This is a genomic window from Rhodanobacter sp. TND4EL1 (assembly GCF_054061035.1).
The window spans coordinates 1075705-1131089 of the sequence record NZ_JBSSDT010000001.1; the positions used below are offsets into that span (position 1 = coordinate 1075705).

Below are 55385 nucleotides of genomic sequence, written 5' to 3' on the forward strand. Positions count from 1 at the left end.
GCGATCGTCTTTGTCGGAGCAGGCCTTGCCGCGGGATGAACTGTCACGGCTGGATGTGGCAATGGCGGAGCCGGCATCGATGGCGGCGGTGCAGGCTTCGGCACAATCGCGGTTGCTGGCGCCGCGTCCATTGGCGGCGCCATTTCCGGCATCGCTGCCGGCGACGGCGATGGCGCCGGCAACGCCGGAACGACGACCGGTGCAGTGGCCCGCGGCTGCGGCGGCGCCATGCTGCACGCGCCGAGCATCATCAGCGCCCCCATCAAACCCATGCGATACGTATACATGCGACCCCCTGAGGTCATTCGATTCTTCTGCGCCGCCCGACGGTTGTCGGACGGCGTCATGCACAAGCACGGCTTCACGTACAACGACATCCAGATGGATGGCTATTTGGTGATGATGGCCGTATGCATCGGCGCCAGCTTCGCCAGCAACTTGTTCTGCGCACGGAACGGCACGTTGTTCTTGTCCATCGCGGTCTGCAGATCCTCGACCAGCGCGTTGAATGCCGCACGATTGACGCCCATGGCGCGATGCACCTTCACCATGTCCTTGCCGGTGTAGACGCACGGTCCATCGAGAATCACGCAGAACTGATCGACCAGTTCGACCTTGATGTGCTCGCGGTCCGCATCGGCGAAATACGTGTGCGTGCGCGGATCCGCCATCAGGTTGTCCATGAAGTCGTTCATCAGCCTGACCAGCCCCGGCTTGCCGCCGAACTGCTCGAACACCGGTTTCAGTGCGGGATCACGCGGTGCGCTGGCGGCCATTGCCGCGGACTGTTGCGGCGTGGCTGTGGCGTCTTGCGCCAGTGCGCCCTGGCTGAGCGTCATGGCGACGGCAAGAGTGACGATTTGCAGGTGGTACTTGTACATGGGTGTGCTCCCGGTGGGGCAAAGGGTGGCAATCAGGGATGCGCGCAGTCGCTCAGAAGCCGACCTGCACCGAGGCATACAGGCCACGCTGCCGATCCTTGATGACGATGTTGCCGAGGTCGGCATAGGCGAGCGTCAGCGACACATGCTTGGTCGGCGCCCACGCGACGAAGGCGTCGTACCAGTCGTCCTCCCTGGCGATGCTGAGGTTGTTCGGCTTCTGCCGGTATTCCGCACCGATCGCCCAGTGACGGCTGAGCAGATAGGCCACCGATGCCTCGAACTCCGGTTTGTAGGAGTTGTTGAGGTCGCCACCAAACCCGAGGATGCCGATCTGGTTGGCCTTGGTGAAACGCACCGTACCGTCCACCAGCAGGCTCTGGCCGAGGAACAGCTTGGTTGCGGTGATGTAGTAATCGGTGCCCTGCGAGCGCTTCGCGCCGACAAACTTCACCACGCCGTCCTGGTTGTTCTTCTTGTACTGCGCGCCGACCGATACCTGCGGCAGCCAGCTGTCCTGGTCCAGCACGACATCGCCGAACAGACGCACTTTCACGCCGACGATGTTCTGGCGAAAGGTGAAACCCTCGCCCAGCCCCAGCGCCGCGCCGACCTTCTCGGTATCGAAGCGCTGTTGCGCGAACGACAGCTCGACCCGGTTGTACAGGCCGACCATCGCGCCGGCGCCGTCCACCTGGTAGTCCGGCAGGTTCACGTGCGTGTAAAACGCGTTCGCACCGATCTCGTCACGCGTCCCATAGCCACCGATCACGGCCCACGGCGTGAGCCCGCCGCCAGCCGAGCCCTCCAGTTGGGACACGCCGCCAGTCAGCAGCAGCTTGTTGCTCGTCGTCGGCCCGCCAGCATCACTGCCGGCGGCCGTGGCGACGGCCGAAAGCATGCAACCGCCCAGCGCCAGGCCGATCAGCCCACCGATCCGGGTCTTGCCATTCATATGCATTGGAACTCCCCTCGCAGACAGCGCGGTATGCGCATGTGATGAGAGGTACGAGCGAAGCGCCCGAAAGGATGCAAGGCCGCAGAGGCGGCCGTCAGCGCAGCACATGCCAGCTGCCGTTCACCCCATCACCATCGCTGTCGCCCGGCGTGCCGTCGCCGGCGAACAGGTAGAGCGGCTGGCCCCGGTATACCCATTGGCGACTGCCATCGGCCCGGCGGGTGAGGCTGTAGCCGGTGCCCGGATCCGGGCCCGCGGCCGGATCCGCCAGCAGAGGTGGCCACACGGCAGCGCAAGCGCCGCTGCAATGACTGATGCCTGAGCGGCCGTCAGGATCGTAGCGATACAAGGTGTGTCCGGCACGATCCGCCAGTAGACCTTGTGCGTTGCGCCGTGGCAGCGAAGAGGCGCTGGCCGTACCCGCCAGCAGCAACAAAGCGGCGGCACATCGAAAAGCGATCATGGCAAGCCCCCTGAAGAAAGTCAGGCGGCATGCCTGCCCCGATGAATACGTCCGGGCAAGGCTCACGGATGCACGGCGCGGCGTTGCGCTTGCCAGCGGCCGACACTTGCCCCCATGCTGAAGGGCACTTTCGCCGTGCGTGAACCGGCGTCGGCAATTCGTGACTACAGGATGGTTCGATCATGAGTGTCAGCAGCCCCGCCGAACGAGACGAGCTGAATCGGTTGTTGCAGCAATCCGGACGCAACGACCAGAGGGCCTTCGCCGAGTTGTACAAGCGCACCTCGTCCAAGCTGTTCGGCGTGTGCCTGCGCATGCTGCGCGATCGCGGCGAGGCCGAAGAGGTGCTGCAGGAAACCTATGCCACGGTGTGGCGGCGCGCATCCAGCTTCGATGCCTCCAAGGCCAGCGCCATCACCTGGCTGGTGACGCTGTCGCGCAACAAGGCGATCGACCGCCTGCGCCAGCATCGAGAGGAGTTGCTGGACGATCCGTCCCGACTCGAAGAGACCGTCGACGAACAGCCCACACCGGCCGCCGATGCCGAGACCAGCCAGGAGCACCAGCGCCTGCAGCACTGCCTCGATGAACTGGAGCCGCAACAACAGAGTTCGGTGCGTGAAGCCTTTTTCACCGGCGCTACGTATAACGAATTGGCGACACGTTGCAAGGTTCCCCTGGGAACCATGAAAAGCTGGATCCGCCGCAGCCTGATGCAATTGCGCACCTGCCTGGACTCATGAGGCGTTGAACGATGAATACACCGATTGACGATGGCAACCACAACCTGCGCTACGCCGAATACGTACTCGGTGTACTGGATGCCGATACCCGCGCGGAAGTGGCGCGGGAGGTGATGATCTCGGACGAGGCCGCCACCGCCGTGGCCATGTGGCAGCGTCGGCTGATTCCGCTGGCCGACAGCATCGCGGATGTCACCCCGGCACCCTACGTGTGGGTGCGCATCCGCGATGCGTTGCAACTGGATCCGCCCGCCCGGACCGAGGCGCCATCACGCGGGGGGCTGTGGAACAACCTGCCGCTGTGGCACTGGCTCGGCCTTGGCGCCAGCGCGCTCGCCGTGGCACTGCTGGTGGTGGTGTCGCTGCCGCGCAGCGTGCCAGCACCCACCGCAGTCAACGCCAGCTACATGGCGGCCACCATCCAGCAGGACAACGGCAGCACCGGCTGGACCGCGACGATGGATCTGCAACACGCCCGCATGGTGGTGGTGCCGGCCACACCGGTCGCCTTCGAGCAAGGCCGCGCACCCGAACTGTGGCTGATTCCAGCCGGCGGCAAACCGATCTCGGTGGGCATGATCGCGCGCGACAAGCCCACCACACTCGCACTTGATCCGGCACTATTGGCGCAACTCGGCCCCGCCGCCGCGCTCGCCGTTTCCGTTGAGCCGCTCGGCGGCTCGCCGACCGGTCAACCGACCGGCGCCGTGATCGGCAAGGGTGCCATCGGCAGTGCACCCGAGGCGACTCGCAAGGTCAGCCTGCGGGTGGATCCGCAGGCAAATCGCGACGCGGTGTGAAGGTCGCCTGGTGCCGGCATCCGCCCGGCGCCCGGCGAGCGTTGCAGGGGATAGCGCTATCAGCCCGCCAACATGCGTTCGCAGATGGCCAGGTAGATGGCCGGAAGCGCCTCCAGCTCCTGCACCAGAATGCATTCGTCGACCTGGTGAATGGTGGCGTTGACCGGGCCGATCTCCACCACTTCAACGCCCAGCGGGGCGATGAAACGACCGTCCGAGGTGCCACCGCCGGTGCTTTGCTCCGGCTCGACCCCACATAGTTCCCGACACACTGCCACCACGGCATCGCGCAGCTTGCCACCCGGCGGCGTAAGAAACGGCTCGCCCGACAGTTGCCAGTCGATGTGGAAATCCAGCCCGTGCCGATGCAGGATCGCCTCGCTGCGCGTGCGCAGGTCCCCGGCGCGACTGGCGGTGCTGTAGCGGAAATTGAACAGCGCCGTAAGCGTGCCGGGAATCACGTTGTTGGCGCCGGTGCCGGCCTGGATGTTGGACACCTGCATCGAGGTTGGCGGGAAGTCGGCGTTGCCTTCGTCCCAGCGCTCGACGGCCAGCTCGGCCAGCGCCGGGGCGAACGCGTGGATCGGGTTGAGCGCCTTTTCCGGATAGGCCACGTGACCCTGCACGCCACGCACGGTGAGCGTGGCGGACAGCGAGCCGCGCCGACCGACGCGAATCAGGTCGCCCAGCCGGGCCCTGGCCGATGGCTCGCCGACCACGCACCAGTCGAGCGACTCACCCTGTTCGCGAAAATGCGCGGCCACCTTGCGCACACCGTCGATCGCCACGCCCTCCTCGTCCGCGGTCAGCAGCAGGCCGACCCGACCGGGATGATCCGGATGGGTTGCGACAAACTGTTCCAGCGCCACCACCATCGCCGCCACCGCGCCTTTCATGTCGGCCGCGCCACGGCCGTATAGACGGCCATCGCGGATGGTCGGCTCGAACGGCGGGCTGGACCACGATGCTTCCGGGCCACTCGGTACCACGTCAGTGTGGCCGAGATACATCAGCGTCGGACCGGCGGCGCCATGCGTGATCCACAGATTCTCGACCTCGCCATGGCGCAGGGAAGTCACGGCAAAACCCGCGCGGGCCAGTCGGTCGGCGATCAACGGCAGGCAACCGGCGTCTTCCGGGGTCACCGAGCGACGGCGAATCAGGTCACAACTGAGGTCGAGAACGGCGGACATGGTGACTCGCAGGATGCATGAATGGTCAGGAACGGAGCATACCAAGCGTCGCCGTCCCGGCCCCACCTCAGCCTGTCAGCACCACGCCCAGCAAATGGCCGACGCCGTAGGTGATCGCGGCCGCGGCCGCGGTGATGCCGAATTGGCGCGCGATCGAGAACAGCATGCTGCGGCCGGTGAACAGCGAGGTGCCGATGCCGATCAGGGCAAGCCCGACTGCAGTGCATAGTGCGCTGGCAAACAGTGCCCGGCCGCCGCCCAGGAAAAAATACGGTGCCACCGGAAACAGCGCGCCACAGGCAAACAGGCAGAACGAGGAGATCGCCGCGCTCCACGCCGAGCCACCGAGTTCAGCGGGGTCAATGCCAAGATCCTCACGCACCAGCATGTCCAGCGCGGCGCGGGGCGTCTCGGCGATATGGCCGGCAAGATGGTCGGCGGCCTCGGACTCCAGTCCTTTCTCGCGGTAGATATCGGCAATGTGTTCCAGCCCATCCTCCGGCGCCACCGCCAGGCGTTCAGCGCGCTCGGTGATCTGCGCCTGGTAGAACTCGCGCGAGCTGTTCACCGACAGCCATTCACCCAGCGCCATCGAGCACGCGCCCGCCACCAGTCCGGCCAGTCCTGCCAGCAAGACCGCACGGTCGCCGGTCGCGGCGCCGGCCATGCCCATCACCAGACTGACGTTGGATACCAGTCCGTCGTTCGCGCCCAGCACCGCCGCGCGCAGGGTATTGCCACTCTCGGTACGGTGCCGGTGGTCACGCAGACCGACCTCATGCGGCGCGACGAAATGATCACGATGACCGCTGCGATCCACCGGCGTGGCGGCATGGTCGGCATGTTCCATGCGCACCACCGTCGGCATCACGAAGCCGGTACCGAAGTGCTGCGCAAACCAGCCCAGTGCCCGCACGCGCAGGCCGATGCGCGGTGGCGGAACGATCTCGCCCATTTCGCGCAGACGCGACTCCCAGAATTGGGCATTGGCCTGCTCGCCTTGGGCGATACGTCGGTAGACCTGGCTGATCCGGGCATCGGTCGCCAGTTCCGCCAGCCGGCCGTAAAGCGCCGCGTTGTCTCGTTCAATCCGCAGGTTGCCGCGGAAGCGGCGTGCTCGATGGCTGCCCATGTCAGCGCCCGAACAGTTTCTTGAAGCCGTTGTCACTGAAGCCGACGCTCACCGGGCCATCGGCAGGCACCACCACCGGTCGACGGATCAGGGCAGGATATTCCTTCAGCAACAACGTCCACTCCGGATCGCTGCCGGGGTTCTTGCGCTGCGGCAGCAGGGTGCGCCAGGTGGTGGAGGACTTGTTGACCAGCTTCTCCCAGCCGCCGAGTTGCGCCGCCCATTCCTTCAGCGTCGCCCCCGGCACCGGGTGGGCGCGGTAGTCGACAAAGTCATGCGCGATCTCGAACCGGGCCAGCCAGTTGCGCGCCTTGCGGCAAGTGTCGCAGTTCGGAAGTCCATACAGCACCGGATTCATTCGCCACTCCGCAACAGCTCGTTGATGCTGGTCTTGCTGCGCGTCTTCGCGTCGACCTGCTTGACGATGATCGCCGCGTACAGGCTGTGGCTACCGTCCTTGGCCGGGAGATTGCCGGCCACCACCACGCTGCCAGCCGGCACGCGGCCGTAGCTCACTTCGCCGGTGGCACGGTTGTAGATACGCGTGGACTGGCCCAGGAACACGCCCATGCCGATCACGCTGCCCTTCTCCACCACCACGCCCTCCACCACTTCGGAGCGGGCGCCGATGAAACAGTTGTCCTCGATGATGGTCGGGTTGGCCTGCAGCGGTTCGAGCACGCCACCGATGCCCACGCCACCGGACAAATGCACGCCGGCCCCGATCTGGGCGCACGAGCCGACCGTGGCCCAGGTATCCACCATGCTGCCGGCACCCACGAAGGCGCCGATGTTGACGTAGCTCGGCATCAGCACCGCGTCTTTCGCGATGTGCGCGCCGCGACGCACCAGCGCACCGGGCACCACGCGCGCGCCCAGCTGCCGCAGCTCCGCATCGTTGCCATGGGCGAAACGCAACGGCACCTTGTCGAACGCCTGTGCCGGACCGCCATCAACCACCCCGTTGTCGTTGATGCGGAAGTAAAGCAGCACGGCCTTCTTCAGCCACTGGTTCACCGTCCAGCCGCCATTGCCGTCCGGCTCCGCGACGCGGCGCTCGCCGGACTCCAGCAGGTCCAGTACCTGACCGATGGCCGGGCGCAGGTGGGTTTCGATTTCGGCCTGGGTCAACGCGTCGCGACGCTCAAAGGCCTGGTCGATCAGAGTTTCGATGGTTTCCATGGAAAGGATTCGCTGGTGACGGTCGGTCATTCGGGTCAAGGCCCGGGCAGACCGCAAAGAATACAGGCTGGGCGCGGCGATACCGCCTCAGGGTTCATCCGCATTTGACGGCGGCCCGCCCATTGTTTCACAGCCTTCACGAGGACTCGGAAATGAATCAGATCAAGATCGGTGTCATGGTCGGAAGCCTGCGCAAGGGGTCCTTCAACCGGCTGCTTGCCAAGGCAGTGGAGAAACTCGCCCCGGAGGAGTTCGCGTTCTCGCCCATCCGCATCGACGACCTCCCGCTTTATTCGCAGGATTTCGACCCCTCCTACCCGGCGGTGGCAACCCGGCTGAAGCAGGACATCGAATCCGTCGATGCACTGCTGTTCGTCACCCCGGAATACAACCGATCGATTCCCGGCGTGCTGAAGAACGCCATTGATATCGCTTCCCGCCCGTGGGGCACCAATTCGTTCGCGGGAAAGCCGGCTGCCGTGATCGGCACCTCAATCGGCGCCACCGGCACGGCGTTGGCGCAACAACACCTGCGCAATGTGCTCACTTACCTGGACATGCCGCTGCTGGCCCAGCCCGAAGTGTTCATCCAGTTCAAGGAGGGCCTCATCGCCGAAGACGGCAGCATCGAAAACGACGGCACGAGAAAATTCCTGCAAGGCTTCGTCGACAAATACGTCGTCTGGACCAGACGTTTTGCGGACCCGGCTGCCGTGCGCTCGACCTGAAGGCATGAATGGAACCGGCCCGTCCGAGCTGCCTCACCGGTCCCGCTTCACGTGACGATTCGCCATGCCGTCGATCCGGCTTGTCAGCGTCATGCAACCCGACCTTCAGGTCGCCAGTTTTCCTTCACCGCAGCCAGACGCGACACGTGTCCATGATGCACACGAACGCGCGACCCGAATCGGAAAAGAAGGCGCCAGGCCATGGTTCATCCGGTCGCGACCGCCCAGCGGAGGAATGACGCATGCGCGAACAGATCGCTGAAGGTTTCATGGTTTTCACGGCAGACGGCGCGGAGGGCATTGGCTCCGTCAGGGAACTCAGGCATGGCCTGCCCGAACTGGTGGTTTACGTCGAAAATTCGGGCGATTTCGTGGTGCCCTTGTCGGCGGTGAAAGCGGTCCACTCCGGCAAGGTGGTGCTCGATTTCGACCAGCTGGATCTGCGTTTGCGCAACGCCATCCGGCACGCACGTGATTCGGAAGACCGCCATTTCGCGGCACCGCCCTCCGACGATGACGACGAGGAATAGCACGCACGCGCCAGCCGAGCCGATGACCAGCCCTCCCGTTTCCCGGCACAATGGTCTGTCTGCGGATGGCGCTGACCGAAAAGCATGACTGACAGAGACGAAGAACGGCTCAACCGCCAACTGGACCGGATCGAGCGCGAATTGCCCACCCCGGTGAGCCGGGCCATTCGCTGGTTGCGCGAGCCGTCTTCGCGATGGATCCGCATTCCCGCCGGCATCCTGCTCATCGTCGGTGGCATCTTCAGCATCCTGCCCTTGCTGGGCCTGTGGATGCTTCCGCTGGGTCTTCTGCTGCTGGCGCAGGACCTGCCGTTTCTGCGGCGGCCCACCCGCCGCGCCCTGCTATGGGTGGAACGCCACTGGGTGCGCTGGAAGCGGCGACGCCGGCAGGCTGAACGCACCGAATGACCGCCGGCTGGCGAGTGCACCGGAACGCCGCAAGCCGCCCTGCGCAACGGTTTCGATGCGCTACCCGCCGCCAAAACAGAAGCGGCGCGAACCCTGAAGGCCGCGCCGCTGCTGAATTTCAATTGGTGGGCGGTACAAGGATCGAACTTGTGACCCCTACCATGTCAAGGTAGTGCTCTACCGCTGAGCTAACCGCCCGTCTCACGCCTTAACCGCTACGCGAGCCGCGCAGTATACGGGAGCCGGGCACGCTCGACAATATCCCGCCGCCAATCCGTTTGGAGACCTCAGCGCAGGGCCTGTTCGCGCAACTGATGGATCTGGTCACGCAGCCGCGCCGCGTCCTCGAACTCCAGGTTCTGCGCGTGCTTGTACATCTGCGACTCCAGCTTCTTGAGCAGGGCTGAAGCCTGCTGCGAGCTCATTCCGGCGTAATCGGCGCCCTGCTCGGCGACCGCGGCGCGGCCGCGGGCAGCTGATTTGCTGCCACGCCGGTTGCCGGCATCACTGCGTGCTCCCTCCATGATATCGGCGATGCGCCGCACCACGGTGGTGGGGGTGATGCCGTTGGCTTCGTTCCAGGCCAACTGCTTCTCGCGACGGCGCGCCGTTTCGTCCATGGCCGCCTGCATCGAGCGGGTGACATGGTCGGCATACAGGATCGCCTTGCCCCGCACGTTGCGGGCGGCACGGCCGATGGTCTGGATCAGCGAGCCGGTGGAGCGCAGGAAGCCTTCCTTGTCGGCGTCCAGGATCGCCACCAGCGACACCTCGGGCATGTCCAGGCCTTCGCGCAGCAGGTTGATGCCCACCAGCACGTCGAACTCGCCCAGGCGCAGGTCGCGGATGATCTCGCTGCGCTCGACCGTCTCGATGTCCGAATGCAGGTAGCGCACCTTGATGTCGTGTTCCGCCAGATATTCGGTGAGGTTTTCAGCCATCCGCTTGGTCAGGGTGGTGACCAGCACGCGATCACCCATCGCGATGCGCTTGTGAGCTTCGCTGAGCAGGTCGTCGACCTGGGTACGCACCGGGCGAACCTCCACCTCGGGATCCACCAGGCCGGTCGGACGCACCACCAGCTCGGTCACTGCATCACCGGACTTGTCCAGCTCGTACGCGCGCGGCGTGGCGGACACGTAGATCGCACGCGGCACGCGCTCTTCCCATTCCTCGAAGCGCAAGGGCCGGTTGTCCATCGCCGACGGCATGCGGAAACCGAATTCCACCAGGGTTTCCTTGCGCGAGCGGTCGCCTTTGTACATCGCGCCCAGCTGCGGCACGGTGACGTGCGACTCGTCCACCACCAGCAGACCGTCGGCGGGCAGGTAGTCAAACAGCGTCGGCGGCGGCTCGCCCGGCGCGCGCCGGGTCAAATGGCGCGAATAGTTCTCGATGCCCTGGCAATAGCCGACCTCGGCCATCATCTCCAGGTCGAAGCGCGTCCGCTGTTCCAGCCGCTGCGCCTCGACCAGCTTGTTCTCCTTGTAGAGGTATTCCAGCCGATCCTTCAGCTCGATCTTGATCGTCTCGATCGCGTTGAGCACGCTTTCGCGGGTGCTGGCGTAATGGGTACGCGGATAGACGGTATAGCGCTGCACCTTGCGAATGGCCTCGCCGGTAAGCGGATCGAACAGCGACATTTTCTCCACTTCGCCATCGAACAACTCGATCCGCAACGCCTCGGTTTCCGATTCGGCCGGGAACACGTCGATGATCTCGCCGCGCACGCGGTACGTACCGCGGCGCAGTTCCATCTCGTTGCGGGTGTACTGCAGTTCGGTCAACTGGTGGATCAGCTTGCGCTGGTCGATTCGCTCGCCCGTGGCCAGGATCAACCGCAGCGACAGGTAGTCCTCCGGATTGCCCAGGCCGTAGATCGCCGACACGGTGGCCACGATGATCGAGTCGCGGCGCGACAACAGCGCCTTGGTCGCCGACAGCCGCATCTGCTCGATGTGTTCGTTGATCGACGAATCCTTCTCGATGAAGGTGTCCGATGCCACGACGTAGGCTTCCGGCTGGTAGTAGTCGTAGTAACTGACGAAGTACTCCACCGCATTGTTCGGGAAGAATTCCCTGAACTCCCCGTACAACTGGGCCGCCAGCGTCTTGTTCGGCGCCATCACGATGGTCGGGCGCTGCACCTGCTCGATCACGTTGGCAATGGTGTAGGTCTTGCCCGAGCCGGTGACCCCAAGCAGGGTTTGCGCGGCCAACCCGGCCTCGAATCCCTTGCTCAGGCGCGTGATGGCCTGCGGCTGGTCGCCGGCGGGCTGATAGGGGGCGACAAGCTGGAATCGATCAGTCATGGGCTACAGATGTGGGCGCGATGCGCCATTTTAAATCGGGCCTGCTGACAAGGCGTGTCACCAGAGGCCCACAGGCGGGGAGTCAACAGGCCGCTGGAGCGGAGAGATCGGCTCCCTAGCATGAAGGTCTCGACCCCACGCAGGGAGCAGCGTCGTGAAGACAGCAAGGCACGGAAGCCCATGGCGCCAACAGGCCGGCGTCACCTTGATCGAGCAGATCATGGTGCTGGCCATCATCGCCATCATGGCGGGTATCGCCACGCCATCATTGCGGCGCCTGGCCAGCCACAACCAGCTGCGGGTTGCCCAGATGGACTTCATCGGCGCGTTGCAGCGGGCTCGTGCCGCCGCCGTCATGAGCGGCAAACGCTCGCTGTTCTGCCCTAGCCTGGATGGCAACAACTGCAGTGGCGGAACACGATGGGAGAGCGGCTGGCTGGTCGCCCATGACATCAATGGCGACAGTCAGCCCGACCACGGCCCGTTGCACGTGGGTGCGACCCAGCGCGGAAAACTGATCATCCAGAGCAGCAATGGCCGGCACAACGTGCGCTTTCGTCCGGACGGCTCGGCTGGCGGAAGCAATCTCACCCTGCTGTTCTGCCAGCCCTCCCAGCCCGCCGATGCGCTGCTGGTCGTGGTCTCCAATGCTGGCCGCATCCGCGGCGCCCACGCCGATGCCAGTCAGATCGCCAGTTGCGGACAATTGAACTGAGTGCACCCGTGCGTCATTGACGCAGGCACCGCCGTGCTTGATCTCGATCAATAGCCGGTGTTGCCGGTTCACCCATCCTTGGTCCGTTGCTGCGCGCGACAAGCGCGAGGCCTGCATCGAAGGGACGCGAATCCCGTCCCGAAAACGCCGAGGAGTTGAGCATGTTCCAGCATATTCTTGTTCCCACCGACGGCTCCGACCTGGCGTCGCGAGCACTGGACACCGCGATCGAGCTGGCCACCAAATTGGGCGCCCGCATTCACGCCTTTCACGTGATCGCACCGTTTCCGGCATCCACCTATTTCGCCGAGTTCGTGCTGGCCAACGAGCCCACCTATATCGAGGAAGCCACCACCCATGCCGAACGTTACCTGGCCGATGCGCGCCAGCGCGCGGCGGTGGCGGGCGTCCCGTGCGAAACCAGTTTCGAAACCGATGCGCGCCCGTACTCCGCCATTGTCGGTGCCACGCGCAAGCAGCAATGCGACCTGATCGTGATGGCCTCGCATGGCTGGCGTGGTTTCGACCGCCTGTTGCTGGGCAGCGAGACCCACAAAGTCATATTGAACGGCGACGTCCCGGTGCTCGTCTGCCGATAGACACCGCGTGCAAGCCACTCCGAATGCTGGTGAGGCAAACATGACCCGGCCGCCCCTGCCCGCTTCCACGTCGGGCGGCCTTCTGCAGAGGCGACCAGCAGGTTCGACCACCGCGGGCTTCAACATCCTGCCGGCGAAGGCCGCACGCTCGCCTGACACTTCGGGGATTTTTCGGCCTTCTATTCAACGCCACCCGCGAACTGTATGGCTTGCGGCAAGGTCAGTCGAACACGCGCGCCACCCAGCGACGAGCGATCAAACGTGAGCTGCCCATGATGCAGTTTGGCAATCGCCTGGGCGATCGACAGACCCAGCCCACTGCCCTCGCCCACGCTGCCATCGGGGCGATGGAAGCGCTCGATCAGGACGCCGGCATCGGCAACCGGGAAGCCGCTGCCGCTGTCGTTTACCTCCAGCACCACCTGCTCCGCGGTGCCACCCACGCGCACGTTCACCTGGCCACGCACGGGCGTGTGCCGCAGCGCGTTGTCGAGCAGGTTCTGCACCAGGATGCCGAGCAGGCCTTCGCTGCCCAGCACGAAGTCGTTGCCATCGTGATCAAGTGACAGCTCGACCAAACGCGCCGCAGCACGCTCGCTGATATCGCGCATGGCGGCCTCGGCCACGGTCACCAGGCGCATGGAGCCGGCGTCTTCCAGCTCGCTCAACTGCTCCACCCGCGCCAGCAGCAACAGTTGCGTCACCAACCGTTGCATGCGATCCAGCGCATCCTGCGAGCGTTGCAGGTGCAACTCCCGCACCGCAGCGTCATCGCTGCGACCGGTGAGATCCAGCTCCAGGCGCAAGGCCGCGAGCGGATGACGCAGCTCGTGCGCGGCGTCGGCGGTAAAACGGCGCTCGTGTTCCAGCCCCACCTTGAGCCGCTCGACCATGCGGTCAACGGCCTGCGTGAAAGGCACCAGCTCCACCGGCACCTGCGCATCGGTGAGCGCGGGGATCAACGGCACTGCACTGGCCGACAGGTTGCGGGTCAGTCGGCGCAACGGGCGCAGCCCGCCACGCAAGCCGACAAACACCGTCGGTGGCACCAGCACGAGCAACGCCAGCAAGGCCAACAGTGCGGGGGCCAGCAACTTGCGCAGCATCTCATCGCGCTCGTCCAACGGCGCCGCCACCTGGATCCAGTAGTGCCGCTCGCTGTCCCAGCCCTGGAATACCCGCCAGCGCCGCTTGCCGTGCGTCACGGTATGAAAGTGCGGATCGCCCGGATCAAAGGTCAGCGCCGGAAATTGTTCGTTCTGGATCAAGAGCCGCCCCTGCGCGTCACGCAGCACGATGGCTGGACGTTGGGCCGTGGCGTCCGAACCGATCACCTTTTTGCGGGACAGCCGCACGATGCCCGCCTGGGTCGGCGCATCCGGCATCACGGCAAAAACGCTGGCCGTGGTGCGCACCAGCATCTGGTCGAAGATCTCGTCCACCTCGTGCAGGCTGCGCCAGCCGATCCAGCCGACGGCCACGACCCAGACCAGCACGATGCCGGCCACCAGCCGTACCACCAGGCGCCGATTGAGGGAGGGGCGCATCAGGCTTCCTCCCGCACCGGAGCACTGATCGCATAGCCGATGCCGCGCAAGGTGCGGATCCAGCCCGGCCCCAGCTTGTTGCGCAGATGGTGGATGTGCACTTCCACCGCATTGCTGGCCACTTCCTGGTCCCAGCCGTACAAGGCCTCTTCGAGCTGGTCGCGTGAGTAGGCGCGACCGGGATGGCGCACCAGCGTTTCCAGCAGGGCGTACTCACGCGCCGTCAATTCCAGCGGCGTACCGTCCAGCGTAGCGCTGCGTGCGGCCGGCGTGACTTCCAGTGCACCCAGCCGGATGGCCGGTTCCAGCTGGCCGTCTGCACGACGCAGCAAGGCCCGCAGCCTTGCCGCCAATTCCTCCAGATGCACCGGCTTGACCACGTAATCGTCGGCACCGGCATCGAGTCCTGCCACCCGGTCGGACAAGCCGTCGCGAGCGGTGAGCAACAGCACTGGGGTGGTGTCCTTGCGCCGACGCATCTCGGCAATGATGGCGGGGCCGCTGCTGCGCGGCAGGTTCCAGTCGAGGATGGCCGCGGCGTAGTCGGTGTCGCTCAGTGCGGCAGCCGCCTGCGTACCGTCGGCAATCCAGTCCACGGCATAGCCGATCAGGCGCAGGCCGGCGGCCAGCGCCTGCCCCAGTGACTTGTCGTCCTCGGCGAGCAGGATGCGCATGACCTCATTCTTGTGGCGAGACTGGCCGGTCGACTTGACTTGGCGCAAGTCGCGATGCTTTTCCGGGGACTGCGGCATTCTGTCCAAGCGCGCGCTTGCGACCGTGAACCATCGAGGCGATCAGGTTCTCGCCGTAATGCACGCTCTCGCCAACGGCGGCCAGCACGTGCAACACGACCAGCCCCAGCACGCCATACGCCAGCGCTTCATGCAGCGCCTCCAGCCAGCCATCACCAAAGAACGCATCGGTGGTCTGCAGCCAGCCGGTGAGGGCGACCAGCAACACGCCGCCGAGCAGCGTGATAATCATCACCGCCGCAGCGGGGTTGTGCCCCAATTGCCTTCGCGAGCGCCCGGCAAGGCGTTCGCGAAGGTAGTGGCGGACGCGAGTCGGTCCCGCCACCCAATCACTGAAGCGGGCGTGACGCGTACCGATCAAGCCCCAGACAAAGCGCACGGCAATCAGTACCAGGATGGCGTAGCCAAAGCCGCGGTGAACCAGCTCGCCCTCCTCGGTGAAAAAGTTGGCGAGGAACAAGCCTGCCAGCGACCAGTGAAACAGGCGAACCAACGGGTCCCATACCTTGACGGTGGCGTTCATGGGCTTGTCCTCGCGCAGCCAGATGATCAGATGGAACCTCAGCCGCCCTTCTTCTTGACGATGCGGCCATCGGTCGGATCGAAATAGATCTCCACGTTCTTGCCGGCCTTGTCCTTGCCGTAGATTTCGTAGCAGTTGCCGGTGACCTGGAACACCTTGAAGGTGTAGCCCTGATCGAGGACCTTCTGCTTCATCGCCGCTTCGGTCAGCCACTGCGAGCGGGGCGCACTGGTGCATTGCGGTGAAGCGAACGCGGAGGCCGAGAGAGCCGCCGCGGCGAGAAAAAGCGGTGCGATGAGTGTGAGTTTCATGGTGCTTCTCCGGTATCGGCATGATTGCCTTGGAGGCGATTGAAGCGGCGATCGCTTATGCCAGTCTTAAGGCGGCAGGCCATCCGGATTGACTCCAGTCAGTACGGCGCCACGGACCTCATGCGAGAGTCCGCGCATATTTCTTGATTCGCCGATGGCCATCTCCGCCACCGAAGTCTTCCGACGCCATCCGGAATGCTTCGACGCCGGCTTTCTGGACGAACTGCAGCACGGCGATCCCTTCGCGATGCCGGACCTGCATTTCATCCGCGAGACGGCTGAATCGATGGCAATCAACAGCATCGACGGCGGCGCGATCATCCTGGCCGGCTCGGGCATGTGCAACGGCGGACGCGTTCGCCACCACCTCAAGCACAACCTGTGGCGTGAACGCGGCAGCGTGGTCTTTGTCGGCTACGCCGCTGAAGGCACGTTGGCGCGACGGATCGTCGACGGGGCCGCCAGCGTGCGCATCTTCAACGAAGAGATTCCGGTGCGTGCGCAGATATGGACGATCAATGGCTTCTCGGCGCACGCCGACCAGCCATCGCTGCTGGCTTGGCTCGGCGATGCCCCGCGACGCAAGGTGTTTCTGGTGCACGGCGAATACGAACGGGGCATGCACGCCTTGCAGGAAGTGCTGGAACAACGTGGCGTGGCGTGCGAGCTGCCCGGCTTGCACCAGCCGATCAAGATCGACTGATCGGGCCCATCCGGCGCCGCACGAGCCGCCCGGAAAAGCGCATCGCCCGGCTCGGTGTCGGGTTCGCGACAAACGCGGCGCCCAAGTCGGCAGGCTCCGCACAGGATTTCACCGGCGCATCAGTGCACCGGCGTGCTCTTGGCCACATTCGGGCATCTCCAAAAACGGTCGCGGCCCGCGCCATGTTATCTTCCGCGGCGTTCCCTACTCCTGCGTATGTAGTCTGACCGCACCAGCTTCCCTGAGGAAAAGATGGCCAACGATCCCGCCGTACTCGACCTGAACCAGCTGCGCCGCAGTTGTTCGTCCTGTGCCTTGAGTGAGTTGTGCCTGCCTGCGGGCGTAGGTGCCGAGGACCTGGAAAAACTGGACATCGCGATCCGCGACAAGCGCACGCTTGATCGCGGCAATGCGCTGTATCGTGATGGCGACGCGTTCCACGCGCTATACGTGGTGCGCTCCGGCTCGCTGAAGACTTTCGTTCAGGATGAAACCGGCGCGATGCAGATTCTCGGCTTTCATCTGCCCGGCGACATCATCGGCTTCGACGCCTTGGCGGCAGACAAACATGTCAGCCAGGCCGAGGCATTGGAGCGCAGCAGCATTTGCGAAGTGCCTTATGACCGCCTGCAGCAGGTCACCAGCGAAGTGCCGGCATTGCACCGCCAGCTGATGCGCGTGGTCAGTCGGGAGGTCATCGAGGAACACCGACACATGGTCGTGATGGGTCGGCAACAGGCGCTGGAGCAACTGGCGATCTTCCTGAAGAGCCTGTCCGATCGTTACCAGCGCCTGCATCGCGACGGTACCGAGCTGACCTTGTCCATGTCGCGCTATGACATAGCCAATTACCTGGGCTTGGTGGTCGAAACAGTGAGCCGGCTGTTTTCGCGCCTGGAGGAAATGGGCGTTCTCGAGGTCAACCGCAAATCAGTGATCATCCGTCGCACCGATCTGCTCGCCGAACTGTGCCGCAGCAATTCCGCCCCAACGTCCAGACAGCGCGGCGCCGGCTGACGCGGGTCGGAGCAGCTTCGATCCGGCCTGACCGATCGTCCGACCGTCCGCTTGTCGCACACGCAGGCCAAAACCACCGCGACAATTTGCGCACGCGCGGCAAACCATCCGCTTGACCTGAATCAACGCCGATCAGGCCGGTGTCGACCAGCATGCGCGCATCTTCCAGGGAGATGCACCATGAGTACCACCCGTAAACTCTGGCTTGGGCTGGCGGCGTTGCTCGTCACGTCGTTTGCCGTCTTGCTGTGGGTCGGCAAGGAAGTCCACCAACAGGCGCCACCGTTGCCTACTGCGGTGCTGACCACCGACGGCCAGACGCTGTATACCAAAGCCGACATGGAAGAAGGCCGCCAGGTGTGGCAAAGCATTGGCGGGCAGCAATTGGGCTCCATCTGGGGCCACGGTGCCCTGCTGGCACCGGACTGGAGCGCGGACTGGCTGCATCGCGAGAGCATGGCCATGCTCGACCTGCTTTCCCGCGATGCGGGGCTGGGTCCGTACGACACGCTGACGGCGCAGCAACAGGCGCCGTTCAAGGCCCGCGTGCAGGAAGAGTTGCGCACGAACACCTACGATGCGGCGACGAACACGATCACCGTGTCCTCGCTGCGTGCGCATGCAATGGAAGCCGTAGCGGCGCATTACATGAGCCTGTTCGGCAACGACCCGGCCACGCACAAGCTGCGCGAAGACTACGCCATGCGTGAGAACACGGTGGCCGAGATGGAGCATCGGCGCATGGTCACCGCGTTCTTCTGGTGGACCAGCTGGGCGGCCGCCACCGAGCGTCCCAACGAATCGATGAGCTATACGCAGAACTGGCCGTACGAGCCGCTCGCCGGCAACGCGCCAACCTCGACCAGTTTCCTGTGGTCGGTCTTCAGCATCCTGTTCATGATCTTCGGCATCGGTCTGCTTGGCTGGCATCATGCGCGCCAGGTCAATCACGAACCGCTGCCCACCATCCCGACGCGCGATCCGCTGACCGAGTTCAAGGCCACGCCCTCGATGAAGGCCACCGGCAAATATTTCTGGACCGTGCTGGGCCTGTTCCTGGCGCAAATCCTGCTCGGCGCCACCACGGCGCACTACCAGGTGGAAGGTCAGGAAGCCTACGGCTTCGCGCTGGCCAACTACCTGCCGTACAGCCTCACCCGTACCTGGCATACCGAGCTGGCGGTGCTGTGGATTGCCACGGCGTGGCTGGCCACCGGCTTGTACATCGCACCGCTGATCTCCGGGCATGAGCCGAAATTCCAGCGCCTCGGAGTGAACTTCCTGTGGGTCTGCCTGCTGGTCATCGTGGTCGGTTCGTTCGCCGGCCAGTGGTTCGCGGTGATGGACAAGATGGGCCTGCAGTACAACTTCTGGTTCGGTCACCAGGGCTGGGAATATACCGACCTCGGTCGTTTCTGGCAGATCTTCCTGTTCATCGGCCTGATGCTGTGGCTGTTCCTGGTGGGCCGTGCGCTGTGGCCGGCGATGAACCGCAACAAGGAAGGGGCGTCGATCGTCGGCTTGCTGTTCCTGTCCACGGTGGCGATCGGCCTGCTTTACGGCGCCGGCCTGATGTGGGGCGAGCACACCCATATCGCGATGGTCGAGTACTGGCGCTGGTGGGTGGTGCATCTGTGGGTGGAAGGCTTCTTCGAAGTGTTCGCCACGGCAGTGATCAGCTACCTGTTCGTTCGCCTTGGTCTGCTGCGCGTCACCACGGCCACCACCAACGTGTTGTTTGCCACCATCGTGTTCATGGCCGGCGGCGTGCTCGGCACCCTGCATCACCTGTACTTCAGCGGCACGACCACCGCGGTGATCGCCCTCGGCGCCAGCTTCTCGGCGCTGGAAGTGGTGCCGCTGGCGCTGATCGGCCTGGAAGCCTACGACACCTGGAAGAAACAGCACGAGGCACCGTGGATGGCGCGCTACCGCTGGCCGATCATGTTCTTCGTGGCGGTGAGCTTCTGGAACCTGGTGGGCGCGGGCCTGCTCGGCTTCCTGGTCAACACGCCGATCGCGCTGTACTACATGCAGGGCCTGAACCTCACCGCCACGCACGGCCACACCGCCCTGTTCGGCGTGTACGGCATGCTCGGCCTGGGTCTGATGCTGTTCTGCCTGCGTGGCATCAAGCCACACGCGGAATGGCGCGAAGGCCTGCTGCAGAGTGCGTTCTGGCTGCTCAACATCGGCCTGTCGATGATGGCGGCGCTGACCTTGCTGCCTCTGGGCATCCTCCAGTTGAAGGCGGTGCTGGAACATGGCTACTGGTTTGCCCGATCGGCCGAGTTCATGGATCGCCCGCTGATCCACATGCTGGTGTGGATGCGCGTACCGGGCGACACCTTGTTCGCGATCGGCGCGCTGCTGATCTCGGTGTTCGTCGCGGCGCTGTGGCTTGCGCCAAAACGTCGCAGCGCCACGCTTCCTCTGGGAAAAGGCCAGACCGAAGGCGCCTGACACGCCCCAAGCTGACCCACATCAGGGCGCGCCACATGGCGCGCCCTGATGCTTGCAGCCACGTACAAATCTTCTGGAACGCCGGTGTTCGAGTTCTATCCACAGATCAAATGGGTGCACGTCGCCTGCGTGCTGGCCAGCGGTTCGCTGTTCGCGCTGCGCGGACTGCTCGTCCAGTTGGGCCATGCCGGCGCGGCCCAGTGGATGCCGGTGCGCTGGCTGAGCTACGCGATCGACACCACCCTGCTCACCGCCGCGCTGATGCTGGTCAGCATCCTGCCTGGCGCCATGTTCGCCAACGGCTGGCTCACCACCAAACTGGTGTTGCTGGTGGTTTACGTGGCATTGGCCACGCTGGCCTTGAAGCGCGCGCGCACGCCGCGCGCCCGACGAATCTTCTTCATTGCCGCACTGGTCACCTACCTCTACATGCTTGGAGTGGCACGCATGCATCACCCGCTGGGATGGCTGCACGGATGGATCGCATGAGCGCCGCACAACCCTTCAACAACGGCGAACCACGTGACCACACGCTGGACGCCTGCTTCCTCGGCCCCTACGGCGAGAACGACGCGCTGCTTGAGAAGATGATGGTCGAGTTCCTGCGCGACCACGTTTACTGGAGACGCAATTTCCATCCGGAAGATCCACCGGCCATCGCTACCGGCGCGGCGCACCACCCGGACTATCTCGCGTTCGAGGCGCGCATGCGCCGGGAATTGCATCAGTTGTCGGCCGCGCTGAAGAAATCAGTGCCTTTTCACAGCCCGCGCTATATCGGCCACATGGCCTCGGACCTGCTGCTGCCCGGACTGGCCGCGCAGATGCTGACCCTGCCCTACAACCCCAACAACGTCAGCGAGGATGCCGCGCCGGTCACCGTCGACATGGAAGTGCAGGTCGGCCTGCAGCTGGCGCGCATGCTCGGCTATCCGCACGATCCGGCGCAGGACGCCTGTGCCTTCGGCCACCTCACCTCCGGCGGCACCCTGGCCAACTACCAGGCGTTGCGCCTGGCGCTGGCGCTGAAGGCGTTTCCGGTGGCGCTGCGCACCGCGCGGGTCCCCGGGTTGACGCTGCCGGAGGATGACTGGAGCGCGTTCAACCTCGCGCAGGCGGACTGCATTGCGCTGCTGACGAACTGGCAAACCTGGCTTGCGGCGCAACCCGCGGCCGAGCGCAGCTGCTGGCTGCATCGCGTCGAACGCGAGCGGATCGAGCAGCGTGGCCTGGTCGACTTCTTCGCCACCCATCCCACGCTGAAGCTGCCGCGGGTGCTGGCACCGGTGACCGCGCACTACTCCTGGAGCAAGGGCGTGAAGCTGCTCGGCCTGGGTCGCGACCAGCTGGAACTGCTGCCCACCGAAGGCATGCGGCTGGACCCGGCCGCCCTGCGCGACACGCTGGAGCGCTGCGCCCGCGAGCAACAGCCCGTGCTGATGTGCGTCGCGGTGCTGGGCGGCACCGAGTACGGCACCATCGATCCGATCGACCAGGTGCTCGCCGCCCGCGCAGCATCGCGCCAGCGGGGGCTGGATTTCGCCGTGCACGTCGACGCCGCCTGGGGCGGCTACCTGGCCACCCTGTTCCGCAACGAAGACGGCTCGCTGCGTCCGCGCGACGAAGTCGGCGCCGACTACGTGCAGTTCCCCACGCCCGCCGTGCATGCCGCGTTCGCCGCGCTGGGCGCCACCGACTCGGTCACCGTCGATCCGCACAAACTCGGCTACCTTCCGTACGGAAGCGGCGCCTTCATCTGCCGCGACCATCGGGCGATGGCACTGCTGGCCGAGCGCGCCGACTATGTCTTCCACAGCGGCTCGCCGAAGGACTATCTCGCCCGCTACCGCAGCATGGGCCAGTTCATTCCGGAAGGCTCCAAGTCCGGCGCCGCGGCGGCAGCGGTATACGTCACCCACAAGGTCTTGCCGCTGGATCACGCTCACTTCGGCCGCCTGCCCTGCGCCACCGTGCGCGCCGCCGAAACCTTTCACGCTCGCGCGCAGCGTTTCGCGCTGGAACTGGCCGACTGCGTCCACGCGCTGGTGCCGTTCGCTCCGGACAGCAACCTGGTCTGCCTGGCGCTCAACCCGCGCGGCAACCGCTCGATCACCGCCGCCAACGCTTTCGTGCGTGAACTGCACGACACCTTGCGCTGCGATCCGCGCCAGCCACTGCAGACCAGGGAGTTCTTCGGCTCGGTGACCACGCTGCGCCCGGACATGCTGGGCCACGCGCAGACCACGCGCATCTTCCAGGCGCTGGGGCTGGACGCGAACTCGCTCGATCCGGACGAGGACCGGCTGATGATCCTGCGCCACACGCTGATGAATCCGTACCTGATCGATCACGAGAACGGCATCAGCTACATCGATCGCTATTTCGAATTTCTCGGCCGCCGCATGCGCGCGATGCAACGGGCCGCGAGCCACGCGACATGAATCCGGAGTCTGAGATGGACAGCGTCCTGCACCTGGTCAACCTGCAACAGGATCACGATCGCCGCTGGGTGCACGACGCCCTGGCCAGGCTGGCACAGGAGGCCGCACGCTCCGCCGACACCCATCTGCTGAAGCTGAATTTTCCCGGCTTCCACGGCATCGACTTCTACTTCAAGGATGAGGCCGCCCACCCCAGCGGCAGCCTGAAACACCGGCTGGCCCGCTCATTGTTCCTCTACGCGCTGTGCAACGGCCGGCTGCGTGGCGGTCAGGCGGTGGTGGACGCATCTTCGGGCAGCACGGCGATTTCGGAAGCCTGGTTCGCGCGCCTGCTTGGCCTGTCGTTCACCGCGGTGATGCCGGCCTGCACCGCGCCCGGCAAGATCCGCGACGTGCAGGCGCTGGGCGGCATCTGCGACCTGGTCGACGATCCGGCCCAGGTGCATGCGCGCGCCGCCGAACATGCCGCGCGCGGTGCCTGTCACCTCGACCAGTTCGGCCTGGCCGAACGCGCCACCGACTGGCGCGGCAACAACAACATCGCCGAGTCGATCATCGGCCAGCTGGCACTGGAAGCCGAACCCGAACCGGCGTGGATCGTCTGCGGCGCCGGCACCGGCGGCACCTCGGCCACCATCGGCCGCTACCTGCGCTACCGCCGGCTGCACACGAAACTGTGCGTGGCCGAGCCCAGCGGCAGCGGCTATGTGCACGGCTGGCGCCATCGCGACGCAAAGGCAGTGGCCAGCCAGCCCACCCTGATCGAGGGCATCGGCCGACCGCGCGTGGAGCCCGGCTTCATCTTTGACGTGGTCGACCGCGTCAACGAGATTCCCGACGCCGCCTCGATCGCCGCCGCCTGGTTGCTGGAAGACCTGCTCGGCCATCGCTACGGCGGCTCGTCCGGCACCAACCTGGTCGCCTGCCTGCAGCTGGCCGCATCGATGCGCGCGCGCGGCCAGCGCGGCAGCATCGTGAGCCTGCTGTGCGACCGTGGCGAGCGCTACGCGCAGACCCTGTTCGACCGCGACTGGCTGGCCGCGCGCGCGATCGACCTTGCGCCGTGGGGTGCCGCGCTGCGTAACAGCCTGGCCACCGGCCGCGCACCCGCGCTGACATGAGCACCGCTGCACCGCCGACCCCGGGCATGCGATTTGCGCTGCTGGGCCATGGCCGTTTCGGCGCCGCATTTGCGCAGCTGTTGCTGCAGGCGGGGCACCACCTACGCGTGTTCGATCCGCACGCACGGGTTCCCGCCGCGCTGGCCGCGCCATCCTTGCGTGTCGCGCTCGATGGGGCGCAATGGATCGTGCTGGCGATGCCGGTGCCGCAACTGCGCGACGCGGTGCTCGCGTTGCGCCCGCTGCTGCATGCCGATCAGATCGTGTTCGACGTGAGCAGTGTGAAGATGCATCCCTGCGCGACGATGAACGAGTTGCTGGGCAACGCGATTCCCCACGTCGGCACGCACCCGCTGTTCGGACCGCTCAGCCTGGCTCGCGATGAGCGCCCGCGGCGCACGGTGATCTGCGCCTCCGCCTGGCATCCGCAGGCCGCCACACGCGCGCGGGATTTGTTCGCCGCACTCGGCTGCGAAGTCATCGAACAGAACCCGGAAAGCCACGACCGCGCGATGGCGCGCACCCACGCGCTGGCCTTCTTCATCGCGAAGGGGCTGATCGACATCGGCGTGGACGACGGCATGCCAATCGCGCCGCCCTCGTTCCAGGGCATGAAGCACATGCTGGCCGCGGTGCGCGGCGACGCCGGCCACCTGTTCGGCGCGATCCAGCGCGAGAACCCGTTCGCCGCCGAGGCGCGCGCCGAACTGCTGGCCGAACTGCAACGCGTGCATCGGCGCCTGCTGGCCGCGACGGATGACGACGAGCTGGTCATTCCAACCTCGGGCGAACCATCCGCATGAGTTTCCACGACCTGCGCAGCTTCCTGCAGCGGCTGGAGCGGGAACAGCAATTGCAGCGCGTCAGCGCGCCCGTGGACACACATCTGGAATCCACCGCGCTGAGCCTGCGCGCACTGCGCGAGGCGGGCCCCGCGTTGCTGATGGAACATCCTGGCAACAGTCGCCACGCGTTGCTGGGCAACCTGTTCGGCCATCGTCGCCGCATCGAGCTGGCGCTGGCCGGACGGCCACTGGCCTCACTGCGCGAACTGGGCCAGCTGCTTGCCGCGATCAAGGAACCACGCTGGCCATCCAGCCTGCGCCAGGCGCTGGCCACCTGGCCGGAGCTGGCGCAACTGGCCCATGTCGCGCCGCAACGCGTGCGCGAAGCGGCGTTCGAACACGAAACCCTGCGCGGCGACGAGATCGACCTGTCCCGCCTGCCGATCCAGCACTGCTGGCCCGACGACGCCGGCAAGCTGATCACCTTCGGCCTGGTGGTGACCCGCGGCACCGACAAGCCACGGCAAAACGTGGCGATCTACCGCCAGCAGGTGATCGGTCCGAACCGGGTGATCATGCGCTGGCTGCCACATCGCGGCGGCGCGCTGGACTACGTCGACTGGCGCGCCGCGCATCCACGGCAACCGTTTCCGGTACTGGTCGCCATCGGCACCGATCCGGCAACCATGCTGGCCGCCGTCGCGCCCGTGCCGGACAGCTTGTCCGAGTACGAATTCGCCGGCCTGCTGCGCGGCCAGCGCACCCGCGTGTGGCACAGCGAGCTGACCGGACTGGATGCGCCGGCCGGCGCGGAAATCCTGCTGGAAGGCTTCATCCACCCCGACGACACCGCGCTCGAAGGTCCGTTCGGCGACCACACCGGCTACTACAACGCGCAGGATCACTTTCCCGTCTTCACCATCGAACGCCTGCGCCTGCGCCGCGATGCAATCTACCAAGGCAGCTACATGGGCCGCGCGCCGCACGACGAACCCTCGGTGCTGTCGATGGCGCTGAACGACATCTTCGTGCCGATTCTGCAGAAGGTGTTTCCGGAAATCGTCGACTTCTTCCTGCCACCGGAAGCGTGCTCGTACCGCATCGCCGTGGTCAGCATCCGCAAGCAGTACGCCGGTCATGCGCGACGCATCATGATGGCGGTGTGGTCGTACCTGCGTCAGTTCACCTATACCAAGTTCGTCATCGTCACCGACGACGACATTGACGTGCGTGACTGGTCAGCGGTGATCTGGGCGGTGTCGACAAGGGTCGATCCGGCGCGCGACACCATGCTCGTGGAAAACACCCCGATCGACTACCTGGACTTCGCCAGTCCGGTCGCCGGCATCGGCTCCAAACTGGGCATCGATGCCACCCGCAAATGGCCGTCTGAAACCACGCGTACCTGGAGCCGCCCCATTATTCCCGACGACGCGGTGGAGCGGCGGATCGATAAATTGTGGAGCGAGCTGAAGCGTTCGCGCTGAGCACGTTCCACGTCCGCTCGCGGGCGCAGCTCAAACTTCTCGCGGCGACAACCTAGCCCGCGGCTTCCGCGGTGTCTGGTGTCACCAGCCATCGCACGGCCAGCATGCCCAACTCGTAAAGCAGATACATCGGCACGGCCAGCATGATCATCGAGGCGATATCCGGCGGGGTGATGACGGCGGAAATGGCGAACGCGCCGACGATGGCGTAGCGCCGACTCTTGCGCAGATTGGCCAGACTCACCAACCCGGTGGCCGCCAGAACGACGACCGCCACGGGCACCTCGAAACACAGGCCGAAGGCAAAGAAAACCAGCATCACGAAGTCGAGGTAATGACTGATGTCGGTCATCATCTCGACGCCGCCGGGCGTCATTGCCGTGAGAAAGCGAAAGGCCGCCGGCAGCACCAGCAGATAAGCGAACACGCAGCCCAGGTAGAACAACAGCAAGGCCGCTATCAGAAGGGGGCGAGCCAGGCGCTTTTCCTTTTTGTACAGACCCGGACTGACGAATGCCCAGAGCTGATACAGGATCACCGGCATGCTGATCAGCAGTGCCACATAGAAAGCCAGCTTCAACGGGGTCAGAAACGGACTGGTCACCTCGGTAGCTATCAGGTGTGCGCCGTGGGGCAAGCGGGCAACCAGCGGCTCCGCCAGCAGCGAGTACAGGCGATTGGCCACCGGCACCAACGCCAGCAGCAGAAGCAGGACCGAGGCGACAGCCTTGATCAGGCGCGAGCGCAACTCCAGAAGATGCGGGAATACGCCGGACTGAAGGCCCTCCGCGATTCCGCCAACGTCGGGACTAGTCACGACAGCACCTCCTCGTGCACGGCTTCGCGCATGACCGCCGTGTGGGATGGGAGAGCCGCGACCACCGGTGCGGATATCGCAGGCTCCAGCGAAACCGCCTCAGGCGGCACCGATTGTTCCAGTCCGGCCAGCGCTGTTTGCACAGGCTTCTGCATGTCACGCATGGCGGCGTCCAGGGCATCCTTCGCTACATCACCCTGCTTCGCGACTTCACGCGCGGCGCGCCTGATCTCTTCCAACTGCAACTCGCGCTCCACTTCGGCGCGCACGCTGTCCCAACTACCACGCACGCGACGGAGCACGGCGCCGGCGGTTCGGGCAGCGCCGGGCAGTTTCTCCGGCCCGAGCACGATCAGCGCGATCAAGGCGATGAACAGGAGTTTTCCCAGACTGAAATCAATCACCGACTGGGCCTACCTGGATTTCACGTCGACAGTTTCCGGCGTCCGCTGGGTGGGGCGGCTGTCGGCGGACTGAGGATCGGCGCGCAACAACGCGGCGTCATCGGGCGTGGCATCGTCGTCGCCATTCAGGCTTTTCTTGAAACCCCGGATGGCCGAGCCAAGATCCGGACCAATCTTGCTCAGCTTGCCCGTACCAAAAATCAGCACGGCCACGACGGCGAGGATGAGTAGATGCCAAATGCTCATGGGTATTCCTGATTCAATGGGGGATGGAAGAAAGACACGGACGTCCGGAAAGTCGACAACGAAAACCTGTCGACCCGTTTCATTTCAGTGCGCCCCGCCGTCAAGTACAGCGTGTTGATGCGCCGGGACAGCCGGATCAGTTTCAAGCGAAGCCGCACGCACGCCGTGCAACAGGTCGAGATGTTCATCCTGTGCCGCCAGGGGCGAGCCAGAAGCAGCATGAGGTGCCGCGACACATGCCTTGGCCAGGGGGGCGGCCGGCGAGCCGGGGGCCGGACAGGCGCTCCCGAGCAACGAGGTCAGCTGCGGCGTCACGTCGGAAAAACTTAGCAGCTCGCCACCATGCTCGTGAATGAAGGCATCCGCGTCCTGACGGGCGGCGAACGACGCGAACGTTGGCCCCATCAAGCCGGTCAGCGGCTGCCACGCCACGTACCAAGCCGAACGCGCATCGACGAAGGTCGCCGCCGCGTTCGAGGGATGCTGCCAGTTGATTTGCGCACTGTCCTGCACCAGCAGTTGCTGCAGTCGGGTCTTGTTTTCGGGGTCCAGCACGTACGCAAAGAAGTCACGGGTCGAGCCGAATTTCAGGGGCGCCTTGTATCCCTGCACCCACGCCTCCCCGCGCGGGCCCGGCCCGGCATCGATATACATCCCGCAAACTGCACAGGCATCGCCCTTGTGGATGTCCAGTGCGGCCTGTTGCGGCGGCGGCTGGTTGCTGCCGCAGGCGGCGAGCAGCAGGGTGACAAGGACCGTCAGCAAGCCATCACGGGCAGCGAAGCGGGAAGGCTTGCGATGCCGATATGCGTTGTACATTTTCATACTTCCTTCCGGCGAAACAGGAACTGCGCCAGCGCAAACGGCGTGACCACCCATAGCAGCAAAGCCAAGTAAAGCGCCCATAGCTGATACACGTGGGTCGCCGTCATGCCCATGAACAGCTCGTTGCCGCTACCCGAACCCAGGGTGGTGAGATTGATCAGGCGGAATATGTCGATCGGGTTGAGGTAGAGCAGGCGCGGAAACACCGACTGCTCCCACGTGCTGCCGCCACTCAATACCAGCACGGCGAGCAGACACAGATCGAAGATGATCACCGTGAGCAGCCAGGTCACCAGCGCCAGACCCGCGGCCCGCGCCTTGTCGGCGGTGGTGACGCTGATCACGCTGGCCAGCGCCACGAAACTTGCACCGAGCATGGACGCGCTCAGCACGAAGTTTCCGATACTCAGCCAGGCGGCTACCGAACGCGCCTCCGGCTGCATGATCTGGATGATCGCCACGGCGACGCCGAATCCCACCAGGGTGGCCGTGGCCAGCGCGGCGCAATGGCCGACAAACTTGCCGGCCACCAGTTCGGTTCGGGAAATCGGGTAACTGAGTACCAGCAACAAGGTGCCGTTGTCCTGTTCGCCAACCACCATATCGTGGGCAATCAGCAGTCCGATCAGCGGCACCACGAAGGCGGCCAGCGTGGTCAAACTGGCCAGGGTTGCATCGAACGACGTGAAACCGACCTTGCCTGCCGCCGCTCCGCCGAAGTAGGAGATGCTCAAGGCCAGCACGGCGAACAGCACGGCGACGGCAATCGTCCAGCGACTGCGGAAGTCGTCGCGGAATTCCTTTCCGGCAATGATCGCAATGCTGTTCATGATGTTTGTCCCGCGTCCCGTTTCGTGCCCGCACCAAGGTGGTCATACAGACGTGCCAGCGAAGCCTCCTGCACCACGATGTCCGCAATCGCCGGGTCGGCAGCGAGCCGTTGCAGCAGCGCCAGCTTGCCTCCTTCGGCAAGCTGGATCTCGAAGCGGCCATCGGGTCTGGCCAACTGGCCGAGACCGAGCTCGTCGATCTGCCGCGCGAACGCCGCGGGATCGGCAGCTTCCTTCAGCTGCACCACCACCACGCCAGGAAGCCCCGACTGCTTGCGCAACTCGCTGATACTTCCCGCCGCCAGCAGCTCGCCCTGGCGCAGTATCAGCGCGCTGTCAATGTGTGGCTCAAGCTCGGCCAGCACGTGGGAAGAAACCAGCACGCTGTGTCCTGCGGCGCGCAGCTTGCCCACGATGTCGTAGAGCTCGCGCGTGGCCTGGGGGTCGAGACCGGCGGTGGGTTCGTCCAGCACGATCAGCTCCGGTGAGGCCAGCAAGGCCTGGGCAAAACCAAGGCGTTGCCGCATGCCCTTGGAGTACGTGGAAACACGACGGTCCTTCGCGTAGTCCAGACCCACCAGCTGCAGCAGTTCACTGGTCTGTTGCCGTGGTGCACGCTTCAGGTTGGCCAGGTAACGAATCACTTCGCTGCCGGTGAGGTTGCCGTAGAACGCCACGCTCTCGGGCAGATAACCGATACGCCGACGCAGCGCCACCGCCTGGCTGCCCCACGGCGATTGCCCCAGCACCTCGACGTGGCCACTGGTCGGCTTGATCAACCCGAGGATCAATTTGATCAGGGTGGATTTGCCAGCACCGTTATGGCCCAGCAATCCGACGACCTTGCCCATCGGCACGGACGTCGATAAGCCGGCCAGGGCAGCCACGCCCTTGTAGTGCTTGGCCAGCGAGGAGATTTCAACGGCGTGGGTCATCGGCGCTCGCTCGCAGTTTTTCGGGAATGCGCATCAAGGGGTGACTGTCCTGCACGGCGGGCGGGGTGAATACCGGGAATGCCCTCTGCACGTAGCGCATCAGCAGCACGGACGGACTGGACATCAACACGCGCGCGCTCGGGTACTTCCACAGCAACACATCGACGCCGTCGTTCGGTCGATAAGGCACATCACCGATGCCGTCGCCGTCGAGATCCCAGCCGAGGTAATTGCTCCAGTAGTTGCCCTTGCCATCGAACGACCATTCGTCCGCCACGTTCTGCACGTACTTCACCTGCGTGCGATTGTTGACGAAGGCGTTGCCGTACACGTGGTTGTCCTGCGAGCCAGCGGTAATGTGAATGCCGATCGGCGAGTCGGCCAGCAAATTGTCGTGAATGCGGTTGAACTCGGAGTTGTAGACGAACAGCGCCTTGCCTTCGGCACCCTCCATCACTTGCCCATCCCCGGTGAAATCGCCGGTGATGTCGCGGATCTCGTTATGACTGATGTCACTGTAAGTGACGTAGTTGAAAAGGATGCCGTAGGTGGAATCATTCATCAGATGGTTGTCGACCACGCGCATGTGATTGGAACTCATCAAGGCCATGCCACCGACGTTGTTCGAACTGATATTGCCTTGCAGCGTTTCCTGCTTGGTATACATCTGGTGCACGCCGTACCTGACCTCATGGATGTTGTTATTGACGATCAGGTCGTCGTGGCTCACGTAGTCATAAATGCCATCGCGCGTTCCGGACACATCGTTATCCCTGATCTCGCACCAGGCGTCGTTCCACAGATGGATGCCGTCGCCGCGATCAGGCATGCGCAGTTCGGCGATACCGGTGATGACGTTGCCGATCACCCGCACGTGCTGCGGGCCGTCCAGGTACACGCCGAAAAGGATGTCCTTGATCCGGTTGTTCTCGATGATCGCGCCGTCCACATCTTTTTCGATATAGACACCCGCATTCATCGCCGTGAGGTCACGACCGGAATTGCGAATGGTCAGGTTGCGCAGGGTGACCCCGGCGACGCGGATTCGCACCACGTCGCCCTGACCATCACCATCGAGAATGGCGCCAGCCTGCCCCTTCAGAGTGACCGCCCGATCAAGCACAAGGTGTACATGATGCACCCCGGGGGCGACCTGGATGACGGTGCCAGGTGCCGCCGCGGCAACGAGATGTTGCAGATCATCTTCAGCGTGAACCGCTGATGTCATGACCAGCGCCACCATGGCAAGCATCCACACGTACCAGCAAGACAGTTGTCTTTTCAAAGCCTGGCTCGAATCGTCCCGACAAGGTGCGCCTTCCGCCGCAGCCGAGGATCCGGCGGAAAGCGCACGATTCATCAGGCCTCCACCAGCATCCGGCCGCGCATCTCCAGATGCAGTGCGTGGCAGAAGAAGGTGCAGTAGTACCAGTGCACGCCGGGTTTGTCGGCGATGAAGGTCACCGACGAGGTCTCCTGCGGGCTGATCTCCATGTTGAGGTCGTAGTCGGTGAGGCAGAAGCCGTGGCTCAGGTCCTCAATGGTGTCTACGTTGGTGACCACGATGGTGACTTCATCGCCCTTTTTCACCTTGAAACTGTCCAGGCCGTACTTCGGCGCGGAACTGGTCATGTAGACGAAGACCTTGTTGCCCTCGCGGATGACCTTGCTGTCGCTCTCCAGGGTGATGCCGTGCTTTTTGGCCTGATCAATTGTTTCGGCGAAGAACGGATCGTTGCGCTCCCACTTCCGCTTGATTTTCCCCGCCAGCATCTTGGCCGGGATGATCACCGCGTCATGCGGCTCGGAATACACCGGCTCATCCGCCACCAGCACCATCTGATCACCGGAAATGTCGATCAGCTGATCAAGGTCGGGATGCAACGGGCCAGTCGCCAGGAAACGATCCTTGGAGAACTTGTTCAGCGACACCAGCCACTTGCCATCGGCGTCCCGTGTCTCGCCCAGCGAGGTGTGGTTATGACCCGGCTGATAGGCGACATCGAGCTTCTGCCGCAGGTAGTTGGTCTTCTTGCCCGCATAGTCGTCGATCGCATCCTGGATGTTCCACTTCGCCATCTGGCTGTCGATGAACAACGTGGTGTACCCATTGCCACGCCCGTCGTAGGCGGTGTGCAACGGCCCTAAGCCCAATTGCGGCTCGGCCACCACCGCATCGCGCGGGTCCTTGAGCTTGCCGGCGAAGTAGTCGTCGACCTTGCTCCACGCCATCAGGCTCACCGTGGGCGACAACTTGCCGTTGGCGGCGAAGTACTTGCCATCCGGGCTGGCGTTGAGCCCATGCGGACTCTTCGGCACCGGGATGTACATGGTCAGGTCCGAACCATGGCGACCATCTACCACCGGCACCTTGGACGTGCCGATCGTCTTGAACTTGCCTGCTTTCACCGCGGCCTCAATGCGCGCGATGTTGAACACCACCACCCAGTCGCGCTCGCTCTGCATCATGCCGGCCAGATCCACCGCGCCTTCGCTGTTGTAGCAGGTGGAGGCAGCGTACTTGCCCTCGTAATCGCAATCGGTATTGTCCAGGTTGCCGTCGACAATGACCTGCCATGCCATCTCCATAGTGTCGCCGTCGATAGCCGAGAACATGGTCTGGTATTTCTTCGGATCGTCCAGGTCGCGCCCGTCATTCGGACTGGGAATCCGGAATTCCGCGTTGGCGAAGACATAACCGGTACGCGGTTCACGCTGCACGCGCATGCCGTGGATGGCCTGCACGTTCGGGATCTTGGTGATCTTGTCGCATCGCATGACATCGCAGCGGATGCGCGCCACACGGGTGCCCGCCTTGTCGTTCATGAACAGGTAGCGGCCATCGTAGTGACCACCGGTCTGGCTCATGTGCGGGTGATGCAGATCGCCACCACGCGGGAACTTCTCGCCCAGCACGCGCTTGCTCTCGTTGGTGATGCCCCAGCCGACCGCGAAGTCTGTGTTGAACACCGGGATCCGCATCAGCTCGCGGAACGATGGCAGACCCACGATGCGCATCTCGCCGGATTGGCCGCCGCTCCAGAAGCCGTAGTACTCATCCAGCTTGCCGGGAGCTACCTCGTGGCTTTCCAACTTCTTTTCGTGTTCATCCCCATGTTTTTTTTCGTGTTCGTCCGCATGGGCTTTGCCCGCCAGCGCCTGCTCGCCCGGCGCAGCCCGACCACAACCGGCCAGCAACACACTGCCCGCCCCGGCCAGCCCCGCCAGCGCGCTGACTTTCATGAAATTGCGTCGCGACGCGCTTCCCGGCTGGCCGGGCAAGGACGCGATCTCGTCCTCGGTCAGTGCCCTGATCTGACCGGCATGTTGTTCCGGGTTCTGGTCGTTGGTCTTATCGCTCATGGCTGTCGCTCCTCAAAAGTTGATGGAACCCCAAACTGATCGCCGCCCTGTTGGTGTACTTGCGCCGGCGTATCGGCATCTTCCGCACCCACCACGAATACCGGCGTCGGTAGCGGGCGCGACGCGCCCTCACGCTTCTCGCGCTTTTTGCGACGCTCGACCAGTGGTGGACATTTGCGATCGTTGTTGTAGGTGACCTGGCAATCCAGGCAGTAGTGACACTCGTTGTAGTTGATCGAGCCCAGCGGGCTGATCGCCCTGACCTCGCACTCGACCGCACAGACCTGGCAGGGATGCCCGCACTCCTTGCGCCGACGCAGCCATTCGAACAGGCGCCAGCGGCCCGATACCGCCAGACCGGCACCCAGCGGGCAGACGTAGCGGCAATAGATCTTGTTGGTAAAGGCCGCCGCGACCAGCAGGCCCACGGCGAACAGCACGTAGCCCCACGAACGCATGAAGTGCAACGTGACTGCGGTCTTGAACGGTTCGATCTCCGCAAAGCGCTCGGCCAGGCCCACCGACTGCAGCGACAGGCCGAACAGGAACAGCAGGATCACGTACTTGATCGCCCACAGCCGCTCATGGACATACGACGGCGGCTCCAGCTGCGGCACCTTGAACTTCACCGCCAGCTTGTTGATCAGCACCTGCATCGCGCCGAAAGGACACAGCCAGCCGCAGTACACCCCGCGCCCGACCAGCAGCAGCGACACCGCCACGAACACCCACAGGATAAAGATCAGCGGGTCCATCAGGAACGTTGTCCAGTGGAAGCCGTGCATCACCGAATTGACGAAGGTGAGGATGTTGACCACGGACAATTGCGCAAGGCCATACCAGCCGATGAACACCACGGTGTAGATCAGGAAGCCGATGCGGATGCGCTCCAGCAGCCTTGGCCGCTTGACCACCCAATCCTGGAAAACCAGGATCAGCGACAGGAAGAACAGTCCGGCCACCAGCACGGCGATCTGGAAGCGCTTGGCGTACCAGATTTTCACCCACAGCGGTGCGTCATCGGGGATCGGACTGACCGTGGGCTGGGTGACGTAATCGGCCGGCATCTGATAGCTGCCCGAAAACGTGTTGTAGATGCTCTTCAGCGGACCCACCTGCCGGTTCACCAGCAACTGCAGCGTCCACGGCGCACCGGGATTGAAGCCTTGCCCGTGGCGCAGGATGAAGATGCCCTTCTCGTTGAACGACGGCATCCCCGCCAGATCCGGCTGGTCCAGCACCACGAAATCGCTGTCCTTGAACAGGAACAGCTTGCCCGCCTGCATCAAGTGCAAACGGTCGAACACGCCGCCGCGCACATAGCCGACGCCCTTGAACGAGTACAGCCCGTTGGCGACCACCGCGACGGCCTCGTCACCCGGCTTGAGGCCCTGCATCATGGTGGCGTAACCGGAAGCACCTAGCAGGTTGCGGCCCACCATGGGCGGCGTGATGTCCGCGTAATAGAGATCGATGAACTCATCTTTCTCGCGACCAGCTACCGGCGCGGTGGGGTCATCGATCAGGCCACTCTCCGGCTGGCCCTTGAACGCATCAGCGACCATGCCGCGATCAAGGCGCAGTCGTCGAAACGCGCCATTGCCGGTCAGCTGCGTCCAGTCCGACGGTTTGAAGTAGTCGGTCTTGATCGTCGCCGGAGCGCTGGCAGTGGGCTTGCGCCCGCTGACGAGATTCCGCGACACGGCCACTTCCAGCGATGCGTTCATGATCGTTTCGTTGACCACCATCGAGGTCACGGTGGCACTGCTGATCGCATCGATCTTGATCGAGCCCGGCGCACTGCTGCCACCGACGACGATCTGGTCCTTCACGTTGTGGCCGATGTAGCGCGCCACAAAGTCGTACAACCTTTGCACCGGAATGCCGACCAGAAGGATGGGCTCATTCTGCTGGAGCACCCTAGTGCCGAGAATCTTTCCGTTCTGATCGATGGCCACCAGGATGTTCACCGGATCGCCCGAGTACGCCGGCACCGGTGCCACCATCACCGACTCGAAGACGTAACCGATAACCTCGTCGCCGTCGTACACCGCGGCGGCCGGCGGCTTGCCGCTGATGTCATCAAACCGCGTGGCGCTGGGGAAATAGCCCTTCACCTCGGGATACTTCTGGTCGATGCCGGCCATGGCATCCATCGACACCAGCATCAACAGGCAGGCTATGCACAGCGTCAACAGGCGACTGGCAACAAGACCGGAGTTCTTCAACGACAGTGCACGCATGTCAGACCACCTCTGCCTGACCGGAAAGCTGCGGCAAGTCGCGCGAACGCCAGCTGCTGCGAGCGTCTCTGGAAAAAACCAGCCATTGGTCGTTCTGCGCCGCCATCACTTCGCGCAAGCGCGGCAGCGGCATCGAGGCAGCGGCGACGCTCATCGCGTCCGCATCCACCGACGTTTCGGCCATCACCGTGACGCTGGAATAATTCAGTGGCGAATAGCCGGTATGCGGGTTGATCACATGGAACAGCTTCTTGTCGGACGAATAGAAAATCCGGTAGTTGCCCGAGGTGCCCAGCGCGGCATTGCGCAGTGACACGATGGACGCAACCTGATTGATCCTGCCCGGATCGACGATGCCGACATGCCACTGCCGCTTCAGGCTGGTGCCCGAGATCGCGCGGACGTCGCCGCCGGCATCCACTAGCGCGTACTCGAGGCCTGCCGCCCCCAGCGCAGCAATACCCTGATCGATGACGTAGCCCTTGGCCAGACCATCCAGCGTCACGGCCATGCCGGGCTGACTGAAACGCACACCGTGTGCGTCCAGCACGATGCCGCGGTAGTTGATCAACTGATCGCGCTGAGCGATCTGCTCGCGAGCATGCGCATCGAGTACCGCAGGCTGTCGCATCGATTCGAAATACCGCAACACCGGCAACACGCTGATATCGAAGTCGCCCTCGGTCACCGCCGAGATCGCCAGCGACCGCTGCAGGACATCCCTCAACTCGGACGGCAGCTGATCCAGGTGTCCTTCGCGATTCAATCGCGCCACCGGGCTGGCCGGATCAAACCGGGTCAGCACCGCCACGCTTTCTGCCATGCGGCGGAATGCTGCATCGATCGCAACGCCCGCCTTGTCGACGTCGTCCGACAGACAAGTGATAGCCACCGACGTCTGCATCAGCGTCTGTTCCCGGCGCACCTCAAACAGATTGTGTTCGCGCCGAAGCACGAACCAACCTGCCCCGCTGACCAGCCCGGCCGCTGCCGCCACACCGGCAACGGCCTTCAGGAGTTTTCGACGCGAAGGCGAACCCAAGCCTTCCGCTGCTACCGGAACATGCATGACATCAGCCTCCAACGGCTGCAAATGAACCCGCCCAACCTTATGCAGGCAAGGCAGGTGTCGCCCTGGTCTCAGGCTTTACGTGCGTACATCACGCACCAGCCATCCGGCGCAATGTCACCTTCGACGACCTTGCAGGTCCCCTTGTCCTTCGGCGTCTTGCCGGGGATAAAGTGGATGCAGTTGTCGCACTGGTCGGCACCATGTGGCTTGGGCTGATACATCGCCACCATTTGTGAGGCCTTGCCAGCCTGCGCCCGCGCGGTCCCGGGCTTCAGCAAGCCGGTAGCTGCCACAGCACCCACCGCAGCGATGGTGATGCCGCTGCGGATCAACGAGCGGCGGCTGGCATCGAATTCAACATCGTTTTTCTTCATGGTTCTTCCTGATGGCTTGGGTTGCATCGCTTCTGACATGACGCGGTTGAACATGCCTCTAGCGGGCACTGACCGCAGTTGCCGGCTCCCGCACTGTGGCGCCGGCCACGGCAGGCGCTACGGGATCGCCGTCCTCATCCATCACGACACCCAGACGGCGGTGCATGATCGGGCTGGTGGTCGTGTATTGCAGATTCACCTTCTGATCCGGATTGAGGTGTTCCTTCGCGGCGAAGGCGCACAAGGCTGCCTCATGAAAGCCGGACAGGATCAGCTTCTTCTTGCCTGGATAGGTGTTGACGTCACCTACCGCAAAAATGCCGGGCGTCGAGGTCTGGAACGTGCCGGTGTCAACGGCCAGTTGGTGGTATTGGAGCGCCAGTCCCCATTCGGCGATCGGTCCCAATGCCGGATGCAGGCCCCAGAACACCAGCAACTGCTCGGCTTCGATACGCTGCACCATCCCGCTTCGTGCGCGCACGCGAACCGACGTGAGCCGGTCTCCTTGCGCCTCCAGCCCCACGATGTCGCCTTCCATGAATTGCATGCGCTGCTGGTCACACAGCTCCCGCATGTGCGCGACATGGGCGGGAGCCGCACGAAACTTCGGTGAACGGTTGACCAGGACAATGCTGCGTGCGCGGTCGATCAGAGCCATCGTCCAGTCGAGTGCCGCATCGCCGCCGCCGGCGATGACAATGTCCTTGCCGTCGAAAAGCTCCGGACGAATGACCTTGTAGTGAACTGATTTGCCCACCAGCGGAGCCGCTTCGGGTACGTCGAGAAGGCGCGGCGAGAACGCGCCAAGACCACCGGCAATGATCACCACGCCCGCATCGAAATGCGTACCCGCGCTGGTGACCACCTCGAAGCGCCCGCTTTCAAGGCGACGCACGACGGAAACCGTTTCCTCAAGATGGAACTGTGGCGAGAACGGCCGGATCTGTTGCTCCAGACGATCCACCAGCTCACGCGCATTGCATACCGGTATGGCCGGAATGTCGTAGATGGGCTTGTCCGGATACAGCTCGATGCACTGGCCGCCGATTTGCGGCATGGAATCGACCACATGCGCACTCAGACCCAGCAAGCCAAGCTCGAATACCTGAAACAGACCGACCGGACCTGCACCAACGATAATCGCATCTGTACGAATGACTTCGGGATTCATTAGAACGGTTTGCTCCACACGTATTCGCCGTGTGGAAGAATTCTGCGCCCTGGGATAAGCCGTCCAATTGACATCGATCAAATTAGACGAGCGCAGACATGTGGCGCGGTGCCGCACGAAGTAATGCGATTCAATCGCAACGACAATGTATCGTGTGCAATGGAAGTGTGCACAAGACAGTTAAAGCCACGTGTTTATTGGTGATTTTTCCTGGCGTGGTGGATCGGCATGGCAATCTGCAGACGCCACGATGTAGAGATCCCGCGCTTTGTCAACTCGAGACAATCAAATCGCAATATATTGCGATTGCATTCAAATCCAGTTCGCCTGTCGCATTTGGCAATTTGGATGGATCCACGCCTCGCGACGACCGTCAGATAATCCTTGACAGCAATGTCAGTCAGCTATATTCGGCACGCGGTCTTTCTCCCCCAAGGCATCGGTCAAACATACGCATGAGTGACTGCTGCGGCGCCGTGCCACAGCATCTGTCGAATCAGGATATGACACGATGTTGCCGCATCATTCCTTCTTCGCTCTCAGGAAAGCCACGTGCGCCGCACGCGCAAAATCCGCGTCTTGTTTGCCTGGCTGGCGTTGATCGCGCTGAGCCTGACCATTGTTGCCCCGGTGGTTTCGCGTAGCTTGGCAGGTGTCACCACAAACGGCGCGCACGGTGCTCACCATGGCACGAACATGTCGGCGCAGATGGGTGCCGATGATGCGCACGCGCAGTCCGCGCACACCCACGTCGACACCTACAGCGACCACGACGGCACGCTGATGGAGCAGTGCGGCTACTGCGGCCTGCTTGGTCACAACCCGCTGTTGATTGTCATCGCCTGGCTACCCGGCCTGTTGCCGCAAACCCCGCCGCGCCAGCTGACCCGTCCATCATCGCAACGCGGTCCCGAGCACTCCACGCTGACCGCGGTTCCACGCGGCCCACCCGCATTCCTGCACAGCTGATCTGTACTGATTCCCGGCCGAACGGACTATCCGCACGCGCCGCACTGCCAGAACTTCAAGGAATGCCATGTCTTCCCGTAATCTTTGCGAGCGCGCCCCTGCGGCTGCGCCATCGCCGCTGCACGTCTCCTCTACGCAACCGCCTGTCCGTCATGCACTGGCCCGGATGATCGGGCTGGCCCTGCTGATCGGTACGCCGCTGGTCTCGACCGCTACCGAACCAACCACCCAGACCTTCCCGCCAATCGTGGTCACCGCGGTGATGCAGACCAGTCCGCTCACCGTCATCACCAATCCCAAGGCGCCGCGCCAGCCAGTACCCGCCAGCGATGGCGCAGATTTCCTGAAAACCATTCCCGGCTTTGCTGTCATTCGAAAGGGCGGCAGCAATGGCGATCCGGTACTGCGCGGCATGACCGGTTCACGTTTGAACATCCTGATCGACGGCGGCCAGATCGGCGGCGGCTGTCCGTCGCGGATGGATCCGCCCACCGCGTACATCTCACCCCAGCTGTATGACCGCGTCACCGTGATCAAGGGACCGGAAACCGTGCTCTATGGCCCGGGAAATTCGACCGGCACGGTGTTGTTCGAGCGCGACTTCAAACGCTACACCGCACCGAGTCAGACGTTCGAGGGCAGCCTGCTCGGCGGCTCCAACGGCCGCAACGACCAGATGGCGGATCTGCGCGCCGGTACGCCGGACTTCTACCTGGGTATCAGCGCCAACCACACCCATGCGCAGGATTACGACGACGGTGATGGCAACCGCGTGCACTCCTACTACGACCGATGGAACACCGACCTCACCCTGGGCTGGACGCCGAACGACGACACCCGCGTCGAACTCACCGCCGGCAAGGGCAACGGCAAGGCCGCCTATGCGTTCAGCAGCATGGATGGCGCCCAGTTCCTGCGCGAAAGCGTGGGCCTGAAGTTCGAGCAGCACTACCAGGACAGTGCGCTGGAAAAAATCGAGGCGCAGGTTTATTACAACTACGCCGACCACGTAATGGACAACTACACCCTGCGCGATCCCGACCCCACCGGCATGATGCCGATGGCGATGGCCGCCGACGTGGCCCGCACAACCGTGGGTGGCCGCCTCGCGGCGACCTTCCTGTGGGGTGAGTCGCTGCAGCTGGTCACCGGTGTCGACGGTTCCGCCAACACGCATACCTCTCGCTCGGGCGGACCGGCCGGCGGCATGCTGCCGGACTATCACGATCAGCCACGCGACCGCGATGCGCGCATCGGCAGCATCGGCACCTTCGGCGAACTGGAATGGACCCTCGCCGAGGGTGATCGCCTGATCAGCGGTGCGCGACTGGATCGCGCACACGCACGCGGCTACAGCCTGTCCACGCCCGCCAGCAGCGGCGGCATGGGCGGAGGCATGGGCATGGGCAGCACCGCGACGCTTGCGGCCAGCCGCTCAACCACCCTGCCCGCCGGCTTCGTGCGTTTCGAGCACGACCTGGTTTCCTTGCCCGCCACGTTCTACGCCGGCATCGGCCATGTCGAGCGCTTCCCCGACTACTGGGAGCTGTTCGGTCAGCATGCCGACAAGAGTGTTGCCGCCTTCCGTGGACTGGCACCGGAAAAGACCGCCCAGCTGGATGTCGGCCTGCAGTACAACGACGGCAAGCGCGTGAAGGCCTGGGTGTCCGGCTATGTCGGCGTGGTCAACGACTTCATCCTGCTCGACTACGGCAGCGGCATGATGGCCACCAGCCAGGCGCGTAATGTACAGGCGCGCATCGGCGGCACCGAGGCCGGTCTGGTGTATGCGTTCGACAACCACTGGAAGGGTGACGCCACGCTGGCCTGGGCCTGGGGCGAGAACCGCAGCGATCATCGACCACTGCCGCAAATGCCGCCGCTGGAAGCCCGCTTCGGCCTCACCTACGACAGCGGCACCTGGTCGGTGGGCGCGCTGTGGCGGCTGGCGATGGCGCAGGATCGGGTGGCACCAGGCAGCGGCAATATCATTGGCCAGGATCTTGGGCCCAGTGCCGGCTTCGGTGTGTTCTCGCTCAATGGCGGCTATCGACTCAGCCGCACGCTGACGCTCAGCGCAGGCCTCGACAACCTGTTCAACAAGACCTATGCCGAACACGTCAATGCGGCAAACCCCGGCCTGGTCGGATACGTCAACACGCTGCGGGTAAATGAGCCGGGTCGTACCGGCTGGCTGAAACTCGACGTGAAATTCTAATCGCGAACGGCATCGGTTCCGAACGGCGCGTCACGCGCCGTTCGGAGATCGACGAATCATGGCTCGTCGTGCATTTCATGCATCATCGGTGTCGGCTTGTTCCAGCCCGGATCATTGAAGTAGTGCGGATAGTGCGCGATCGCCTCGCGCATCGCGGCCACCGCCTTGACGTTGCCCGGGTTGGCCTGCAAGGCCTGCGCCGCACCGAGCAGCGGTGCCAGGATGCCGTGCAGGGCCGCGTCCGGTTCGGCGGCCAGCTTGCAGTTGGCGAACATGAAGCCCACCGCATCCTCCACTTCGGCCGCGCGATCGACCGCCATCGGTGCACTCATGTGGCCCATCTCGTAGTGACGCAGCTGTTCCACCGTGACGCGCACGCGACGCATGCCCTCACGCAGCGATGCGTCCGGCTCCCAGCGCTGCGCGGGTACGTTCATCGCGGCGGCGTGGTGGCTGGCGTGCTCCGCATGCGTCTGTGGTGGTGCAGCCTGCACCGAAACGGCCAGCCCCAGGCCGCAGGCCAGGACGACAAGAGTGGGGACGGATGTCATGGGAAGGGCTCCAGCAGGCGGCGCGTATGCCGCGGATGGAATGATGCTAGCGCGGGTTCCCCGCGGCGCGACTGACCCACGTCAACCGCGCGACCGTCTGCACTGCGACCGGCTGCCGCAGCTCAGTTGCCGTTGCCGCGGCGCGGCAGCATCCGGCGCAAGGTGTCGTCGTGCATGAAGTAGTGGTGATACAACGCCGCGGCCGCGTGCAGGCCCACCAGGTAATAGCCGATGGTGCCAAGGGTGCCGTGGATATCCTCGATCCGCTCGGCCAGGGCTTTGTCCGGCGAGACCAGCGGCGGCAGCTCCAGTCCGAACAACGGTATGACCTTGCCACCCGCACTCAAGGTCAGCCAGCCCAGCAAAGGCATCACGATCAAAAAGGCATAGAGCAGCGCATGCATGGTCTCGCCCAGCTGGTATTGCCACGCGGCAACCTGTGGATCCCTGCACGGCGAAGGCGTGAGTATGCGAATCGCAAGACGCAGGAATACCAGTGCGAAGACGCTCAACCCCAGCATAAAATGCCAAGTCTTCAGACCGGCGCGGAGATCGCTGCCGCGCGGCGCCAGTTCGTGCAGTTCGATGCAGGCATAGACGGCGATCAGTAGCGCCAGCATCAACCAGTGCATCCCAATCGACAGCGAACCGTAACGGATGGTGGTGCTCTTCGAGCTCATCAAATCTCTCCCCGACAGAAGAAGAAGCGCAGATATCCCATCAGACATCTGGCAGTCCGTGATAGCGCCAGCTTAAGCGTGCACAGCCACCCAACGATTGACCACGGTCAACTACCTCTTCGATGACCACGCCCAGCCAGCAAAGGCCGGTCTGCGCAAAGAGACCGCACCTGATCTGACCCAAGTCAACGCAGGCGGCCCGCCCAGCCGCCACGATGCGCCGCGACCTTCCCGCTTCGAGGTGCTCATGCAACTGGTCTGTCCTGCCGGCAACCTGCCGGCGCTGCAAGCGGCGATCGACGCCGGCGCCGATGCGGTCTACGCGGGCTTCCGCGACCAGACCAACGCGCGCGCGTTTCCCGGACTGAACTTCAGCGACGCGGAATTGCGTGCGGGGATTGCGTATGCGCATCAGCGTAAGCGCAAGGTCTATCTGGCGCTGAACACCTATCCGGACAGCGCGCGGCTGGCGCAGTGGTACAGCGCCGTGGACAAGGCGGCCGAGTTTGGCTGCGACGCCATTATCGCCGCAGAAATGGCGGTGCTCGACTACGCCACGCGCACCCATCCATCGATGGCACGGCACCTGTCCGTGCAGGGATCAGCCACTACCGCGCCGGCGCTGCGTTATGCGCACGAGCGCTTCGGCATCAGCCGCGCGGTGCTGCCGCGGGTGTTGTCGATCCAGCAGGTCGAACGCCTGTGCGAAGGCTCGCCGGTACCCATCGAAGTTTTTGCATTTGGCAGTCTGTGCATCATGGTCGAAGGCCGCTGCCAGCTTTCCAGCTATGTCACCGGCGCCTCGCCAAATCGCCACGGTGTGTGCTCGCCGGCCAGCTTCGTGCGCTGGGAGGAACACGGCGACGGTCGCCGCAGCGTACGCCTGAACCAGGTGCTGATGGACAAGTTCGAGCCCGCCGAACCGGCCGGCTATCCTACTGTGTGCAAGGGCCGCTTCGAGGTCGGCGGCGAGACCTTCCATGCGCTGGAAGAGCCGACCAGCCTCAACACGCTGGAACTGCTGCCCCGCCTGGCCAGGGCTGGCGTGGCCGCGTTGAAGATCGAAGGCCGCCAGCGCGGCGTGGCCTACGTCGCCTCGGTGACCCGCACCTGGCGCGACGCACTGGACCTCTACCGCAATGCGCCGGCGTCGTGGCAGTTGCAGCCGGGCTGGCAGTCGTCGCTGTCGAAACACGCCGAGGGCCACCAGACGACGCTCGGACCCTACCACCGTTCCTGGCATTGAAACGATGAGCACGATGAAATTGAGCCTCGGGCCACTGCAGTATTTCTGGCCCCGCGAACAGACTCTGGCGTTCTACCGCGAGGCGATGGAGTGGCCGCTGGACATCATCTACCTGGGCGAAACGGTGTGCAGCAAGCGCCGCGAACTGGGCACGCGCGACTGGATCGCGCTGGCCGCCGAACTGGCCCGCAGCGGCAAGCAGGTGGTGTTGTCGTCGCTGGCGCTGATCGAGGCCGAATCCGAGCTGGGCGTGCTGCAGCGACTGGTCGACCACGGCGACTGCTGGATCGAGGCGAACGACCTTTCCGCCGTGCAGTTGTGCCGCGAACGCGGCGTGCCCTTCGTCGCCGGCCCCACCCTCAACATCTACAACCACCAAGCCCTGGCGATGCTGATGGACGACGGCCTGCGCCGCTGGGTGCCTGGCGTCGAGCAGGGCCACCAGTTGCTGCGCGAGTTGCGCGAGGCGATGCAGGCCGAAAACCGGCCCATGCCCGAGCTGGAAGTGATCGCCTTCGGCCGCCTGCCGCTGGCCTTCTCCGCCCGCTGCTTCACCGCGCGCGCGCTGGACGTGGCCAAGGACCAGTGCGGCTTCCGCTGCATCGACTACCCCGACGGCATGCCATTGGCCACCCGCGAAGGCCGCCCCTTCCTGCGCATCAACGGCATCCAGATCCAGGGCGAGGAAGTCACCGACCTCGGCCCCGAAATGCCCGCCTTGCGCGAACTCGGCGTCGACGTGCTGCGCCTGTATCCGCAGGTCGACGGCATGGCCGAAGTGATGGCGCACTTCGACCTGGCCCGCCACTCACCGGTAGCACCGCCGCGGATCGGCGCACGCAACGGCTACTGGCACGGCGAGCCGGGCATGCGACCGGTGGCAGAGGCGTAAGCGCGGCGACGCCGATGCGTGCCATGGAAAACTGCCTCAAGGAATACGGCGATCGACATGGCTCGTCGCCCATCCTGGCCATGCGCCCAATGCAGTCGGAATGAGCGGGACGTTCCAAGCGGAGCACCAATCCGGGTGCGGGTTACGCGATAGCGCGTCCGATATCTCGTCTGGAGCGGAATGCATGAAATCTTCCGGCGGCATCGGCATGCGTACGGCAAGGTGGGCCGACCGCACCACGCTCAGAACGTATAACGCAACACCGTGAAATAGTGGCAGCCCGTACCGGTGAGCACGAACAGGTGCCACACGAAGTGGCTGTAGCGCAGCCGTTCGTGCAGCAGGAAGAACACCACGCCCAGCGAATAGGCCAGTCCTCCGGCCAGCAACCAGGCCAGGCCGCCCGGTGCCATGTTCAGCCACAGCGGACGGATCGCGATCAGCGCCGCCCAGCCCATCGCGACGTACAGCGCGGTGGACAACCGATGGAAACGCGCGCCCACGGTGAGCTTGAAGATCGCGCCCAGCAGAGCCAGTCCCCAGATCACGCCCAGCATCGACCAGCCCCAACCGCCACGCAGCACGCCCAGCGCGATCGGCGTGTAGGTGCCCGCGATCAGCAGGTAGATCGCCGCGTAGTCGAAACGCTGCAGCAGTTCCTTGATCCGCAGATGCGGGATCGCGTGGTACAGCGTGGACGCGAGGTACAGCAGGATCGCGCTGGCGCCGAACACCGTCGACGCCACCACCGCGGTGGTGCTGCCGCTGCGCAGCGCGGCGATGATCAGGATCGGCAGGCCGGCGACGGCAAGCAGCAGGCCGAGGCCGTGGCTGATGCTGTTGGCGATTTCCTCACCGAGGGTGGAATCACGCGAGAGCGCGGACGCGGTCGGGGAATGCATGCGGGGAAAAGCTCGGGAGGGTTGTGCGGCTGCCGAAATGGCAGCCGCAGGTCGTGCCGGCTCAGACCCTGGCGAACACCAGGGTGCCGTTGGTGCCGCCGAAGCCGAAGCTGTTGGACATCACCGTGGCCAGTGGCGCCGAACGGCTTTCGCGCACGATGGGGAAGCTTGCGGCCGCCGGATCGAGGTCGCTGATGTGGGCGGAGCCAGCCATGAAACCGCCGTTGAGCATCAGCAGGCTGTAGATCGCCTCGTGCACGCTGGCGGCGCCCAGCGAGTGGCCGGTCAGCGCCTTGGTCGAGGAAAGCGGCGGTACCGCGTCACCGAACACTTTGCGCACGGCGTTCAACTCGACGATGTCGCCCAGTGGCGTGGCAGTGCCGTGAGTGTTGAGGTAATCGACTGGCGCGTTGACGTTGGCCAGCGCCATCTGCATGCAGCGCACAGCGCCCTCGCCCGACGGCGCGACCATCTCGGCACCGTCGGAGGTGACGCCGTAGCCCACCAGCTCGGCATGGATGCGCGCGCCACGCGCCCTGGCGTGTTCGTATTCCTCCAGCACCAGCATGCCGCCGCCGCTGGCGATGACGAAGCCGTCGCGACTGCTGTCGTAAGGACGCGAGGCACTGACCGGCGTGTCGTTGTGATGGCTGGACAACGCACCCATCGCATCAAACTGCGAGCTCATGCCCCAGTGTTCTTCCTCGCCGCCACCGGCGAACATCACGTCCTGCGCGCCGTGGCGAATCAGGTCGGCGGCCGCGCCGATGCAGTGCGCCGAGGTGGCGCAGGCGGCGGAGATCGAGTAGCTCAGGCCCTGGATGCCGAAGGTGGTGGCCAGCGTGGCCGACACCGTCGAACACATCGTGCGCGGCACCATGTACGGGCCGATCTTGCGCACGCCCTTGTTGCGCAGCAGGTCGGCGGTTTCGATCTGCCAGCGCGGCGAGCCGCCGCCGGAACCGGCGATCGCGCCGATGCGCGGGTGGCGAATCTGTTCGGCGTCCAGCCCGGCGTCTTCCATCGCCGAACGCATCGACACATAGGCATACGCCGCAGCGTCACCCATGAAGCGCTTCAGCTTGCGATCGATCACCGCTTCCAGGTCGATGTTCGGCACGCCGGCGACATGGCTGCGCAAACCCAGCTCGGCATATTCGGGCATCGCGCGGATGCCGCTGCGACCGTCGCGCAAGGCGCCGGTCACGGTTTCCAGATCATTGCCCAGGCAGGACACGATGCCCATGCCGGTCACTACGACGCGACGCATCTCAAAAACCCTCGGTGGACTGGAACAGGCCCACGCGCATGTCGCTGGCCTCGTAGATCAGGCGGTCGTCGACGAAAGTCTTGCCGTCGGCGATCACAAGCCGCAGCTTGCCGCGCATCACGCGGCGGATATCGATCTCGTAGCGCACCAGCTTCGCCGTCGGCATCACCTGGCCGGAAAATTTCACGTTGCCCACGCCCAGCGCACGGCCACGACCGGGTTCGCCCAGCCACGGCAGGAAGAAGCCGCTGAGCTGCCACATCGCGTCCAGGCCCAGGCAGCCGGGCATCACCGGGTCGCCGATGAAGTGGCAACCGAAAAACCACAGATCCGGATGGATGTCCATTTCGGCATGGATCAAGCCCTTGCCGTAGGCACCACCTTCCTCGGAAATCCGCGTGATGCGATCGAACATCAGCATCGGCGGCGAAGGCAGGCGGGCGTTGTCGTCACCGAACAACTCGCCGCGGCCGCAGGCGCGCAGCTGTTCGTAGTCGAAGGAGGAAGGACGTGTCATGAAATACTCGCGGGCTGAGGAACTCCCAGTGTGCCAGCTGAGCGCCTTCCTGTCTTGACGCGCATCAACGTGATGCCGTACGCGTGCGCACTGAAAAGCGGTCGTGGTAGAGGGCAACGGGTCAGGACGAACAGCCGCGGTCTTCGCGCCAGTGTGCGCCCAGCGACTGTCTGCGCGTGCGCATTGCACGCAACAGCGCCTTGCCAAGGCCGGCCTGCCAGCCGATGTCGGCCAGCAGCGCACAGGTGCGCCACGCCTCGCGCAGCGAGCGGGCTTCACGGATCGGGCCGCCCGCACGCCACAGCAGTTCGCGCAGCAAGGCCAGCTCGGCCGGCGGCAGACTCGGGCCGCGCTCGACCACGCGCAGGTTTCCCGTCACGACCGGCTGCAGCGCGTGGCTCAGCGCCTCACCCAGACGGCGACCGCACACCACGCCCTCCAGCAGCGAATTGCTGGCCAGGCGATTGGCGCCGTGCACGCCGTTGCAGGCCACCTCGCCCACCGCGTAAAGGCCCGGGATGCTGGTACGTCCGTCCTCGTCGGCAGCCAGTCCGCCCATGTGGAAATGGGCCACCGGCGTCACTGGCAGCGGGGTCTGGCGGGGATCGAGGCAATGCGCCCGGCACGCCGTCAGCACGGTGGGAAAACGCCGTTCCCACTCGCCATCGACACCGGTTGCATCGAGCCAGACGCGTCCGCCGGCGGCCTGCACCGCGGCAACGCGCCGCGACACCACGTCACGCGGCGCCAGATCGCCCAGCGGATGCACGCCGGCCATCAGCGCGTTGCCGTCGGCGTCAAGCAGGCGGGCGCCGGCACCACGCAGCGCCTCGGTGATCAAGGGCAAGTGATGCCCCGGCACATCCAGTGCGGTGGGATGGAACTGCACGAACTCCAGATCGCGCGTCGCGGCGCCGACCGTCAGGCCCAACGCCAGGCCCGCACCATCGGCGCCGGCCGGGTTGCTGCTGCGGGCGTACAACGCGCCGATACCGCCGGTGGCCAGCACCACGGCGGACGCCTCCACCTGCTCATGCCGGCCGCGCTCGTCGCAGGTGCGCACACCGACCACGCGTCCTTCACGCATCAACAGCGCATCGACGTCGACGCCACCGCGCCATTGCACATGCACGGCTGCCTGCGCCCGTGCGCGCAAGGCTTGCACCAGGGCTGCACCGCTGGCATCACCGCCAGCGTGGACGATGCGGGCGACGCGGTGACCTCCTTCACGCCCCAGCTGGAGATCGCCCCGCGCATCGCGATCGAACGCCACGCCCTGCCCCTGCAGCCACGTGATCGCCGCAGGCGCCTGCGCCGTCAGCCACTGCACCATCGCCGCGTCGTTGTGCTGCGCCCCGGCCACCAGCGTATCGGCGGCATGCGCGGCGGGACTGTCGTGCGGATCGAGCGCCGCGGCGATGCCGCCTTGCGCCAGCGCACTGGCGCTGCCGCAGCCGTCGTGGGCGCGACACAGCAGGCGCACAGTTGCGGGGGCCGCGGCCAGCGCCGTTGCCAGCCCGGCGACGCCGCTGCCCACCACCACGATCGGCAGCCGTGCGTGCCTCACACGCGCTCGCGCCGGCCGACGGCGAGCATGCGTTCCAGCGCCGCGCGAGCGCGCTGGCCGACATCGGCTGGAATCTCGATCGCGTGGCGCAGGTCGCGCAGGCAGGCGTAGATGTTCTGCAAGGTGATCCGCTGCATGTGCGGACACAGGTTGCACGGCTTGATGAACTCGGTCTGCGGGAACTGTGACTTCAGGTTGTCGGCCATCGAGCACTCGGTGACCATCGCCACCCGCGCCGGCTTCTCGCGCGCCAGCCACTTCCCCATAGCGGTGGTGGAACCGACGAAATCGGCCTCGGCCAGCACTTCGGGCGAGCACTCCGGGTGTGCCACCACCCGGGTGCCGAACTGTTCGCGCACGTGCCGAACTTCCTGCGCGGTGAAGCGCTCGTGCACTTCGCAGCGACCGTGCCACAGGATGATTTCCACCGGCGTCTGTCTGGCCACGTGACGACCAAGGAATTCGTCGGGCAGGAAGATCACCTTGTCCGTGCCCATCGACTCGACCACCTGCACCGCATTGGCCGAGGTGCAGATCGCGTCGGACTCCGCCTTCACCGCGGCGGAAGTATTGGCGTAGCTCACCACCGGCACACCCGGATGCTGGGCGCGCAGCGCCAGCACATCGGCGGCGGTGATCGAGGAGGCCAGCGAGCAGCCGGCTTCGAGGTCGGGCAACAGGACGGTCTTTTGCGGCGCCAGGATCTTCGCGGTCTCGGCCATGAAATGCACGCCGCACAGCACGATCAGCGCGGCGTCGCAGTCGGCCGCGGCCTGGGCCAGCCCCAGCGAATCGCCGGTGATGTCGGCCACGCCGTGGAAGATCTCCGGCGACTGGTAGCTGTGCGCCATGATCACCGCGCCGCGCTGCTTCTTGAGCTGGTTGATCGCCTCGATCCACGGCAGGTGCAGTGGAATTTCCAGGCAAGGCACCAGCGGCTCCAGCCGTTCGGCCAGCACCGCGTAGTCGTGTTCGAGTTCATCGCGCCAGACCGGCACGGGCAGGTTTTCAAGATCAGTCATGGTGATCGCCGAAAAAAGGAACGACGCGTCAGGCGTACTCGCCACGATGCGCCGCACGTGCTTCGCGGGCGAACCGGGCGCCCCGATTGAGCGCGATGCGCAGGCCCAGCGGTACCGATTCCCACGGCAGCCGCTCCAGCAGATTGCGTGCGGTGAGGCCGAGTTCGGTATCGCCGGTGAGGTCCAGCGCGCGCTGGAAGAACAGCGTATCGGCATCTTCCAGCCGGCCGGCCAGCAACAGCAGGTTGGTGGCGCTGCCGCGCACGCTGGCCTCGGGTTCGCCGTCGACGACCTGCAGGCGATCACCTTGCAGCGCCAGCACCCAGCGCAGACGCAGGTCGCTGACCTCGATGGCCAGCCGACGGCCGCGCATGAACTCCAGCGAGCCGTCGCGGATCGGCGTGGCCAGCACGCGCTGCATCGCCGCTTCCAGCAGACGCTGCTGCCAGCGCAGCGGCAGGACGCGCAGCAGTGGCGCCACGCGTTGCGGCGGCGGCAGCGCGCGCAACAGCCGCGGCGTGATGGAAGCAGGAACTGAGGGCATGCGCATGGTGGGCGGCATCATGCGTGGATCGACGGCGTGGACGCCTTGACCCAGGTCAACGACGAGGCCTTGCCGCGCGCAGGCATCGGCGATCGCCAGGTTCATCACCCGCGCCGCGGTGTCCGCCGGCAGTTGCAATCGACGCGCCAGCGCCTGTGTGCGACGACGAACCTGTTGCTCGCGCAACAGGTCACGCGACGGCACACCGCTGCGTGGTTTCAACCGGCCAGCCATGGCGGCGAGCCGCCGACGCGTGGCCAGCAACACGATCAGGCCGTCGTCGACGCGATCGATCGCCGCACGTATGCGGGCAAGCGTGAAACGTCCGGGGCCGTACATCACGGTTACCTCACCTGTCGAAACACTCATCGCGACTTCTCCACCGAGCGCAGAAAATGCCTGGCGCGACGGCCCGCGCCGAAGAGAATCCAGCCCGTCAACGACCACACCAGCACCAGCGCCACGCCGGCTACGCGCGCCAGCGATGCGGACGGCCAGACGATCGCGAGCGGCAACGACAACAGCAGCGGCTGGGCCAGCAGGACGCGACGTTTGTCCGCCTCGGGCAGCAGGCGCTGCACGCCGGGCAACTGGATGCCGCGACCGCAATAGCGATGCAACGCGATCCACCCGATGAAGGGAACGATCTCCAGCATCATCGCGGTCACCAGCAAGGGCAGCGCCAGGCCCAGCCCCGCGCTGACGGCGAACATGCCGCCGGGTACGATCGGCAAGGCCAGGGCGGCGCAAGCCAGCACGATCAGCCCCGCACGCCAGCTGTCCACCAGCGGTCCCCGGCGCAAACGCGGCGCGCGCCACTGCAGCCACAGGCCGGCGCCGGCGAAGATCAGCGCGGGCGCGGCAACGACGCCGGCCACCGGGCCGCCTGGGCGCAGGCCGGCAACAATCAGGAGCACCGCGACCACGCCTGCCAGCCACGTCGCCTGCGCCGCTTCGGGCACGCTGCCGGTGCCCTGGAACATCGGCATCACCACGCGCGCCACGGTGGCCAGCAGCACCACGATCCAGCCCAGCACACCCCAGCTGGCATGCACGTCGGTCCACGCCGTGAGCGGAACAGCGAGGCGCCCTGCCAAGCCCAGTGCAAGCACGGCACCGAGCACGGCGGTGGCGAGCGCGGACGCAAGCGCCACCCCGAAGCCCGCACGCAGCAGGCGTTGTCCGGCCGCCGCCAGCAGTCCGGGCACGACCATCAGCGCCAGCATGACGAAGGCCAGCGGCAGGACCATCGCCGCGGTCATCAGGCCGAAAGGCCAGCGCTGGTGCATGCCGGACACCAGCAGCAGCACGCCGACGTTGAACAGGCCATGCAGCCACCGGCCGGATCGCTCGCCACCGCGCAGCGTCACGCCACCGGCCGCAGGAAGAAACTGCAGGATGCTGCCGAACATCGCATTGCCCAGCACGCCCAGAGTGAACACGTGCACCAGTGCCAGGGTGACCGGACTCCAGCGCGTCCGCAGGGCGACATCGCCGTCGACGATCAGCAGCACGCCGGCCAGCACGCCCCACAACGGCACCGTGAGCAGGAACCGTAGCGGCAGCGACGCGGCCGGCGCCTGGTCAAGCCGCAGCTTCGTCATCGCCGAGCGGACAGCGGATCACCACGCGTGCACCGCCGCCGGCAAGCAGCGTTGCGGTTACCGGCCATCCGCGCGCCTGCAACAGGTCGAGCAGCGGTACGGGCAGCAAGGGCGTCAGCACCTGCACGGCCTGCCCGGGACGCAACGCGTCGGCGACGGCCAATGCGCGCATCATCGGTTGCGGCGACGGCAGGTCGCGCAGATCGAGTTCGAGCAGCGGCGCGTCAGCGACACCGCCCACGACGAAAGGGTTGTTCTGCATGTCGCCATCTGACCCTGGATGCGCTGCGGACGCGCTGACCTGGGTCAACCCATCCGCAGCTCACAGCCAGCCGTCTCAGCGTGCGCCGGACAAACCATGCTGGCCACGCCACTCCAGTTGCAACCACACCTTGGCACTGTCGCGACCGAAACCGTCCGCCTGGTAGTTGCCCAACTTGACCAGGCCACTGAGTCCGCTCGCCAGCGGAAACGCCAGCGACGCATCCCACTCGCTGCCATAACGGCCGCCACGATCGGCGCGATAGTCGTGCCACACCACGGTCCACGCCAGTTTGCTCGCAAGGCCGGCGCGACCGAAGTTGCCGTTGACGCCCACGTAGCGATCGTCGAGCCCACCGGCCGGCGTCACATTGAACTGGTCGTTCCAGCCATTGAACGCATGCAGCGTGGCCAGGGGTGTCTGCAGCGCATGCAGGCCGTTGCCACCCAGATGCTCCCAGCCCACCTTCGTGGTGATGCCGGACTGCGTCCAGCTGGGTTCGAGCAGCCAGTAGCTGTGCGCGAAGTGCAGAGGATTGTTGGCATGGTCATATTGCCGCGCGCCTTCCACCGTCCAGCCCAAGCCATTTCCTTCGCGCAGGGCCTTGCCGGTCCAGCGCAGGCCGTAGGTCGCACTGGAAGCGCTGGCCACGTCACGGTCCTCGTGCAGGTAGGCGTAACCGGTCCACTGCTGCGCACCCTGGATCCACGCTGCATTGAGCAGATGGGTATTCAGCTTGCGCTCGCGCGCCAGCGGATTCAGCGCATCATCACCGGCGACCCGATGCACGCGATCGAGCCAGGCATAGCTCACCGTCAATGCGGACAACGGCTGCCATTGCAGCGCGACGGCATCGAAGGTCTGCTCGTGCTGGCGCCAGCCGCTGTTGCCAACCCAGCGCTGGTTGTCGAGCAGCAGCCGCTGGCGGCCGACCGTCGCACCGAACTGGCTGCCTTGCCAGCGCACCCAGTACTGGTTGAATTCGCTGCCCTTCGGATCGGTCACCACAGGGTACTGGCCGCGCCCGTTCGCGCCGCTGTTGTAGCGATCACCGGCGCTGGCCACGCCGGCGCCTTCCAGCAGGCCACTCCAGCCATGGCCGAACTCCGCGTGCAGCCCAAGCCGCAGTCGCAAGGTATCGGCACTGGCGTTGCGGGCGAACGCATCGTCGTCGACTCCCTCGTGACGCAGGCGCGCATCCCATTCCAGTTGCAGCGAAGGCGTGGCCGAGGTGGATGGTGACGTGATGCTGGCGGGCTCACCCGCAGCCCAGGCCGGGATGGCCACGACAGCCAGCAGGCAGGCCATGGAAAGACGGTTTCCGGTGTACTTCATCGCGTTGCTCCCTTGTAGTTGGCGGGAGTCTCTTCCGGCGGCAGTACGGTCGACCTGACTTCGATCAAGCCGCCCGAAAACAGGCGGCCACTGTGACAATGCGCCACGCGGCCACACAAACGACGACGCCGCCCGAGGGGCGGCGTCGCTTCACCACTCTCCCGCATGGCCGCATGGACGGCCATACGGATTCCTGCAACGACGGCGATCAGTGCCCGGCAGGCGCTGGTGGAACTGCCTCGGCGCGCGCCTTGGCCACCTCTTCCTTGGTGATCTGGCCACCCGGGTTGTCCCAGCTGTTCAACACGTAGGTCAGGATGTTCGCCACCTCGTCGTCATTGAGCTGACTCATCGGCGGCATCACCGAATCGTACTCGTGGCCGTTGACCGTGATCTTGCCGGTCAGGCCGTGGGTCACGATGGTCATCGCCCGCTTCGGATCGGCCGCCAGGAAGTCCGACTTGGCCAGCGGCGGGAACACGTTGGCCAGGCCCTCACCATTCGCCTGATGGCAGACCGAACAGGTGCCGGTGAACAGCTGCTTGCCCGCGGCGATCTGCTCGGCCTTGGTCAGCGTGCCGGCGGCATGCGCCGTCGCCGCCGTGGTGACGGCTTTCAGATTGGGTTCCGAGCGATCACCCAGATACACCGCGTCCACTTCCTTGCCCGAGTAGATCGACTTGTCTTCCGGACCGTCCACCTTGAGGATGCCCAGCGCACCCTTGTTGAACGCGCGGAAGATCGAGTGATCCACCAGCACGTAGCTGCCCGGCACGTCGGTGTGGAATTCCACCGTCGCCGCGCCGCCGGACGGGATCAGCGTGGTCTGCACGTTGTGCTGGGCCACCGTGCCGCCTTCGGGCTGCACCTTGTCGAAGATCTCGCCGATCACGTGGAAGCTCGAGACCAGGTTCGGGCCGCCGTTGCCGACGAACATCCGCACCGTCTCGTTGGTCTTGGCGGTCAGGGCATTGTCACCGGTGAGTGCGCCTTCCTTGCCGTTGAACAGCACATAGGTCGGGTGCTCGTCGATCGCCTTTTCCATGTCGAACGGCTGCAGGCCTTTCTGGCGGTACTTGCCGGTGGTGTAGAAGTCGCCCTGCATCACGTAATACTCGTGGTCGACCGGGGAGAGGCCCTCCGGTGGCTCGACCAGGATCAGCCCATACATGCCGTTGGCGATGTGCATGCCCACCGGTGCGGTGGCGCAGTGATAGACGAAGATGCCCTGATTGAGCGCCTTGAAGGTGAACTGCGACTCGTGTCCCGGCGCGGTGAAGCTGGACGCCGCGCCGCCGCCCGGACCGGTCACGCCGTGCAGGTCGATGTTGTGCGGCATCTTGCTGTCCGGCGCGTTCTTCAGGTGGAACTCCACCGTGTCGCCCTGGCGCACGCGGATGAAGCTGCCCGGCACGGTGCCGCCGAAGGTCCAGAAGGTGTAGCTGACGCCCTCGGAGATCGGCATCTCCTTCTCGATCACTTCCAGCTCGACGATCACCTTCGCCGGATGATTGCGATGGATCGGTGGCGGTACGTGCGGCGGACTGGTCAACACGGCGTGGATCGGCTCGCCCTGGGGCGGACCGAAGTCGCCGTGGGTGGCGGCGATGGCGGCCGGGCTGGCCGCAGCATCCCCTACCGGCGAGACCGAAGACGACTTGCCCGAACACCCGGCAAGCGTCAACGCACTCGCCGCAGCAAGAACGAACAACAACGAACGTGACATGGGTTT

General features: G+C 64.8%; 55 protein-coding genes and 1 tRNA gene. 19 read left to right on the forward strand and 37 right to left on the reverse strand.

The genetic code is table 11. The features are described from left to right. Positions 1-389: 389 nt before the first annotated feature. The 3 genes from ACVWWQ_RS05070 to ACVWWQ_RS05080 all read right to left on the reverse strand — a co-directional run bounded on the left by ACVWWQ_RS05070 (position 390) and on the right by ACVWWQ_RS05080 (position 2302). Positions 390-881 carry a group I truncated hemoglobin gene (locus ACVWWQ_RS05070; protein WP_133949484.1) on the reverse strand — a complete coding sequence of 164 codons (492 nt, stop codon included), beginning with the start codon at positions 879-881 and terminating at the stop codon, positions 390-392. A gap of 52 nt (positions 882-933) precedes the next feature. Continuing rightward, the gene (locus tag ACVWWQ_RS05075) at positions 934-1842 is read right to left on the reverse strand and encodes a DUF3034 family protein (protein ID WP_099651617.1); all 909 of its coding nucleotides are present in this window, start codon (positions 1840-1842) and stop codon (positions 934-936) included. Between the two features lie 91 nt (positions 1843-1933). Then, entirely contained in the window at positions 1934-2302 is a 369-nt protein-coding gene (locus tag ACVWWQ_RS05080) for a COG4315 family predicted lipoprotein (RefSeq protein ID WP_133949482.1), read from the reverse strand. 182 nt (positions 2303-2484) lie between these two features. Here ACVWWQ_RS05080 and ACVWWQ_RS05085 point away from each other — a divergent pair, with 182 nt between their 5' ends. Then, on the forward strand, positions 2485-3045 hold the full coding sequence (locus ACVWWQ_RS05085; RefSeq protein ID WP_133949480.1) for a sigma-70 family RNA polymerase sigma factor: 561 nt from the start codon (positions 2485-2487) through the stop codon (positions 3043-3045). An 11-nt stretch (positions 3046-3056) separates the two neighbouring features. Beyond that, on the forward strand, positions 3057-3845 hold the full coding sequence (locus ACVWWQ_RS05090; protein WP_133949477.1) for an anti-sigma factor domain-containing protein: 789 nt from the start codon (positions 3057-3059) through the stop codon (positions 3843-3845). A gap of 59 nt (positions 3846-3904) precedes the next feature. Here ACVWWQ_RS05090 and dapE read toward each other — a convergent pair whose 3' ends face one another. The 4 genes from dapE to dapD all read right to left on the reverse strand — a co-directional run bounded on the left by dapE (position 3905) and on the right by dapD (position 7352). Beyond that, positions 3905-5038 (reverse strand): succinyl-diaminopimelate desuccinylase, encoded by a 1134-nt coding sequence (gene dapE, locus ACVWWQ_RS05095; protein WP_133949475.1) that lies wholly within the window; start codon positions 5036-5038, stop codon positions 3905-3907. 67 nt (positions 5039-5105) lie between these two features. Further along, a complete protein-coding gene (locus tag ACVWWQ_RS05100; RefSeq protein WP_099651612.1) occupies positions 5106-6170 on the reverse strand; it encodes a VIT1/CCC1 transporter family protein in 1065 nt (354 codons plus the stop codon). Between the two features lies 1 nt (position 6171). After that, positions 6172-6528, reverse strand: coding sequence for a Spx/MgsR family RNA polymerase-binding regulatory protein (locus tag ACVWWQ_RS05105; RefSeq protein ID WP_133949473.1), 357 nt, complete (start codon positions 6526-6528; stop codon positions 6172-6174). Further along, entirely contained in the window at positions 6525-7352 is an 828-nt protein-coding gene (dapD, locus tag ACVWWQ_RS05110) for a 2,3,4,5-tetrahydropyridine-2,6-dicarboxylate N-succinyltransferase (protein ID WP_099651610.1), read from the reverse strand. Before dapD ends, ACVWWQ_RS05105 begins: the two co-directional genes overlap by 4 nt. 152 nt (positions 7353-7504) lie before the next feature. On the opposite strand from dapD, the gene ACVWWQ_RS05115 reads away from it, so the two are divergent. The 3 genes from ACVWWQ_RS05115 (at position 7505) to ACVWWQ_RS05125 (ending at position 9018) form a co-directional block, all read left to right on the forward strand. After that, complete coding sequence (locus ACVWWQ_RS05115) at positions 7505-8080, forward strand: NADPH-dependent FMN reductase (RefSeq protein WP_133949471.1); 576 nt, start codon at positions 7505-7507, stop codon at positions 8078-8080. 242 nt (positions 8081-8322) lie between these two features. Then, positions 8323-8610 (forward strand): hypothetical protein, encoded by a 288-nt coding sequence (locus ACVWWQ_RS05120; protein ID WP_133949469.1) that lies wholly within the window; start codon positions 8323-8325, stop codon positions 8608-8610. Between the two features lie 84 nt (positions 8611-8694). Beyond that, positions 8695-9018, forward strand: a complete 324-nt coding sequence (locus tag ACVWWQ_RS05125; protein ID WP_133949468.1) for a hypothetical protein — start codon at positions 8695-8697, stop codon at positions 9016-9018. 123 nt (positions 9019-9141) lie between these two features. Here ACVWWQ_RS05125 and ACVWWQ_RS05130 read toward each other — a convergent pair. Beyond that, positions 9142-9216: transfer RNA gene (locus ACVWWQ_RS05130), tRNA-Val, on the reverse strand. 89 nt (positions 9217-9305) lie between these two features. Then, the gene (gene uvrB, locus ACVWWQ_RS05135; protein ID WP_133949466.1) at positions 9306-11330 is read right to left on the reverse strand and encodes an excinuclease ABC subunit UvrB; all 2025 of its coding nucleotides are present in this window, start codon (positions 11328-11330) and stop codon (positions 9306-9308) included. A gap of 154 nt (positions 11331-11484) precedes the next feature. Between uvrB and ACVWWQ_RS05140 the strand changes: the two genes are divergently transcribed. Further along, on the forward strand, positions 11485-12045 hold the full coding sequence (locus ACVWWQ_RS05140; RefSeq protein ID WP_133949464.1) for a GspH/FimT family pseudopilin: 561 nt from the start codon (positions 11485-11487) through the stop codon (positions 12043-12045). A 161-nt stretch (positions 12046-12206) separates the two neighbouring features. After that, the gene (locus ACVWWQ_RS05145; RefSeq protein WP_133949462.1) at positions 12207-12644 is read left to right on the forward strand and encodes a universal stress protein; all 438 of its coding nucleotides are present in this window, start codon (positions 12207-12209) and stop codon (positions 12642-12644) included. 179 nt (positions 12645-12823) lie between these two features. Here ACVWWQ_RS05145 and ACVWWQ_RS05150 read toward each other — a convergent pair whose 3' ends face one another. The 4 genes from ACVWWQ_RS05150 to ACVWWQ_RS05165 are packed head-to-tail and all read right to left on the reverse strand — an operon-like array spanning position 12824 to position 15777. After that, complete coding sequence (locus tag ACVWWQ_RS05150; RefSeq protein WP_457383315.1) at positions 12824-14191, reverse strand: ATP-binding protein; 1368 nt, start codon at positions 14189-14191, stop codon at positions 12824-12826. Beyond that, positions 14191-14865: a response regulator transcription factor gene (locus tag ACVWWQ_RS05155; protein WP_133949458.1), complete on the reverse strand. Its 675-nt coding sequence runs from the start codon at positions 14863-14865 to the stop codon at positions 14191-14193. Before ACVWWQ_RS05155 ends, ACVWWQ_RS05150 begins: the two co-directional genes overlap by 1 nt. 4 nt (positions 14866-14869) lie before the next feature. Further along, complete coding sequence (locus ACVWWQ_RS05160; RefSeq protein ID WP_133949456.1) at positions 14870-15466, reverse strand: cytochrome b/b6 domain-containing protein; 597 nt, start codon at positions 15464-15466, stop codon at positions 14870-14872. A 38-nt stretch (positions 15467-15504) separates the two neighbouring features. Beyond that, positions 15505-15777, reverse strand: coding sequence for a PepSY domain-containing protein (locus ACVWWQ_RS05165; RefSeq protein WP_133949454.1), 273 nt, complete (start codon positions 15775-15777; stop codon positions 15505-15507). Positions 15778-15865: 88 nt separating this feature from the next. Here ACVWWQ_RS05165 and ACVWWQ_RS05170 point away from each other — a divergent pair, with 88 nt between their 5' ends. The 8 genes from ACVWWQ_RS05170 to ACVWWQ_RS05205 all read left to right on the forward strand — a co-directional run bounded on the left by ACVWWQ_RS05170 (position 15866) and on the right by ACVWWQ_RS05205 (position 25794). Then, positions 15866-16480: an MBL fold metallo-hydrolase RNA specificity domain-containing protein gene (locus ACVWWQ_RS05170; RefSeq protein ID WP_457383316.1), complete on the forward strand. Its 615-nt coding sequence runs from the start codon at positions 15866-15868 to the stop codon at positions 16478-16480. Positions 16481-16732: 252 nt separating this feature from the next. Next, positions 16733-17497, forward strand: a complete 765-nt coding sequence (gene fnr / locus ACVWWQ_RS05175) for a fumarate/nitrate reduction transcriptional regulator Fnr (protein ID WP_099651599.1) — start codon at positions 16733-16735, stop codon at positions 17495-17497. A gap of 180 nt (positions 17498-17677) precedes the next feature. Further along, on the forward strand, positions 17678-19960 hold the full coding sequence (locus ACVWWQ_RS05180) for a nitric-oxide reductase large subunit (protein WP_133949452.1): 2283 nt from the start codon (positions 17678-17680) through the stop codon (positions 19958-19960). 84 nt (positions 19961-20044) lie between these two features. Beyond that, entirely contained in the window at positions 20045-20449 is a 405-nt protein-coding gene (locus ACVWWQ_RS05185; RefSeq protein ID WP_133950885.1) for a SirB2 family protein, read from the forward strand. Next, positions 20446-22401: a pyridoxal-dependent decarboxylase gene (locus tag ACVWWQ_RS05190; RefSeq protein WP_133949450.1), complete on the forward strand. Its 1956-nt coding sequence runs from the start codon at positions 20446-20448 to the stop codon at positions 22399-22401. The genes ACVWWQ_RS05185 and ACVWWQ_RS05190 overlap by 4 nt, the downstream gene beginning before the upstream one ends. Positions 22402-22415: 14 nt before the next feature. Then, complete coding sequence (locus ACVWWQ_RS05195; protein ID WP_133949447.1) at positions 22416-23522, forward strand: PLP-dependent cysteine synthase family protein; 1107 nt, start codon at positions 22416-22418, stop codon at positions 23520-23522. Then, positions 23519-24325 (forward strand): prephenate dehydrogenase/arogenate dehydrogenase family protein, encoded by an 807-nt coding sequence (locus ACVWWQ_RS05200; protein WP_133949445.1) that lies wholly within the window; start codon positions 23519-23521, stop codon positions 24323-24325. The genes ACVWWQ_RS05195 and ACVWWQ_RS05200 overlap by 4 nt, the downstream gene beginning before the upstream one ends. Next, a complete protein-coding gene (locus tag ACVWWQ_RS05205) occupies positions 24322-25794 on the forward strand; it encodes a UbiD family decarboxylase (protein WP_133949443.1) in 1473 nt (490 codons plus the stop codon). The genes ACVWWQ_RS05200 and ACVWWQ_RS05205 overlap by 4 nt, the downstream gene beginning before the upstream one ends. Positions 25795-25846: 52 nt before the next feature. Here ACVWWQ_RS05205 and tatC read toward each other — a convergent pair whose 3' ends face one another. The 12 genes from tatC to ACVWWQ_RS05265 all read right to left on the reverse strand — a co-directional run bounded on the left by tatC (position 25847) and on the right by ACVWWQ_RS05265 (position 38191). Continuing rightward, a complete protein-coding gene (gene tatC, locus ACVWWQ_RS05210; protein ID WP_133949441.1) occupies positions 25847-26611 on the reverse strand; it encodes a twin-arginine translocase subunit TatC in 765 nt (254 codons plus the stop codon). After that, a complete protein-coding gene (gene tatB / locus ACVWWQ_RS05215; protein WP_133949439.1) occupies positions 26608-27015 on the reverse strand; it encodes a Sec-independent protein translocase protein TatB in 408 nt (135 codons plus the stop codon). The genes tatC and tatB overlap by 4 nt, the downstream gene beginning before the upstream one ends. Before the next feature lie 9 nt (positions 27016-27024). Then, positions 27025-27261 carry a twin-arginine translocase TatA/TatE family subunit gene (gene tatA, locus ACVWWQ_RS05220; RefSeq protein ID WP_133949438.1) on the reverse strand — a complete coding sequence of 79 codons (237 nt, stop codon included), beginning with the start codon at positions 27259-27261 and terminating at the stop codon, positions 27025-27027. An 84-nt stretch (positions 27262-27345) separates the two neighbouring features. Further along, complete coding sequence (locus ACVWWQ_RS05225) at positions 27346-28080, reverse strand: nitrous oxide reductase accessory protein NosL (protein WP_133949436.1); 735 nt, start codon at positions 28078-28080, stop codon at positions 27346-27348. 2 nt (positions 28081-28082) lie between these two features. Further along, positions 28083-28916 carry an ABC transporter permease gene (locus ACVWWQ_RS05230; RefSeq protein WP_133949435.1) on the reverse strand — a complete coding sequence of 278 codons (834 nt, stop codon included), beginning with the start codon at positions 28914-28916 and terminating at the stop codon, positions 28083-28085. Further along, positions 28913-29851 carry an ABC transporter ATP-binding protein gene (locus ACVWWQ_RS05235; protein WP_133949433.1) on the reverse strand — a complete coding sequence of 313 codons (939 nt, stop codon included), beginning with the start codon at positions 29849-29851 and terminating at the stop codon, positions 28913-28915. The genes ACVWWQ_RS05230 and ACVWWQ_RS05235 overlap by 4 nt, the downstream gene beginning before the upstream one ends. Next, positions 29835-31079 carry a nitrous oxide reductase family maturation protein NosD gene (locus ACVWWQ_RS05240; protein WP_457383317.1) on the reverse strand — a complete coding sequence of 415 codons (1245 nt, stop codon included), beginning with the start codon at positions 31077-31079 and terminating at the stop codon, positions 29835-29837. Before ACVWWQ_RS05240 ends, ACVWWQ_RS05235 begins: the two co-directional genes overlap by 17 nt. A gap of 131 nt (positions 31080-31210) precedes the next feature. Beyond that, complete coding sequence (gene nosZ, locus ACVWWQ_RS05245; protein WP_133949429.1) at positions 31211-33214, reverse strand: TAT-dependent nitrous-oxide reductase; 2004 nt, start codon at positions 33212-33214, stop codon at positions 31211-31213. Further along, positions 33211-35457, reverse strand: a complete 2247-nt coding sequence (locus ACVWWQ_RS05250) for a NosR/NirI family protein (protein WP_133949427.1) — start codon at positions 35455-35457, stop codon at positions 33211-33213. The genes nosZ and ACVWWQ_RS05250 overlap by 4 nt, the downstream gene beginning before the upstream one ends. Position 35458: 1 nt before the next feature. Next, entirely contained in the window at positions 35459-36526 is a 1068-nt protein-coding gene (locus ACVWWQ_RS05255) for an FAD:protein FMN transferase (protein WP_133949425.1), read from the reverse strand. 71 nt (positions 36527-36597) lie between these two features. Continuing rightward, positions 36598-36957, reverse strand: a complete 360-nt coding sequence (locus ACVWWQ_RS05260; protein ID WP_208321600.1) for a high-potential iron-sulfur protein — start codon at positions 36955-36957, stop codon at positions 36598-36600. Positions 36958-36961: 4 nt separating this feature from the next. Further along, the gene (locus tag ACVWWQ_RS05265) at positions 36962-38191 is read right to left on the reverse strand and encodes an NAD(P)/FAD-dependent oxidoreductase (RefSeq protein WP_457383318.1); all 1230 of its coding nucleotides are present in this window, start codon (positions 38189-38191) and stop codon (positions 36962-36964) included. Positions 38192-38626: 435 nt separating this feature from the next. Between ACVWWQ_RS05265 and ACVWWQ_RS05270 the strand changes: the two genes are divergently transcribed. Next, entirely contained in the window at positions 38627-39043 is a 417-nt protein-coding gene (locus ACVWWQ_RS05270) for a DUF2946 domain-containing protein (RefSeq protein ID WP_133949420.1), read from the forward strand. A gap of 67 nt (positions 39044-39110) precedes the next feature. After that, entirely contained in the window at positions 39111-41261 is a 2151-nt protein-coding gene (locus tag ACVWWQ_RS05275; protein ID WP_166669730.1) for a TonB-dependent copper receptor, read from the forward strand. A gap of 56 nt (positions 41262-41317) precedes the next feature. Here the strand turns inward: ACVWWQ_RS05275 and ACVWWQ_RS05280 are convergent, their stop codons facing one another. Next, complete coding sequence (locus ACVWWQ_RS05280; protein WP_133949418.1) at positions 41318-41812, reverse strand: DnrO protein; 495 nt, start codon at positions 41810-41812, stop codon at positions 41318-41320. 122 nt (positions 41813-41934) lie between these two features. Beyond that, positions 41935-42492 carry a cytochrome b gene (locus ACVWWQ_RS05285; RefSeq protein ID WP_133949416.1) on the reverse strand — a complete coding sequence of 186 codons (558 nt, stop codon included), beginning with the start codon at positions 42490-42492 and terminating at the stop codon, positions 41935-41937. Between the two features lie 247 nt (positions 42493-42739). Here ACVWWQ_RS05285 and ubiU point away from each other — a divergent pair, with 247 nt between their 5' ends. Beyond that, positions 42740-43738: a ubiquinone anaerobic biosynthesis protein UbiU gene (gene ubiU / locus ACVWWQ_RS05290; protein WP_133949414.1), complete on the forward strand. Its 999-nt coding sequence runs from the start codon at positions 42740-42742 to the stop codon at positions 43736-43738. Positions 43739-43751: 13 nt separating this feature from the next. Then, positions 43752-44630 (forward strand): U32 family peptidase, encoded by an 879-nt coding sequence (locus ACVWWQ_RS05295; protein WP_133949412.1) that lies wholly within the window; start codon positions 43752-43754, stop codon positions 44628-44630. Positions 44631-44872: 242 nt separating this feature from the next. Here the strand turns inward: ACVWWQ_RS05295 and trhA are convergent, their stop codons facing one another. The 10 genes from trhA to nirK all read right to left on the reverse strand — a co-directional run bounded on the left by trhA (position 44873) and on the right by nirK (position 55379). Further along, entirely contained in the window at positions 44873-45532 is a 660-nt protein-coding gene (gene trhA / locus ACVWWQ_RS05300; protein WP_133949410.1) for a PAQR family membrane homeostasis protein TrhA, read from the reverse strand. A 61-nt stretch (positions 45533-45593) separates the two neighbouring features. Next, on the reverse strand, positions 45594-46802 hold the full coding sequence (gene fabB, locus ACVWWQ_RS05305) for a beta-ketoacyl-ACP synthase I (RefSeq protein WP_133949408.1): 1209 nt from the start codon (positions 46800-46802) through the stop codon (positions 45594-45596). Between the two features lies 1 nt (position 46803). Continuing rightward, complete coding sequence (gene fabA, locus ACVWWQ_RS05310) at positions 46804-47319, reverse strand: 3-hydroxyacyl-[acyl-carrier-protein] dehydratase FabA (protein WP_007807788.1); 516 nt, start codon at positions 47317-47319, stop codon at positions 46804-46806. Between the two features lie 121 nt (positions 47320-47440). After that, positions 47441-48886 (reverse strand): FAD-binding protein, encoded by a 1446-nt coding sequence (locus tag ACVWWQ_RS05315; protein ID WP_133949406.1) that lies wholly within the window; start codon positions 48884-48886, stop codon positions 47441-47443. Further along, the gene (nadA, locus tag ACVWWQ_RS05320; RefSeq protein WP_133949404.1) at positions 48883-49908 is read right to left on the reverse strand and encodes a quinolinate synthase NadA; all 1026 of its coding nucleotides are present in this window, start codon (positions 49906-49908) and stop codon (positions 48883-48885) included. Before nadA ends, ACVWWQ_RS05315 begins: the two co-directional genes overlap by 4 nt. Positions 49909-49936: 28 nt before the next feature. After that, entirely contained in the window at positions 49937-50821 is an 885-nt protein-coding gene (gene ubiT / locus ACVWWQ_RS05325) for a ubiquinone anaerobic biosynthesis accessory factor UbiT (RefSeq protein ID WP_457383319.1), read from the reverse strand. Then, the gene (locus tag ACVWWQ_RS05330) at positions 50818-52056 is read right to left on the reverse strand and encodes a hypothetical protein (RefSeq protein WP_133949402.1); all 1239 of its coding nucleotides are present in this window, start codon (positions 52054-52056) and stop codon (positions 50818-50820) included. Before ACVWWQ_RS05330 ends, ubiT begins: the two co-directional genes overlap by 4 nt. Continuing rightward, positions 52037-52318 carry a DUF2249 domain-containing protein gene (locus ACVWWQ_RS05335; RefSeq protein WP_133949400.1) on the reverse strand — a complete coding sequence of 94 codons (282 nt, stop codon included), beginning with the start codon at positions 52316-52318 and terminating at the stop codon, positions 52037-52039. The genes ACVWWQ_RS05330 and ACVWWQ_RS05335 overlap by 20 nt, the downstream gene beginning before the upstream one ends. A gap of 75 nt (positions 52319-52393) precedes the next feature. Continuing rightward, positions 52394-53653: an alginate export family protein gene (locus tag ACVWWQ_RS05340; protein WP_166669729.1), complete on the reverse strand. Its 1260-nt coding sequence runs from the start codon at positions 53651-53653 to the stop codon at positions 52394-52396. A gap of 208 nt (positions 53654-53861) precedes the next feature. Then, complete coding sequence (nirK, locus tag ACVWWQ_RS05345) at positions 53862-55379, reverse strand: copper-containing nitrite reductase (RefSeq protein WP_457383320.1); 1518 nt, start codon at positions 55377-55379, stop codon at positions 53862-53864. Between the last annotated feature and the right edge of the window lie 6 nt (positions 55380-55385).

Excerpts from the sequence above, each read along its gene's own strand:
- ACVWWQ_RS05070 (WP_133949484.1), bottom strand. The coding sequence starts at position 881 with ATGTACAAGTACCACCTGCAAATCGTCACTCTTGCCGTCGCCATGACG.
- ACVWWQ_RS05075 (WP_099651617.1), bottom strand. The coding sequence starts at position 1,842 with ATGCATATGAATGGCAAGACCCGGATCGGTGGGCTGATCGGCCTGGCG.
- ACVWWQ_RS05080 (WP_133949482.1), bottom strand. The coding sequence starts at position 2,302 with ATGATCGCTTTTCGATGTGCCGCCGCTTTGTTGCTGCTGGCGGGTACG.
- ACVWWQ_RS05085 (WP_133949480.1), top strand. The coding sequence starts at position 2,485 with ATGAGTGTCAGCAGCCCCGCCGAACGAGACGAGCTGAATCGGTTGTTG.
- ACVWWQ_RS05090 (WP_133949477.1), top strand. The coding sequence starts at position 3,057 with ATGAATACACCGATTGACGATGGCAACCACAACCTGCGCTACGCCGAA.
- dapE (WP_133949475.1), bottom strand. The coding sequence starts at position 5,038 with ATGTCCGCCGTTCTCGACCTCAGTTGTGACCTGATTCGCCGTCGCTCG.
- ACVWWQ_RS05100 (WP_099651612.1), bottom strand. The coding sequence starts at position 6,170 with ATGGGCAGCCATCGAGCACGCCGCTTCCGCGGCAACCTGCGGATTGAA.
- ACVWWQ_RS05105 (WP_133949473.1), bottom strand. The coding sequence starts at position 6,528 with ATGAATCCGGTGCTGTATGGACTTCCGAACTGCGACACTTGCCGCAAG.
- dapD (WP_099651610.1), bottom strand. The coding sequence starts at position 7,352 with ATGGAAACCATCGAAACTCTGATCGACCAGGCCTTTGAGCGTCGCGAC.
- ACVWWQ_RS05115 (WP_133949471.1), top strand. The coding sequence starts at position 7,505 with ATGAATCAGATCAAGATCGGTGTCATGGTCGGAAGCCTGCGCAAGGGG.
- ACVWWQ_RS05120 (WP_133949469.1), top strand. The coding sequence starts at position 8,323 with ATGCGCGAACAGATCGCTGAAGGTTTCATGGTTTTCACGGCAGACGGC.
- ACVWWQ_RS05125 (WP_133949468.1), top strand. The coding sequence starts at position 8,695 with ATGACTGACAGAGACGAAGAACGGCTCAACCGCCAACTGGACCGGATC.
- uvrB (WP_133949466.1), bottom strand. The coding sequence starts at position 11,330 with ATGACTGATCGATTCCAGCTTGTCGCCCCCTATCAGCCCGCCGGCGAC.
- ACVWWQ_RS05145 (WP_133949462.1), top strand. The coding sequence starts at position 12,207 with ATGTTCCAGCATATTCTTGTTCCCACCGACGGCTCCGACCTGGCGTCG.
- ACVWWQ_RS05150 (WP_457383315.1), bottom strand. The coding sequence starts at position 14,191 with ATGCGCCCCTCCCTCAATCGGCGCCTGGTGGTACGGCTGGTGGCCGGC.
- ACVWWQ_RS05155 (WP_133949458.1), bottom strand. The coding sequence starts at position 14,865 with ATGCGCATCCTGCTCGCCGAGGACGACAAGTCACTGGGGCAGGCGCTG.
- ACVWWQ_RS05160 (WP_133949456.1), bottom strand. The coding sequence starts at position 15,466 with ATGAACGCCACCGTCAAGGTATGGGACCCGTTGGTTCGCCTGTTTCAC.
- ACVWWQ_RS05165 (WP_133949454.1), bottom strand. The coding sequence starts at position 15,777 with ATGAAACTCACACTCATCGCACCGCTTTTTCTCGCCGCGGCGGCTCTC.
- fnr (WP_099651599.1), top strand. The coding sequence starts at position 16,733 with ATGGCCAACGATCCCGCCGTACTCGACCTGAACCAGCTGCGCCGCAGT.
- ACVWWQ_RS05180 (WP_133949452.1), top strand. The coding sequence starts at position 17,678 with ATGAGTACCACCCGTAAACTCTGGCTTGGGCTGGCGGCGTTGCTCGTC.
- ACVWWQ_RS05190 (WP_133949450.1), top strand. The coding sequence starts at position 20,446 with ATGAGCGCCGCACAACCCTTCAACAACGGCGAACCACGTGACCACACG.
- ACVWWQ_RS05195 (WP_133949447.1), top strand. The coding sequence starts at position 22,416 with ATGGACAGCGTCCTGCACCTGGTCAACCTGCAACAGGATCACGATCGC.
- ACVWWQ_RS05200 (WP_133949445.1), top strand. The coding sequence starts at position 23,519 with ATGAGCACCGCTGCACCGCCGACCCCGGGCATGCGATTTGCGCTGCTG.
- ACVWWQ_RS05205 (WP_133949443.1), top strand. The coding sequence starts at position 24,322 with ATGAGTTTCCACGACCTGCGCAGCTTCCTGCAGCGGCTGGAGCGGGAA.
- tatA (WP_133949438.1), bottom strand. The coding sequence starts at position 27,261 with ATGAGCATTTGGCATCTACTCATCCTCGCCGTCGTGGCCGTGCTGATT.
- ACVWWQ_RS05225 (WP_133949436.1), bottom strand. The coding sequence starts at position 28,080 with ATGTACAACGCATATCGGCATCGCAAGCCTTCCCGCTTCGCTGCCCGT.
- ACVWWQ_RS05230 (WP_133949435.1), bottom strand. The coding sequence starts at position 28,916 with ATGAACAGCATTGCGATCATTGCCGGAAAGGAATTCCGCGACGACTTC.
- ACVWWQ_RS05235 (WP_133949433.1), bottom strand. The coding sequence starts at position 29,851 with ATGACCCACGCCGTTGAAATCTCCTCGCTGGCCAAGCACTACAAGGGC.
- ACVWWQ_RS05240 (WP_457383317.1), bottom strand. The coding sequence starts at position 31,079 with ATGACATCAGCGGTTCACGCTGAAGATGATCTGCAACATCTCGTTGCC.
- nosZ (WP_133949429.1), bottom strand. The coding sequence starts at position 33,214 with ATGAGCGATAAGACCAACGACCAGAACCCGGAACAACATGCCGGTCAG.
- ACVWWQ_RS05250 (WP_133949427.1), bottom strand. The coding sequence starts at position 35,457 with ATGCGTGCACTGTCGTTGAAGAACTCCGGTCTTGTTGCCAGTCGCCTG.
- ACVWWQ_RS05255 (WP_133949425.1), bottom strand. The coding sequence starts at position 36,526 with ATGCATGTTCCGGTAGCAGCGGAAGGCTTGGGTTCGCCTTCGCGTCGA.
- ACVWWQ_RS05260 (WP_208321600.1), bottom strand. The coding sequence starts at position 36,957 with ATGTTCAACCGCGTCATGTCAGAAGCGATGCAACCCAAGCCATCAGGA.
- ACVWWQ_RS05275 (WP_166669730.1), top strand. The coding sequence starts at position 39,111 with ATGTCTTCCCGTAATCTTTGCGAGCGCGCCCCTGCGGCTGCGCCATCG.
- ACVWWQ_RS05280 (WP_133949418.1), bottom strand. The coding sequence starts at position 41,812 with ATGACATCCGTCCCCACTCTTGTCGTCCTGGCCTGCGGCCTGGGGCTG.
- ACVWWQ_RS05285 (WP_133949416.1), bottom strand. The coding sequence starts at position 42,492 with ATGAGCTCGAAGAGCACCACCATCCGTTACGGTTCGCTGTCGATTGGG.
- ubiU (WP_133949414.1), top strand. The coding sequence starts at position 42,740 with ATGCAACTGGTCTGTCCTGCCGGCAACCTGCCGGCGCTGCAAGCGGCG.
- ACVWWQ_RS05295 (WP_133949412.1), top strand. The coding sequence starts at position 43,752 with ATGAAATTGAGCCTCGGGCCACTGCAGTATTTCTGGCCCCGCGAACAG.
- trhA (WP_133949410.1), bottom strand. The coding sequence starts at position 45,532 with ATGCATTCCCCGACCGCGTCCGCGCTCTCGCGTGATTCCACCCTCGGT.
- fabB (WP_133949408.1), bottom strand. The coding sequence starts at position 46,802 with ATGCGTCGCGTCGTAGTGACCGGCATGGGCATCGTGTCCTGCCTGGGC.
- fabA (WP_007807788.1), bottom strand. The coding sequence starts at position 47,319 with ATGACACGTCCTTCCTCCTTCGACTACGAACAGCTGCGCGCCTGCGGC.
- nadA (WP_133949404.1), bottom strand. The coding sequence starts at position 49,908 with ATGACTGATCTTGAAAACCTGCCCGTGCCGGTCTGGCGCGATGAACTC.
- ubiT (WP_457383319.1), bottom strand. The coding sequence starts at position 50,821 with ATGAGTGTTTCGACAGGTGAGGTAACCGTGATGTACGGCCCCGGACGT.
- ACVWWQ_RS05330 (WP_133949402.1), bottom strand. The coding sequence starts at position 52,056 with ATGACGAAGCTGCGGCTTGACCAGGCGCCGGCCGCGTCGCTGCCGCTA.
- ACVWWQ_RS05335 (WP_133949400.1), bottom strand. The coding sequence starts at position 52,318 with ATGCAGAACAACCCTTTCGTCGTGGGCGGTGTCGCTGACGCGCCGCTG.
- ACVWWQ_RS05340 (WP_166669729.1), bottom strand. The coding sequence starts at position 53,653 with ATGAAGTACACCGGAAACCGTCTTTCCATGGCCTGCCTGCTGGCTGTC.
- nirK (WP_457383320.1), bottom strand. The coding sequence starts at position 55,379 with ATGTCACGTTCGTTGTTGTTCGTTCTTGCTGCGGCGAGTGCGTTGACG.